This window comes from Cryobacterium sp. Y57 (assembly GCF_002929505.1).
Lineage (GTDB): Bacteria > Actinomycetota > Actinomycetes > Actinomycetales > Microbacteriaceae > Cryobacterium.
On record NZ_PJJL01000072.1, the window covers coordinates 286,464 to 342,285 of the forward strand.

Here is a 55,822-nt window from a genome sequence, read left to right on the forward strand (position 1 = left end):
TGTGCACGGGCAGTCTTATGTGATCACCAATGGTGAACCGCGCCCAATTGCGGAACTCCTGGCGGGAATCTGCGGCGCGGCCGACGTGCCCGCGCCAGCCTGGCGGGTGCCGGCATCCGCTGCCCGCGCCGCCGGCTCGCTCATCGAGGCTATCTGGCGCGCTCGCCCGGGAACGGATGAGCCGCCGATGACCCGGTTTCTGGCCGAGCAGCTTTCGACCGCGCACTGGTTCGACCAGCGTCGCACCCGCGCCGACCTGGCCTGGACGCCCGAGGTGTCGCTCGACGAGGGCTTCGCCCGCCTGGCCGCCCACTACCGCCCGGCCCCCTAGCCTCCCGCCACCGCACCACTGCGGACGGGGCCCGGGCCCCGTCCGGTTGGTGCGTCCCGCGCGCTACAAGCGGATGCCGAGGGCCGCGCGCGCAAACGCGAGCGCTTCCTCGGGCTCCACGCCGAGCTGTCGCGCCTTGCCGGCGAATGTGGCGGCGGCAACCTGGACCTGTTGCTGGGCGGCATTTCCGCTCGCGGCGATGAAGGATCCGTTCCGGCCCCGCGTCTCGATGACCTCGTCACGCTCGAGTTCACGGTACGCGCGAGCCACCATATTGGCGGCGAGCCCCAGATTTTCGGCAAGCCTGCGCACCGTTGTCACCTTGTCGCCGGGGGCCAGATCTCCCGAGCGCACCGCGGCGAACACCTGCACCCGTAACTGTTCGTAGGGCGGTGTCGCAGACAACGGATCGACCAGCAGCATCATGCGGAAGCCTGTGTTCGGTTGCCCGGATCGGGCCGATCGCCGGCCTGATCATCGGGCCGATCGCTACCACCACCACCGGCGGCGCGCGTGCGACGGTGGTCGAGTTCGATGGCCGTCTCGGGCCACAGCCTGCGCAGAAAGTGCGTCGTGCTGCGATTGCGCATGCTCGTCAGGCTCCAGCTGACCAGCACGACGAGGAGTACCGGGCCCATGATCGTGAACGAGCCGGCCAGAATCTCGTCGATCGAGCCGGGCGCCGGCAGGTTGATCGCCTCGCTCAAGGAGAGAAACAACACGTAGGAGCTCGTGGCGGCGATGATCCCGGGAATCTCGACGAGGCTGCGCAGGGTGGTGCTGCGAAAAGCATCACTCCAGGCAAGTTGGATGTACGTGTCGGCCGGTTGACCGCGGCCGAGCAGAGCATTCGCCGCCGCCCAGGTCACCAGGCTCGCAGCGGTTGCGAGCGCGAGCAGCAGCCCGGCCGGCCAGAGAATCGTGCGCACCGAGACGTCGTCGAACACCCGATCCGGGTTGATCGCAATGACCCCAAGCACGGCGATGTAGCTCAGGGTGGCGAGGCCCAACAGGACCAGTGAGAACGCGCGGTGCATCCGGGTGACGTAGTCGGTCAGCCAGGGAGAGGCGCTGCGCGCCAGTCGTGGCGCGTCAGCGACAGGGGCGAACGCCAAGCGGGAATCGTCACCGATGACCGCGACCGTCGATCCGACCGTCATCGCTACAACGATCAGAAACCCGTTCCCCAAGTTCTGATTGCCGTCCGTCACGACGAGCGCCGTGACGCTCAAAACGAGTCCGACCATCGACCCGACCACCCCTGCGCGTTCGCGGCGATGGATCCGGCCCGACAGCTCGGGAACGATCTCAGGGACCAACGCGAGCCCGACCTTCCGGGAGTAAGCCTGCAGCATCCGCCTGCGTGGTTCGTCTCGTGCGCTATGAATCAAGCGGATGCCGAGACCCGCCAGTACCAGCGCCGCCAGGATCAGTACGACCGTGTCCACAAAACCTCCCTTTTGTGTCAATTCTGTACCAGGGTAACAATGCACATGCGCGACGCAAGGCCGCTGGTCAGGCGTCGGAACGGCGGTTCAGCGCATCGGTGACCAGGACGAGCGCCGCGGCCGGGCTCAGGCCGAGCTGCTCGATCCGTGCCGCGAACGCGTCGGCAGCAGCCTGCGCGTGTCGCTCGGCCGAATCAACATTGGGGGCGACGAAAGATCCGAATCTGCCCCGCGTTTCAATCACACTGTCCCGCTCCAACTCGCGATAGGCACGCGCGACGGTGTTCGTGGCCAGGCCGAGCTCGGCGGCCAGGGCGCGCACGGTGGGCAGGCGGGTATCGTGAGGCAGCTCGCCGGAGCGCACAGCAGCGACGACCTGGCTGCGCAACTGCTCGAATGGTGGCGTGCTCGATCGGGAATCGATGGCAATAAAGGATGTGGGCATGGGACCCTCCGTTCGACGTCATGAGCAATTTTGCCTCGCTACAACGAAAGCTGCAACAGCATACCAACGGTACGTTCTCCGCGATGTTTCGCAGAATCGGGTAACGAGTTGCTTCAGCTCCAGCGAAACAACCATCTCTGCGCTCTCGCGTGGCCGCGTAGGCTCGAGCCATGACTTTTCCGGCCGACCTCCCCGCAGAATTGGCCGGGCTGCTGCCGACCCTGGTCGGTGTCGTGCTGCTTCTCGCGGTGGTTGTGACGGTGCTGCGGGCCTATCGCACGCAGCATCCGTTCGCCCCGGCACTCGCTTTGCTGCGCGGAACCCTGCAACTGGCCGCGATCAGCCTCATTCTCAGCGGCATCATCAACGATCCGCTCTGGGTTGGCGTCGGACTGCTCGTCATGTTCGCAGCGGCCGTCATGACCGTCACGCGGCGCATCGGCTTCAGCCGCCCACATCTGGTGCGCGTGGCCGCGGCGATGGCGCTCGGCGTGGGCGTCACGCTGACCATCGTGTTCACGACCGGGGCGATCGAGTTCTCGCCGCGCTACGTGCTCGCGATCGGCGGGATCATCATCGGCAACGCCATGTCGATCGCGACGCTCAGCGGGCGCCGCTTCTCGGAGGCGGTCGGCGATCACTGGGACGAGGTTGAGGGCTGGCTTGCACTCGGGGCCACGCCGCGGCAGTCCACCCGCGACCTGGCCAGGCGGGCGGTCTACTTCGCGATCATTCCGTCCACCGACCAGACCAAGACCACGGGGCTGGTGACGCTGCCGGGAGCGTTCGTCGGAGCGATCTTCGGGGGAGCCTCACCGCTCGAGGCTGGTCGGTTTCAGATCGTTGTGCTCGCCGGAATCCTCTGTGCCGGGTCGATCGCCGCGGTCACCCTGCTGCACCTGATCTCTCCGGTGCAGCACAAGCCGCTGCCCGGGTAACAGTCCGCTATTCGATTGAGCGATGGATCAGGCGGGAGAGCACGATCGCGCTGCGGGTGTGGTCGACGTTGGGGGCGAGGCGCACCTTTTCAAGGGCCGCCTCCAGGCCGGGAATGTCGCGGGCGCGAATGTGCACCATGGCGTCGGCGCTGCCGGTGACGGTTCCCGCATCGACAACCTCGGGCACCCCCGAGAGAATACGCAGCAATTCGTCGGGAGCCACCGTGCCGCGGCAGAACAGCTCGACGTAGGCTTCCGTGCTCATACCGTCGACCGCCGGGTCGACCTGGATGGTGAAGCTGCGAATCACCTTGTCGGCCACCAGGCGGTCGACTCTGCGCTTCACAGCGGATGCCGACAGCCCCACCACCGAGCCGATGTCACCGTAGCCTGCCCGCGCGTTCTGGCGGAGCAGGTCGAGAATGCTGTGATCGAGGTTGTCCATGGGGCGAGTCTAGGGGGCGGTAATACGTAAAATTGCGTCAATACCGTTCATCTCGAAGATTTCTTGCGCAGATCAGCGTGAAACGTCGAATCATGCTGTGTGAGACTAAGAGCGGCGTCCCGGAACGATCACTGCTGTTCGTGCCGGGCTCACGTGAGCGACCTGGTCCGCCATTCACCCGATTTCCGAGGGTCGACAGGCCAGCGGATCCCCGAAGGAGCCTCATGTCGATCGACTCAGCCATCCCCGTCCTTGCCGAAGACCTGGCCGTTCCCGTGCGTATCGCTACTAAGCGCACCGTGCTGATGTGCAAGCCGCAGTTCTTCACCGTGGTGTACCGCATCAACCCCTGGATGGACCCGGCCGTGCCCACCGACACCTCGCTCGCCGTCGCCCAATGGCAGACCCTGTACGACACCTATGTCGGCCTCGGCTTCGACGTGCAGCTGATCGATCCGATCGACGGCCTGCCCGACATGGTCTACGCGGCCAACGGTGGCTTCGTGATCGACAATCAGGCCTATGGCGCTAAATTCACCCATGTCGAGCGCCAGCCCGAGGGCCCCGCCTACATGGACTGGTTCGGTGCCAACGGCTTCGACGTGCGCGTACCGGTCGAGACCAATGAGGGCGAGGGCGACTTTCTGCTGGTCGGCGACGTCATCCTGGCCGGCACCGGCTTTCGGAGCGACTCCAACAGCCACGTCGAGCTTTCGAACATCGCCGGGCGCCCGGTCGTCACCCTGCGCCTGATCAACCCGAGTTTCTACCACCTCGACACCGCCGTCGCCGTGCTCGACGACACCAATATCGCCTACCTGCCGAGCGCCTTCGACGCGCCGAGCCTCGCGATCCTGCAGGAGCGTTACCCGGACGCGGTCATCGTCACCGAAGAAGATGCCGCCATTTTGGGCCTCAATTCATATTCCGACGGCTACAACGTCGTCATCGCGGCCCGTGCCAAGGATTTCGAACGCCAGCTGCGCGCCCGCGGCTACAACCCGATCGGCGTCGACCTGTCCGAGCTGCTGCTGGGCGGCGGGGGCGTCAAGTGCTGCACGCTCGAGCTGCGCCGATGACACTGCGCCCCCAACACCGCGCCTGTCAACACCGCGAACACTAATCTGAAGGAGCACGCTATGACCCCGAACCTGACCGACGCGAAGACTGAAGCCGCCGCATCCGTTTCGCCAGCAGCAGCCGCCCTGATCGCAGAGGAGAGCGCGCACGCCGCGCACAATTACCACCCACTCGAGGTCGTTGTTGCATCGGGTGACGGCGCTTGGGTAACGGATGTCGCTGGTCGCCGCTACCTGGACTGCCTGGCCGCGTACTCGGCGGTGAATTTCGGGCATTCCAACCCGGTACTGCTCGACGCCGCCCGTACTCAGCTGGGCCGCATCACCCTGACCAGCCGGGCCTTCTACAACGATCAGCTCGGCCCGTTCGTGACCGCGCTTGCCAAACTCGCCGGCAAGGACATGGTGCTGCCGATGAATACCGGCGCCGAGGCGGTCGAATCCGGCATCAAGGTGGCCCGCGCCTGGGGCTACCGGGTGAAGGGCGTCGCGCCCGACCTGGCCAACATCATCGTGGCCGCCGGTAACTTTCACGGCCGCACCACCACCATCATCAGTTTCTCCGATGACGAGTCTGCCCGGGCCGATTTTGGCCCGTTCACGCCCGGTTTTCGCACCGTGCCCTACGGTGATGCCGCGGCCCTTGAAGCCGCGATCGACGAGAACACCGTGGCCGTGCTGCTCGAACCCATCCAGGGTGAGGCCGGCATCGTTGTACCGCCAGCGTCGTATCTGCCGGCCGTGCGCGAGATCACCAAACGCCTGGGCGTGCTGTTCATCGCCGATGAGATTCAGTCGGGCCTCGGTCGCACCGGATCGACCTTTGCCTGCGACCTCGTGGGAGTCGTGCCCGACCTGTACCTGCTCGGCAAAGCCCTCGGCGGCGGCATCGTTCCCGTCTCGGCCGTGGTCGGCAACACTGACGTTCTCGGAGTGCTGCACCCGGGCGAGCACGGCTCGACCTTCGGCGGCAACCCGCTCGCCGCTGCCGTCGGACTGGCCGTTGTGAACCTGCTGGCCACCGGCGACTACCAACAGCGCGCGACCGAACTCGGTGCGCGCCTGCACGCGGGGCTTTCCGCACTGATCGGCCACGGCGTGATCACCGTGCGCGGCGTGGGGCTCTGGGCCGGCATCGACATCGACCCGTCGCTGGCCTCGGGCCGGGTGGTCTGCGAGGCCCTTCTTGCCCGCGGCGTACTCGCCAAGGACACGCACGGGTCGACTATTCGCCTGGCACCGCCGATCGTGGTTTCTGCGGAAGATGTGGACTGGGCCGTCGAGCAGCTGCGTCTCGCGCTCGTCGACCTCGCCGCAGCCAAGTAGGCTCCTGCCCCGCGCCAGCTGCCGCCCGGCCGTGCGGTGGGATGACCGTGCGGTGGGATGGCCGCGCGGTGGGGCGGCCGAAAAGGGGGTGTCGGTGCGTGACGACTGGCCGGGGCGCGGCGGCCAGGCACCCTAGGCTGGCAATCATGTACACCGACCTGTCTGAAGCCGAACTCCGCGCCTATCGCAGTGGTCAAGTCGACCCCGCTGATTTCGACGCGTTTTGGGCAGACACGCTCCTCGAGGCCGACCGGTATCCGCTCAATACCATCGCCACACGGGTCGATTGCGGGCTGAGCACGCTCGACGTCTTCGACGTGACGTTCGCGGGGTTTGCCGGGCAGCCGATCAAAGCGTGGTTACGCGTTCCCGCTGGCACTGGCGCTGCGTTGCCGACCGTCGTGCAGTTTCACGGCTACGGACGGGGGCGCGGGCAAGCGTTCGAGAACCTGCTGTGGGCATCCGCCGGATACGCGCACTTCGACATGGACCTGCGTGGTCAGGGATTCAACGGCAGCACCGGGGACACGCGCGACGATGCGGGCAGCGGACCGCAGGTACCCGGTTTTATGACTCGTGGCATTGAGTTCCGCGAAACCTACTATTACCGTCGGCTGTTTACCGATGCGGTGCGCGCCGTCGCGGCGGCCCGCAGCCTCGAGCTTGTCGACTCTGCGCGAGTGGGCGTAGTGGGCACCAGTCAGGGCGGCGGTATTGCGCTCGCTGTGGCTGGGCTCGTGCCCGATCTGGCCGCCGTGGTCGCGCGCGTGCCGTTTCTCTGTGACTTTCCGAGGGCATCCGTCATCACCGATGCGCTGCCGTATCGTGAACTCGGCCAGTACCTCGCGACCAATCGGCTGAGGGCGACGCAGGTACACGACGTACTGGCCTACTTCGACGGTGTCAACTTTGCCAAGCGCGCCACCGCGCCGGTGACGATGACGGCAGCGCTGATGGACCCGATCTGCCCGCCGTCAACAGTGTTCGCTGCCTACAACAATTACGCCGGACCGAAGCAGATCACGGTCTGGCCGTACAACGGGCACGAGGGCGGCGCCTGGGAAGACGACGCGCTCGCCCTGCGGGCCTTGAGCGAGCGTCTCGCCTGACGCGTGCGCCGGTACCTGGGGGACGCCCACGCGCGTCAGGTGACTGTGCGGTGCGCGTTGCATGTGTGAGATGCCGACCTGCTGACGGATGCACTCCGTCTCGCCTACTCTGTCGGAGCCGCCTTCTTCGGCGCACGCTTCACCGGAGCGCTCGTGACGACAGCGGATGCGCTAACCGTCTGCTTGGGCGCAGCGCTCGTGCGTACGGGAGCTCTGCGCGCCGGAACTGCCTCGGCGGCATCGACCAGGGGCGCGGCCACCGGCTGGAGCCGCGAGAGCTGGGTCACGTGGCCGGGGTTCAGTTCTTCGAGTGCGTTAACACCGAGCAGACGCATGGTGCGGGCCACCTGCTCCGACAGAATCGCAATCGTACGGTCCACCCCGGCCTCACCGCCGGCCATGAGGCCGTAGAGGTAGGCGCGGCCGATCATCGTGAAGCGGGCGCCGAGGGCGATCGACGCGACAATGTCGGCCCCCGACATGATGCCGGTATCGAGGTGCACCTCGGTGTGTGCGCCGACCTCGCGGGCGACCCGCGGCAGTAAATGGAACGGGATCGGCGCTCGGTCGAGTTGGCGACCGCCGTGGTTGGACAGGATGATGCCATCAACGCCGAGATCGACGAGGCGTTTGGCGTCGTCGATGTTCTGCACGCCCTTGACGACGACCTTGCCGGGCCACTGCGCCTTGATCCAGGCGAGGTCTTCAAAGTCGACGGTCGGGTCGAACATGGAATCGAGCAGGTCGGCGACGGTGCCGCTCCAGCGATCGAGACTCGCAAAGGAGAGTGGCTCGGTGGTCAGAAAGTTGATCCACCACTCCGGGCGCGGCAACGCATTGACGACGGTACCGAGGGTGAGCGCCGGCGGAATCGAGAAGCCGTTGCGCTTGTCGCGTAGGCGGGCGCCGGCGACGGGCACGTCGACGGTCACCAGAAGCGTGTCGTACCCGGCTTTCGCGGCCCGGTCGACGAGCGCCATCGAGCGGTCGCGGTCCTTCCACATGTACAACTGAAACCAGTTGCGCCCGTTCGGGTTGGCGGCTTTGACGTCTTCGATCGAGGTCGTGCCCATGGTCGACAGGGCGAAGGGGATGCCGGCCCGGGCCGCGGCATGCGCCCCGGCAATTTCGCCCTCGGTCTGCATCATTCGGGTGAAGCCGGTGGGTGCGATGCCAAAGGGCTGAGAAACCGGGGCACCGAGCACGTCCCAGCCGGTCGACACGCTCGACACGTCGCGCAGAATCGACGGGTGAAACTCGATGTCCTCGAAGGCCTGGCGAGCTCGGCCCAGCGAGATCTCGGCTTCGGCTGCACCCTCGGTGTAGTCGAACGCAGCCTTCGGCGTGCGCTTCCTGGCGATGGTCCGCAAGTCGGCGATCGTGAGCGCCGCATCGAGGCGGCGCTTCTTCGCGTTGAGCTCGGGGGTCTTGAACCTCATCAGCGGGGCGAGGTCTGCGATCTTGGGGATGCGTCGTTGAATCATGGTCGTCCTTATCTAGTGTGCGGTGAGGTGGGTCTCGGCGTAGTACCCCGAAATGTGGGCCTGCACGGCGAGGCGGGCGGCATCGGCTTGACCGGTCAGGATGGCACGGAGAATGCTGCGATGCTCGAGCATGAGACGAGCGGATGTTTTCGGCCAGCTCGCCAGACCCAGCGCGCCAGCCCGTGCGTACCCCTCGATGGCGCTGCGAAGGCCGGCCATGGTCGCGGTGATGACCAGGTTGCCGCTCGCTTCGGCGAGAGAGAGGTGAAACTGGGCGTCGAGGGCGAGGAATTCGGCTTCGGTAAGGGAATGCTCTTCCATGGCGGTGAGGATTTGCGCGGAGCTGGTCAAATCGGGAGTGCTGGTGCGGCAGGCCTCGGCCAGCTCGGCGACGATGAAACCTTCCAGCACGAGGCGGGTCTTCACCACGTCGGCTACCGGAAACCCCTGGGCTGCCACCTGCAGGCGCATGAGCGACGACATGCCGCCGCCGGGGCGAGCGACGATGATCGCGCCGGCCGAGGGTCCGGAGCCGGCGGCGGTGCGAATGAGACCCAAGACCTCGAGCACCCGCAGTGCTTCCCGCACGCTCGATCGACCGACACCCAGGTCGGCGGCGAGGGTGCGTTCGGGCGGCAGGTGATCGCCTGGGCTGAGACGTCCCTCGAGCAGGTCGAGTTCGACGGCATCGAGCACGACCTGCCAGGCACGAAGACTGATCGCGGTCACGGGTCCTCTCGGTCGACGAGCTGTGGTCTGACCACACACTATACGACTTTACGAGATTTGCGGGATACAGTTTCAGCCAACCCGGGAGAGACCATGACCGCTGCACCCCAGCTCATCGACCTGAAACTGCCCGACGGACCGGGTGGGAGCGCCGGCCTGAAAGCCGTGCTCGCGATTCCCTCGGGCGACGGCCCGTGGCCTGGTGTCGTGCTCGTGCACGAGGCATTCGGCCTCACCGACGTCATGCGCCGCCAGGTGATCCGCATGGCGGAGGCCGGATATCTGGCCCTCATGGCCGATTTGTTCACCGCGGGCGGTCCGCGCACATGTCTCGTGGCTACCTTTCGCGCCCTGTCGGCCGGTGCCGGCCGGGCCTTCGTCGACATCGAGTCGGGCCGCACGTTCCTCCGCGGGCGCAACGACTGCACTGGTCGAATCGGCGTGCTGGGCTTTTGTATGGGGGGCGGTTTCGCCCTCGCCACGGCCACGCGCGGCTTCGACGTCGCCTCGGTCAACTACGGTCGGCTGCCGAAGGAACTCGACGACCACCTGGTCGGTGCCTGCCCGATCGTCGGCAGCTTCGGCGGCGCCGACCGGTCGCTCATCGGCGCAGCGGCCACTCTCGATTCTTCCCTCGATCGGCTGAAGATCGAGCACGACGTCAAGGAATACCCGGGCGCCGGTCACTCCTTTCTCAACGATGCCGAGACCGGGCCGCGGGTGCTGCGCCCGGTGCTGGCGCGCATCCTCGGCGCCGGCCCCGACCCGGTGGCCGCTGCCGACGCCTGGAGGCGCATCGAAGCGTTTTTCGGCGAGCACCTCGCGGCGTCTTCATAGTGTTGCTAGCGGGCGGCAACTGGTAGCCTCCAACAAGAACAGGGGACACCATCGCCAAACGCTCAACCATTATTGCCATGGTCACCGTCGCATCCGTTGTCGCCATCGGCGGCGTCGCCACTGCGCTGGCGCTGACTCCGCAAACCGGCTCCGACACGACGCTGACAGTGCGGGTCTGGGACGAACAGGTCGCGCAATCCTACGAAAAGTCGTTCACGGCGTTCGAGAAAGCCAATCCGGGCATCGATGTCGCCGTCAACGTTGTACCGTGGGCCGACTACTTCACCAAGCTGCGCGTCGACGTGGCGGGCGAGACCGCCGACGATGTGTTCTGGGTGAACGCCGGTAACTTCGCGGACTATGCCGTCAATGGCAGCCTGATGAACATAACGGATGCCCTCGGCTCCGATGCTCAGGTCAACTGGCAACCCAGCGTCATCGACCAGTACACCCTCGATGGTGCGCTCTGGGGAGTGCCCCAGCTCGCTGATCCCGGGATCGGACTGTATTACAACGAGGAACTCCTCGCGGCAGCCGGTATCGACCCGGGCAGCGTCGGCGACCTGCACTGGGATCCGGCCACCGGCGACGACACCCTGCTGCCCGTGCTGCAAAAGCTCACCATCGACGCCAACGGCAATACCGCCGACAACCCAGCGTTCGACCCCTCACAAATCGTGCAGTACGGCTACAACGCCGCCAACGACCTCAACGCCATCTACCTCAACTACCTCGGCTCGAACGGCGCGGCCCTGCAAGACGGCGACGAGTTCGTTTTCGACACGGCCGAGGGACAGGAGTCGTTCCAGTACGTGATCGACCTGATGAACAAATATCACGTGGCCCCGTCGGCCGCCGACACCAACCTCAACGGCGACTTCGCGCTCGACCAGTTTCTGCAGGGCAAGATGGCCCTGTTCCAGAGCGGCGTCTACAACCTCAGCAACGTGAGCGATGGCGCCGGCTTCGAGTGGGGGGTCGCGGCAATTCCGTCGGGTCCGGCCGGCGCGATCAGCGTCACCAACGGCGTCATCGCCGCTGGCAACGCCGACTCGAAGCATCCGGGACAGACCCGCAAACTGCTCGAGTGGCTCGGCAGCACCGCGGGCAGCGCGGCTATCGGCGAAGACGGGTCGGCATCGCCGGCCGTCATCGGTGCGCAGGCCAGTTACATCGAGTCGTGGCAGCAACGGGGCGTCGACGTGACCGCGTTCATCGATGTGCTCGATAACGGCACAGTGCAGGCGCCGCAGGGCGCAAGATGGGCCGAGGCCTCCGACGCGTTCGAGTCGACTTTCGCCGAAATGTTCCTGGGTCGCATTCCAGTCGACCAGGCCCTGCGCACCGCGCAAGCCAGTGCGAACGCGGCCATCGACGGCTGAACAGGTTGACGCAGCGACTAACTCTTCAACACGACGTTGAGCGGGGTCTCGTCGCGCAGCATCCGTTCTATCTGCTCACGCACCAGCCGAGCCATGCGCGGCAGCATGGCGCTCGAGGCGCCGCCGACGTGTGGTGAGATGAGCACATTCGGCAGGGCGAAGAGCGGATGCCCCGCGGGCAGCGGTTCCGGCTCGGTCACGTCGAGTGCGAGCCGGAGGCGGCCGCTCGTCGCGTGCGCGAGCAGGGCGGCCGTATCGGCGACCGGGCCGCGGGCAATGTTCACGAGCAGGCTATCGTCACGCATCTGGGCCAGGAACGCGTCGTCGACCAGGTGGGTGGTTTCTGCAGTCAGTGGAATGCCGACGACGACGATGTCGGCCTGTGGCAGCAGCTCGAAGAGGGAATCGAAGCCGTAGATCGCGCCGCGCTCATCGCTGCGGGCCGTGCGCGCCACGCGGATGACCGTGGTCTCGAAGGCGAGCAGCCGGCTCTCGATGGCCTGACCGACACCGCCGTAGCCGAGCAGTAACACCGTGCGGTCGGCGAGGCTCGGGTGATGGGCCGGCGCCCATTCGCCGGCGTCGGCGGCGCGCACAAAATCGGGGATGCCGCGCTGGGAGGCCAGGATGAGGGCGAGGGTGAGCTCGGCGGTGGAGGCTTCGTGCACGCTTGCAGCATTGGCGAAGACGTGCCCGGCTGGGAGGACCTGATCGACACCGTCGTAGCCGATGGACTGGCTCTGCACTAATCGGGTCTCGACGCCGGCGAGGTGCGCGAGTCGGTCGGTCCCGCCCATATACGGCGTGACGACGATGTCGAACCGCGGTCGGGGGGCCGGGCCGTCGAGCGGCCATTCGACGACTTCGACGCCGGCGGGCAGTTCACCGACCGCCTTGTGCAGGTGGGAATCGGGCAGGCTGACCAGCAATGGATTCATTCTACGAGCCTACTTCGCCCGTACGCGCCGTCCGGAGGTCTGGGCGAACCGCCAGCCAGACCGGTGCCGGGAGTCTCCCCACCGAAGTGGTGCGGGGTCAGGCTCGAGGAAAACGCGTCTGCGCCTTTGTCAGATATTCCGCACTGCTCAGCACGGCCGAGCGAACTGCCTGATTGCCGTGGGCGATCACCAGAGGCGTCCAACTGCGGATACCTGCGGGATCGCTACCGCGGTTGAGAAACAGCTCGTAGACAATCGCGATACGTTCGGCGGCTGACTCTTCAGAATTCCAGATTCCGTTGACGGCCCTGGCCGTTCCGTAGAGCCGCACCTGTTCAGCCCAATAAGACAATTCGCTGGGGCCAGCCGCCCGCACCAGGAGATCCTGGTACAGCACAGTCGTGAAGCCGGAAGGGGTAGAACCGGCGCGTTCGTAGTATTCGAGGCTCTTCATGAACGTCATCTGCACTTCGTCGACGGTCGCAGTTCCGATATGGATGCGATTGAGCCAATCGTTGAGGCCAGCCTGATCGTACTCGCGGTGCAAAACGGTTCGATACGCCAGCTTGATCTGGCCGACGAGATATTCATCACTGTTCAGCACGGAATTGGCGACCCGCGTTACCGGCCAGCCCTGCTCCAGCAGGGAGTACCGCCAGGCGTTCAAACCGCCAGCATCGGGGGTGCGCCCCAGCACGTCGTCGTACACCGCGTAGATTAGCGCCGTGGCGCTGTCAGACGCGGTTGGGGGCGTCCGGGCCGGAGTCGTCTCCGGCCCAGACGCGGTTGGGGGTGTCTGGGCCGGAGTCGTCTCCGGTGTTGTTGTGACAGCAATGGGCCCGCCCCACGTGCCGGCACCAATGCGGTTCACGGCGGCGACCCGGTAGAAGTACGTTGTATTTGCCGTCACCGATGCCATCTGGTGAGACAGGCGCACGCCGGATCTTTCGTCCAGCACCGTGGACCAGGTCGTCCCGTCGGTCGACGCCTGCAGGCGATAGCCCAAAACCGTGTTGCCGGTCCCATCTGCCGTGTTCCACTGCACCAGCCCGCCAGAGGATGCCGCCAGCCCACCGGGTGCGCTCGGCAGGAACGGCGTTCGCAATACGAGGTTGGCTGACGTTGAGCTGGCTGCGGTCGCGTATCCCGACCCAAAGCGAATTGTTGAATTCAGCGGCTGATCGCGGGTCGACACGAGAACGTCCCTCTGGGCGGATGACAGCAGCGCCGAAGTCGTCTCGGAGGGAGTGGCCGTGGGGTGCTCAGCCAGGTAAACCGCTGCCGTACCGGCGGCCACCGGGGCTGCAAACGAGGTGCCGCTCACTACGGTCTCGCGAGAATCAGTGGCTGACGTTAGCACGCCCAAGCCCGGCGCAAACAGATCGACGCAGGAACCCGCGTTGGAAAAGTATGCCCGCCCTTCGAGGCCAACGCCACCGACCGCTGGGTCAAGGGCGCCGACCGTGAACGCCGTCGGTACACGGGCCGGTACAACTTGGCAGGCGTCGGGAACGTCTGCACCATCGGTAACGTTTGGTCCATCGGAGGCGTCTGCGTTATAGGCATCGTCTGGGACGACGGCATCGTTGCCTGCTGCGATCGTCACAAAGAACCCTGCCGCGACGGCATTCTCAACGGCACTGTCCAGCGGCAGGAAGTCGGGATCCTTCGTTGTGTCGAGGGCGCCGAGGCTGAGGTTGATGACGCCGGGGGTGCCAGCTGGATGAGTCGACATGATCCAGTTGAGGCCTGCGATGATGTCAGATCCGGCACCGACTCCGCTGCAGTCCATTACCCGAACGGGAACGACCGTTGCTCGCTTGGCCGCTCCGTACACGGTGCCGGCGGCCGTGGCGGCGACGGCGGTGCCATGGCCGTTGCAGTCCGTGCCGCTGATGCCCGCGATCGCGTCAAATCCCGACGTCACGCGTCCTGAAAGATCAGTTATATTCCGTTGCACCCCGGTGTCGACGACGTAGATGCGAACGCCCACTCCTGCGGAGGCCGGATACCAGTACTCCTGATTTGTGCTCGCGGCGTGTGTCGTTGCCAAATATTGATCGAGGCGGTCGAGTTGCCACGGAGCGTCGCTTTGTATATCACTGATCGACAACGTCACATCTTTGGCGACGACCACCCCCGGTTCGGCATCGAGCAGGGCTGCCTGATCGGGCGTGAGTTCCACAATGGCGCTCACCACCTCGTTCAGAACCTCGGCGTCGGCGGTTGGCACGGCGGCAAGAGCCTCCTCCAGCACAACCAGCGAGGTTGCGTCTACGAGATATCGCTCGGGCTCCGTGGTTGCAGCCGCGGGGGCTCCGACGCCCGCCACGACAACGCCGGTGCACAACAGGATCGCCGAGAGCATCGGCCGAATTCGGTGGAACATGGAAACTCCGACTGCTCAGGGGCACTCAAACGGGTGGCCAACGTTGCGACACAGCGCTTGAGAAGTCTACCGACCTGCTTGCGAAACCATCAGAGACCAACGTGAATGTCTTCATTGACATGCTCGCCAATAGCGCCGTGCCGGCGCCGCGGCGCGCGCAAAATAGGGGATGCCGCGCTGGGGGACCGGGGTGGGGGCGAGGATGAGCTCGCCCGTGCGCGCCATCCACCTCTCGGGTATTCGTCTCCGGCCGGTAGTCGGCGTGGTTGGTACCATTGTCTAATGAGTAAAGTCGTCGGCCGCGCTGCTGTCCATGAGGACCGAGCCTTCTTCGGGCAGCCGCGATCACTCGCCAATATCTTCGGCGTCGAGATGTGGGAGCGTTTTTCGTTCTACGGTATGCAGGGCATCCTCCTGTTGTACCTGTACTTCTCGGCCGCCGACGGCGGCCTCGGCATTGCCCAGACCACGGCAGCCGGCATCGTGGGCGCGTACGGTGGTGGCGTCTACCTGTCGACCATTCTCGGCGCCTGGGTCGCCGATCGTCTTCTTGGCTCCGAGCGGGTGCTGTTCTATAGCGCCATCGTCATCATGCTCGGTCACATTGCCCTGGCCGTCGTGCCGGGGGTCGGCGGTCTCATAACCGGCCTCCTTCTGATCGCCGTCGGCAGCGGAGGGCTCAAGGCCAACGCGACGTCTGTCGTCGGTGCGCTCTACGCCCCGGATGACCCCCGGCGAGACGCCGGTTTCTCGTTGTTCTACCTCGGCATCAACCTCGGCGCGTTTGCCGGACCGATCCTCACCGGGTTGCTGCAGACCAAGATCGGATTTCATTATGGTTTTGGACTCGCCGCTGTAGGTATGGCGATCGGTTTGACCCAATACTCGTTCGGCCGCAAACGGCTGCCGGATACTGCCCGATTGGTACCGGATCCCCTCCCGCGATCCCGCTGGCGCGGCTATGCCTACGGGGCAGTACTGACGGTCGTCGTCATCGTCGTGCTCGTGCTGATCGGCGTGATCACCGCACGCAATCTGGTCACGATCGTGATTGGGTTGACCGTTTTCGCCGCGGTCGCTTATTTCGCGGTGATTCTCACAAACCGGCAGATCACTCCGGTAGAACGCAAACGTGTCTACGCCTTCATCCCGCTTTTCGTGGCCAGCACCGCGTTCTGGTCGCTGTACCAGCAACAGTTCACGGTCGTCACGATCTATTCCGCAGAGCGGCTTGACCGGGCTCTGTTCGGCTGGGAGATGCCGGTGCCCTGGGTGCAGTCCATCAACCCCGTCTTCATCATCGTGCTCTCCGGCCTCTTCGCCGCTCTGTGGACCAGGTGGGGCTCGAGGCAGCCGTCTACGCCGATGAAGTTCGCGGTCGGAACCGCGGTCATGGGGGCCGCTTTCCTGTTGTTTCTGCCGTTTGCCGGCGGCGCGGCGAATTCGACGCCGCTACTGGCGATGATTGGCATTTTGCTGGTCTTCACGGTTGCGGAGCTTCTGCTTTCACCGGTTGGGCTCTCCATCGCCACCAAACTCGCACCCGCGGTGTTCAAAACCCAGATGGTTGCGCTGTTCTTTCTCTCGGTCGCGCTCGGCTCTGCCGTGTCTGGGGTGCTCGCCGCCTGGTACGCGACGGCGCCCGAGCGACTTTACTTCGGCGTTCTCGGCGGCATCGCGATCGTGCTGGGGCTCATGCTCGCCCTGGTCGCCCGCCCGGTGCTGCGCTTGATGGGCGGGGTGCGCTAGTGCCCGCTCGCCGAAATCGGCGGTGTGAGGCCGGCACCCGGCAACGGTACCCACGCAGCGGCTAGCGCGGCACTGTGGCCTCGACGATGGCGATTTCTCGCGTCGCGGTTTCGCGGTTGCGTTCGGCGGCGTGCTCGCGGTCCAGGTCTGGGGCAATGTCCAAGGCGGCGTGCTCGTCCTCGTGCTTGGTCGCAGCCACCGCACGCCCGTCGCCAGCATGCCGCACGCGCACCCGTGGTGACGAGAACGGATGCAGCTGCACCCGCAACCGGCGATAGCGCACCATCCAGAACAATATGACGGCTGCCGCCGACAGGCCGGAGAGCGCTGCGAGGCCGAGCGCCCAACGCGGGCCGAAGGCATCCGCTACCCAACCGACGAGCGGCGCGCCGAGGGGAGTGCCGCCGACGAAGATGGCCATGTAGAGCGCCATCACCCGGCCGCGCATCTCGGGCCTCGTCGTGGTCTGCACGTACGCGTTCGCGGTCGTCATCAGGGTGAGTGAGGATAGACCGACCAGTGTGAGAGATATGGCGAAAGTGGCATATGTTGGCATGATCGCCGACAGTGCGCACGCAATGCCGAACAGAGCGGTGCCGAGCACGATGAGGCGCAGCCGGGCACGGCTCCGTCGGGCAGCGAGCAGAGCGCCGATGACGGCGCCGATGGCCATGATCGAACTGAGCAAGCCAAATTCCGCAGCCCCCCGGCCGAACTCGATTGTGGCCATGGTCGACGTGAAGATGGCGAAGTTCAGGCCGAACGTGCCGATCAGAAAGACTGCGATCATGACGACCACGATGTCGGAACGTCCGCGCACATAGCGGAAGCCAGCCAACAGCTGCCCACGCTCGCGGGAGATCGTCGGTTGGCGACGCAGTTGGTGCGTGCGCAGCAGGGTCATCGCGAAGACGGTCGCTGCGAAGGTAACCGCGTTGATCATGAACACCCAGCCCGCACCGACGGCAACCGTGAGCAGTCCGGCGGCGGCCGGACCGATCAAGCGTGCGCCGTGGAATGAAGCGGAATTGAGTGCGACAGCGTTGGACAGTTGGTCTTCAGCGACGAGTTCGGAGACGAAAGCTTGGCGGGCCGGCGCGTCGATCGCCGCGACGATGCCGAGGCCGAAGGCGAAGAGGTAGACGTGCCAGAGCTCGGCCACCTCGAGCACGGTCAGAATACCCAGGCCGAGGGCCAGCAATCCCATCAGGGTCTGGGTGAGAATGAGCAGCTTGCGCCGGTTGAACCGGTCGGCGATCAGCCCGGACCAGGGCATGAGCAGCAGCATCGGGCCGAGTTGCAAAGCCATAGTGATGCCGACCGCGGTCGCGTTGTAGTTGGTGAGCTCGGTCAGCACGATCCAGTCCTGGGCGGTGCGCTGCATCCAGGTACCGATGTTCGACACCAAAGCTCCGGCGAACCAGATGCGGTAATTGACGACGCTCAGCGAGCGGAACATGGCACTCAACTGTCGGCGAGCTCCTTCATTATCAGGGTCGCCGCGGCGAGAACGCGGTGCTGTTCGGGGCTGAGCCGGGCGACGCGCTGCACCAGCCAGGCATCTCGCCGCTTGCGCGTTTCGGTCATCATCGCGCGCGCGGCATCCGTTGTGGCGAGCACGATCTTGCGGCCATCGAGCGTGGAATCGGTGCGGGTCACGAGGCCGGCATCAACGAGACATTTGACCGTGCGGGTCATCGAGGGCGGGGTGACCCGTTCGAATTCGCTGAGCTCGGTGAGCGTCAGTGGGCCGTGTAAGTAAAGCACGCCGAGTGCCGAAAACTGGCCGCTACCCAACTCGTTTTCGGCCTTCTCCTGCCGCAGGCGGCGAGCTAGGCGCCCATTGGCCAGCCGAAATTCGTGGCTGATCTCCGAGGTGTTATTCGCCGCCTGGTCAGAGCGTGCCGATGGCTGGGCCTTGACGACGCCCAGGGCTGCGGTTTTCGGGTGTATGCGCGATTCCATATATCATTAGCATAGCAAATTAGCCTCGCTAAGTACATTATTGCATTGAGCGTGCGGGGCACAACGGGGCAGACTAGCCTCGTGCCCACATATACGGATGCCGCCGGTTTGGTTATCACCTACTACGTTTGGCCGGTCCCGGCCCCCCGAGCCGTGATCCAGCTCGCCCACGGTGTCGGCGAACACGCCCAGCGGTACGCGGCGCTCGCCGCCGACCTCAATCGGGCTGGTTACACGGTCTACGCTGACGATCACCTCGGTCACGGCCAGACCGGACTTGCCCAGCACAGCGGCGATCACACCAGGCTTGGTCGGCTCGGCGCCGGCGGGCTGCGCTCGGCAGTGGCCGGCGTCTACCAGTTGAGTGGAATCATCCGCTCGGAGCAGCCAGCCCTGCCCCTCGTGTTGCTCGGGCACAGCTGGGGATCGTTCATGGTGCAGATGATCGTCAACGAGCACGCGGCCGAGTACGATGCCATCGTGCTCTCCGGAACCGCCTACCGCTGGCCTGGCTACCTCGATGGCGGCGACCTGAACCGCAGGCATAAGGCACTGGGCACTACCGGGGTCGAGTGGCTCAGCCGTGACCCGGCCGTCGCCGCAACCTTCGTGGCCGACCCGCTCACCACGGCGACGCCGCTCGTGAAGCTGTTCGGCATTCGCGAGGCCGCGCGCCTGTTCGGTCGCCCGGCGCGTGGTCTGCCCGGTGGCCTGCCGCTGCTCGTGCTCGTCGGCGGTGACGATACCGTCGGCGGGGAACGCAGTGCGCTCAAGCTGGTGAACTCCTACATTCAGCGTTCCGGGCTGCGGGACGTACGCGTGATCGTGTACCCGGGCGCTCGGCACGAAGTTTTCAACGAGATTAACCGCGACGAAGTCATCGGCGACCTCGTGGACTGGCTCGACGAGCGCTTGACCGCCGTAGGCTGATTGCATGCATGGTGAATATAAGGTTCCGGGCGGCAAACTGGTCGTCGTTGATCTCGATGTCGTCGATGATGTCATAACCAACTTTCGTCTGGCCGGAGACTTCTTTCTTGAGCCCGACGATGCCCTCGAAGACATCAATTCCGCGGTGAGCGGCCTCCCCGTCGGCAGTGCGACGGCCACGATCGCCGCTACGGTGCGCGGTGCGCTCCCCAGCGGTGCCATTCTGCTCGGATTCTCTCCGGAGGCCGTGGCCGTGGCGATTCGCCGTTCGCTGGCCCAGGCGAGCACCTGGCGGGACTACGACTGGCAGATCATCCACTCGCAGGAGCCCGTCGCGCCCGTGCTGCAGATGGCCCTCGACGAGGTGCTCGCGACCGAGGTTGCGGAGGGACGCCGACAGCCCACACTCCGGATCTGGGAGTGGAACGAACCGGCCGTCGTGATCGGCAGTTTTCAGTCGCTCAAGAACGAGGTCGACCCCGAGAATGCCGCCAAGTATGGCTTCACCGTGGTGCGGCGCATCAGTGGCGGCGGCGCCATGTTCATGGAGGCCGGCTCGGTCATCACGTATTCCATCTACGCGCCGACCGACCTCGTGCAGGGCATGAGCTTCGCAGACTCCTACGCTTTTCTCGACGAGTGGGTCATCACCGCTCTCAAATCCCTCGGCATCGACGCGCACTACGAGCCGCTCAACGACATCACGAGTCCCGGGGGCAAGATCGGCGGAGCGGCCCAGAAGCGTCTGGGAAGCGGAGCCGTGCTCCATCACGTCACCATGAGTTATGACATGGACGGTGAAAAAATGGTGCAGGTGCTGCGCATTGGCCGCGAAAAGCTCAGCGATAAGGGCATCACGAGCGCCGCCAAACGCGTCGACCCGCTGCGCAGTCAGACCGGTCTCACCCGCGCTGCGATCATCGACCGTATGAAAGAAACCTTCACCGGCCTGTACGGCGCCAGCGAGGGTGACGTCACCGCCGAGGAATACGCCAAGGCTACCGAGCTCGTCGCGAACAAATTCAGCACAGAGGCCTGGTTGGCCAGGGTTCCGTAAAGCGCGCCGAACGGATGCTCGCGGCGCGCCCGCCAGCATCCGCCTGCCACTACCGCCCGCGCGTCAGCAGGTCTTGGTAGTCAACGTGAGTGTCTATCCAGTGCGCCACGTACGAGCAGTCCGGCACGACGGCGAGATCGGTGCGAACGCGCACGTCGCCCAGCGCCTGCTCGACCAGGATGCTGGCGAGACCGTGTGTGCGTTGTGTCGGATCGACTTCGGTGTGGGTGAAGTGCACGGCCGTTGACGTCGTGGTGTAGTCAGCCCGTCCCACGGCCTCGTCGTCGAGCCACACCGTGTAGCGGCTCTGCCCTGGGTCGTGGCGTACTTCCACAGTCCCGGCATCGGCCAGGTTCTGCGAGTGGATGGTCGTCGATTCAGCAGTCATCCGATCAGACTAAGCCGATGAGCGGCGCGCAGGCTGAAAGAATAGACAAATGCCAAACGCGTGGACACCGACCAGCCCGAGCCGTGTCATCCACGCCAACAACCTCGACGTGTTGCCGGGCCTGCCCGATGGTGCCTTCACCCTGATCTACCTCGACCCGCCGTTCAACACCGGCCGCTCGCAGAAACGGCAGAGCACCACCTCCGTACGGTCGGTCTCCGCCGACGGCTCGCACGCGGTCGGCACGATCACGGGGTTCAAGGGCCAGCGTTACGAGCGCATCAAGGGTGACCTGCTGGGCTACGACGATCAGTTCGAAGATTATTGGGCCTTTCTGGAACCGCGCCTGATCGAGGCCTGGCGCCTGCTCACCGACGACGGCACACTCTATCTGCACCTCGACTACCGCGAAGCGCACTATGCCAAGGTGCTGCTCGACGCCCTGTTCGGCCGGGAATGCTTTCTCAACGAACTCATCTGGGCTTACGACTACGGTGCGAAATCCAAGAACAAGTGGCCCACCAAGCACGACACGATTTTGGTCTACGTGAAGAATCCGGCCCGGTATTACTTCGACTCCACGACCGTCGACCGGGAGCCGTACATGGCGCCGGGCCTGGTCACGCCCGAAAAAGTGGCCAAGGGAAAACTGCCGACGGATGTCTGGTGGCATACGATCGTCTCCCCCACCGGCAAGGAGAAAACCGGCTACCCCACGCAGAAACCGATCGGAATTCTGCGTCGCATTATCCAGGCGTCCAGCCGTGAGGGAGATTGGGTGCTCGACTTCTTTGCCGGCAGCGGCACCACCGGCGCGGTTGCTGCCGCGCTCGACCGACGCTTCGTGCTCATCGACCAGAACCGGGAGGCGTTCAACGTGATGCGGGCCAGGTTTGCGCCGGTTTCCGGCGTTCAATTTCTTGAGACAACCGCCCGGAACCACTGAGATTTCGCAGTCTCACCGAGCCCTGGCAGGGTGCAACGTACGACGACAGCTCTCGCGGCACTCGGTAGAGATGCTGGCACCCCTACCGCAGAGTGCCGCGGTCGCTGGCGGGTGCCGCCATCGCTGGGGAGTGCCGCCAGAAGCGGATGCCGCGAGTAGGCGATATCCGCTCGCCTGCGGCCGCTCAGCCCGCGTGTGCCGCCCGAATATGCGCCGCGAACATGCGCCCGCTGTCTTTCACCGTGCGCTCGAGGGTGTCGTAGTCGACCCGCACGATGCCGAAGCGCTTCTCGTAGCCATAGGACCACTCGAAGTTGTCGAGCAGCGACCAGACGAAGTATCCGCGCACGTCGGCGCCGGCCGCGATGGCCTCACCCACCTTGTTGATGTGCGCCACGATGTACTCCGTGCGCTCGGCGTCGTGCACGACGCCATCGACGCCCACCACATCGTCGTAGGCGGCGCCGTTCTCGGTGACATAGAGCGGCGGGAGCCGGTCGTACTCCGTGCCGAGCCGCACGAGCAGCAAGCGCAGGCCGTCGGGGTTGACCTCCCAGTCCATTGCGGTGCGTGGCAGTCCGCGGCTGGGAAAGCTGATGTACTCCGAGCCGACCCACGGCGACCCGACCGAACGCGCGGCGCCGCCGGCGTGCGAGTCGTTCGCCGAGGCAGCTGCGTGCCCGCTCACGAGGTCGTCGTGATAGTGGTTGACGCCGAGAAAATCGAGCGGAGCGGCGATGATCTCGAGGTCGTCCGAGTGGATGACCTCGGCCAGGCCGAACGGCTCGAGGTCGCGCAGGGTGTCCTCGGGGTAAGCGCCATGCAGCAGAGGGTCGAGAAAGATGCGGTTGGCCAGCGAGTCGAGCCGCCGGGCCGCCTCAATGTCGACCGGGTCGGTGGCATCGCGCGGCACGGCGTTGGTGAGGTTGAGCGTGATCCCGAGGTTCTGGGCGCCCGCTGAGCGCAGCGCGTTGACCGCGAGCCCGTGCGCGAGATGCTGGTGGTGCACGGCAGCGATCGCCGCCCGACCGTTCCGGCGGCCCGGCGCGTGCACGCCCGATCCGTAGCCGAGCAGGGAGGAGCAGAACGGTTCGTTGAAGGTGGTCCAATGGGTGACTCGATCGCCGAGCGCGGAGTAGACATCCGTTGCGTAGTCGACGAAACGGTAGGCGGTGTCGCGGTTGGCCCAGCCACCCTTCTCCTCCAGCGCCTGCGGCAGGTCCCAGTGATACAGGGTTAGCCAGGGCAGAATACCCACGCCGAGCAGTTCGTCGACGAGCCGGGAATAGAAGTCGAGCCCTTCTGGGTTCACGGCGCGGTCGCCCGGACGCACCCGCGCCCAACTGGTGGAGAAACGGTAGGAGTCGAGGCCGAGTGAGGCCATAAGGGTCACGTCGGCGGGCATCCGGTGGTAATGATCCACGGCGGTTTCCAAATCGTCGCCCCCCGCGATGGCGCCCGGAACCTGCGCGAAGGCGTCCCAGATTGAGTCTTCCTTGCCGCCGGCATGGCCGGCGCCCTCGATCTGCGCGGCGGCCGTCGCCGACCCCCAGAGAAATCCGTGCGGCCAGGGGAACGGTGTGGGTGCGGTCTGCGACATGACGTCACGCTACCCTGCCGCGCGGCCTCCGACCAACGTTGTGGGCCTTCCCGGCCAAGCCCGCGTACCTCGGTGCGAACATTCGGTCGAAACGGGCCTGCACTCGGGTGGAACTGGAATTCTTGCCATATATCTCCGCAGTTGTGCACGCGGCGTCCAGAACTCTGATAAGCGGCGCAGCTAAGCTCGAATCATGCTGCAGAACAACGAACCCACGGAGGCCGACCAACGGCGTCTCCGCCGCCGGTTTTTGATCGGCGTCATCATCGTCGGAGTGATCGTCGCCCTCGCGGCGATCGGGCTCTATCTGACTGCCGCCTTCAATGCTTAGGCAGTCCACCATTCCCAAAAAAATCGAAGTGAGTGCACAGTGCAGCTAACCCGGTGGCAGCTACTCGGCCTCACGGCGGCCGTCGGAGCCGTGCTTGCCGTCGGCGCGACGGCGCTCGTCGTGCAGGCCCTTGAGGGTTCCGCGGACTCTGCGCAGACCGCGCCGACAACGGATGCCGCCTCTCCCGTCGCAACAAAACAACCGGCTCGCCCCACCCCCACCGAGTCTGCTGTTGCGGCGCCGGTCGCGGCAACACCGGCTGTAGGCGCCGCCGTAACGGCCCAGCTGGACTACCTTCTCACGCACTGGAAGCTCGAAAACTACAACTCCGCAGAGTGGGGAGTGCTCGGCGAGAATGACTGCGTCAACTTCGCCAGCCAGGCCATGATCGCCCGCGGCTGGACCATGGACGCTGTCTGGTCGAGTCCGAAGAACGGCAACGCGTACGACTCCACAGCGGCCTGGCGCAGCTCAACCGCCTTCATGAAGTACATCGCGGCGACCGGCAAGGCCGTAGCCCTGACCGATCAGCAGCGCGACCAGGTCAAGGTCGGCGATATCGCGCAATTCGACTGGGACAACACCGGCGACCGCGACCACACCGGGATCGTCACCAAGGTCGAGAAGGTCGGCGACACGGTTTCGATCTTCTTTGCCGGGCACACCTTAGATTCCGACTACCGCTCGGTCGACACGGCGATCACCGTGGATCACCCGGGCGGCACTGCGTACTACTGGAGTGTTCCCTAGGCGATCGCGTCGTCGACTATGGCTTTGGCCTCGGCCTGCACCATGGCCAGGTGCTCCGGGCCGAGGAAGGACTCGGCGTAGATCTTATAGACGTCTTCGGTGCCGCTCGGCCGGGCTGCGAACCAGGCGTTCTCGGTCGTCACCTTGACGCCGCCGATGGCAGCGCCGTTGCCCGGGGTGACACTGAACGCGCCGGTGATCTTCTCGCCGGCGAGCTCGGTGGCCGTGATCATCGAGCCGTCGAGCTTGGCCAGGGCGGCCTTCTGGGCGGGCGTGGCCGCGGCATCCACTCGGGCATACGAGGGCGCGCCGAAGTGCTCGGTCAGTTCCGCGTAGCGCTGGCTTGGGGTCTTGCCGGTCACCGCGAGAATCTCAGAGGCGAGCAGGGCTAGCAGAATGCCGTCCTTATCGGTGGTCCAGACGGTGCCGTCGAAGCGCACGAAACTCGCTCCGGCGCTCTCTTCGCCGCCGAAGGCGACGGAACCGTCGATGAGGCCGGGGACGAACCATTTGAAACCAACGGGCACCTCCCACAGGTCGCGGCCGAGAAAGCCGGTCACCCGGTCGATCATCGTCGACGAGACGAGGGTCTTACCGACCGCGGCGTCGGGCTTCCAGCCTTCGCGGTGGCTGTACAGGTAGTCGATGGCGACGGCCAGAAAGTGGTTCGGGTTCATCAGGCCACCGTCGGGCGTCACGATGCCGTGCCGGTCGGCGTCAGCGTCGTTGCCGGTGAGAATGTCGTACTCATCCTTGTGGGCGACAACGGATGCCATCACCGACGCACTCGAGGGATCCATCCGGATCTTCTCGTCCCAATCCAGGGTCATGAAGCGCCAGGTCGGGTCGACTTTCGGGTTGACCACGACCAAGTCGATCTCATAGCGGTCACGGATGGCGCCCCAATAGCCCACGCTCGCGCCGCCGAGCGGGTCGGCCCCGATACGGATTCCGCTGGTGCGGATGGCCTGCATGTCGATGATGTTCTCGAGGTCGTTCACGTAGTTGCCGCGAAAGTCGTAGGTTTCCAGGGCGCTGGGTTCGCTCATCAGTACGCCATCAAGACCATGAGCGATGAGGTCGTTGGCCCGGTTAGCGATCCACGAGGTGGCATCGCTGTCGGCCGGACCGCCGTGCGGCGGGTTGTACTTGAAGCCGCCGTCCATTGGTGGGTTATGGCTCGGGGTGACGACGATGCCGTCGGCCAGGTCGCCGTGCTCGGCGCGGTTGTAGGCCAAAATAGCGTGCGACAGGGAGGGAGTGGGCACGTAGTCGTCGAACTCGTCCACGAGCACGCGCACGCCGTTGGCGACGAGCACTTCGAGGGCGGTCGTGTAGGCCGGGCCGCTCAGGGCGTGCGGGTCGGTGCCGATGAAGAGCGGGCCGGTGATGCCCTGGCCGGCGCGATATTCCACGATCGCCTGCGTCGTGGCACTGATGTGATCCTCGTTGAACGCGGTGTTCAGTGAGCTGCCACGGTGCCCGGACGTGCCGAAGGCCACCCGTTGGGCCGGCACCGTGACATCCGGTTTCAGATCGTAATAGGCCTTGACCAGCCCATCAACGTCGATCAGATCAGATTCCAGGGCGCGGGTTCCTGCTCGTTGGCTCATGAGCACAGTCTGGCACCCCCGGTAGGCTGTCAGCCATGCCCGACTCGCCGAATCCGCTCCAAGCCCAGACTTACAGCTATCTGGGCCCGGCCGGCACCTTTACCGAAGCGGCCCTCGCCCAGGTACCGGGCGCTCGCGGCCAGATCTGGCGTCCGGTCAACAACGTCGGTGAGGCCTTTGCCGATGTCGTGAGTGGTCGCAGCCTGGCGGCAATGATCGCCATCGAGAACTCGGTCGACGGCGGAGTCACGGCCACGCAGGATGCCCTTGCGAGCGTGCCGAACCTGCGTATAATCGGCGAATACCTGGTGCCCGTGAACTTCGTGCTGGTCGCCCGCCCCGGCACAACGTTGAACGACGTGCGCGTCATCAATGCGCATCCGGTCGCCTACGGGCAATGCCGCAATTGGCTCGAACGCACCCTGCCGAGCCATGAGCACATCCCTGCGTCGAGCAACGTCGCCGCCGCGTCGTCCCTCCTGGACAACACGCAAGCGGATGCCGCGATCGCCCCGCCCGGCATCGACAAGCACCACGACGTCGTTGTCCTGGCGTCAGAAATCGGTGACAACCCCAACGCGGTGACCCGGTTCGTGCTTGTCGCCCGCACCGCCGAGCTCACCGCGCCGACCGGAGCCGACAAGACCAGCCTCATCATCGAGCTGCCGAGCGACCGCTCCGGCGCGTTGCTCGACATGCTCGAGCAGTTCGCCACCCGCGGCGTGAACCTCAGTCTCATCCAGTCCCGGCCGATCGGGGATTCCCTCGGCCGGTACCGCTTCGTGGTCGATGCCGACGGCCATATTCTTGATGAGCGCGTCGCTGATGCACTGCTCGGACTGCGCCGTTTCAGCCCCAAGGTGATCTTTCTTGGGTCCTATCCGCGGGCAGACCAGCGCAAGATCGAGTTCACCTCCCGCTACGACGACGGCATCTTCATCGAGGCCCGCGACTGGTTGCGCGGGCTGATCGCGGGGGAGCCCGCCCAATGACCGAGCCGCGCTTTGACCCGGAGCACGATGCCCGCTATCAGCGCGGCTATAAGCCCGGCGACTCGGCGGATTCCACGAGCGCGGCGATGACCGAGCTGTTCGCGCCCACCCCTTCCAACCAGCCGGAAGCATCCGTCGAAACAGACGGGCGCAACTCGGGCGAGAACCCTGTGCCTGCAGACGGTGCAGCTGACGACGACGAGCCCCTCGACCATTTCGAGCCGCGTAATCCGTTCATCATTGCCCTGTGGATTATTGGGCCAGCCCTCCTTATCGGTGGGCTGATCCTGCAGGTGCGCACGATCACGACCACCTATTTCAGCTCCGGCTTCTCGGGATCCTCGAACGCGGAGGTGCCGATCGAGATGGTGATGCAGCAGTTGATCTACAGCCTCATATCCCCGATGATCTCCACCGGTCTGCTCACCGTTGTGGGCCTGCTGTTCGTCCACGCCCTGCGGTGGCGTTTTCGATCGCCGCGCCCCTAGTCAGGTCAGCTATCTGACTCAGGCCGGCACGCGCACGATGAGCGCGCCGGCATCGGCGTGCAGGCGCACCTTCTGCACCAGACCGAACTCATCGCCGTCGAGTTCGAAATCCTGCGCGTGCTCGAGCGCGATACGAATGTCGGGCCCGCGCAGGGTCGTCATCACCCGCTCATTTGACGACTCCGTCGCCGCAATCATGCGTCGCCCCACCGCTGAGCGGCGCAGCACCCCGTTCTCCCAGGTCACCCGCCGCCAGATGGTCAGCCAGCCGAGCATGCCCTTGGGCTGCAGCACGGCAATGTCCAAAATGCCGTCGTCGAGGCGCGCATCGGGCAGAAACTGCAGGTTGCCCGGCAGTAGCCCGCAGTTGGCAACGAGAATGGCGCTCACCTGCGCCGGCCGGTCTGTGCGCCCAGCAACGCTGTAGCGGATGCGAAAGGGCCGCGCTTTCGGCAGTGCCCGCGCTACCCCGTCGACGTAGGCGAGCCAGCCCATCTGCTTCTTGAGGTCGTCGCGTGTGTGGGCGATCATCTGCGCGTCGAGCCCGAGCCCGGCCATGACCAGAAAAATGTGCTCTTCCACGGCGCCGTCATCGGTGGTCACGATAGCGACGCCGAGGTCGATGGGCTTGTCGACACCGCTGAACGCGATCGACGTGGCGGCGTCGATGCTGCCGAGCGGGAGCAGCAGATTGCGGGCGAGCAAATTGCCGGTACCCGATGGCACGATGGCCATGCGCACGCCGGACTCTCGCAGTGCCTCGGCGACGGCCCGTACCGTGCCGTCACCGCCGGCCGAGAGCACCATAGCGGCGCCGGTATCGAGGGCTCGTTTGGTCGCTGCCTGGCCGACATCGTCGACAGTTGTTTCAAACCATTGCGTCGGACCCCATCCGGCGGACTGCTCCGCTTCGGCCACGCTCGCCCGCAATTTGGCGAGGTCGACCTTGACGGGGTTGTAGACGACGGCAGCATGCTGGGCGAGGTTTTCGGAGGCGCTCACGAGGCCTAGGCTACTGGGTTGGCCTCGCGATTGCCCAACGGTCGTCGCTTGTAGACTGGCCGGGTGATTGATCCGGTGCTGTTACGCGAAAACCCTGACCTCTTCAAGCGTTCGCAGGAGGCCCGTGGCGACTCCGTTGAAGCGGTCGATGCCGCGCTTGCTGCCGACGCGGAACGGCGGTCGACGATCACGGCGTTCGAAGACCTGCGCGCCGCGCAAAACCTGTTCGGCAAGCGGGTCGCTGCGGCGCCTGGCGCTGAGAAAAAGGCCCTCGTTTCCGAAGCGCAAAGCCTTGCCGCCGAGGTGAAGGCTGCTGGAGTCATCGCCGGCGAGGCCGACGCCCGCTTCACCGCGGTCGTCAAGACCATCGCAAACCCGATCATCGACGGCGTACCGGTGGGCGCCGAAGAAAACTTCGCGACCCTGCGCACCCACGGTGAGGCCCCGATTTTCGACTTCGAGCCGCGCGACCACCTTGAGCTCGGCGAACTGCTCGGGGCCATCGACATGGCCCGTGGCGCCAAGGTCTCCGGAACCCGTTTCTACTTCTTGAAGGGCATCGGCGCCCGGCTCGAGATCGCCCTCATGAACATGGCGCTCGACCGAGCGCTGGAAGCCGGCTTCGTGCCGCTCATCACCCCTACCCTGGTGCGACCCGAGATCATGGACGGCACCGGCTTTCTCGGCGAACACAATGACGAGGTCTACTACCTGCCGGCCGACGACCTCTACCTCACCGGCACGAGCGAGGTCGCGCTCGCCGGGTACCACAAAGACGAGATCCTCGACCTCTCCGAAGAGCCCTTACGGTACGCCGGCTGGTCCACCTGCTACCGCCGTGAGGCCGGCTCGGGCGGAAAAGACACCCGTGGCATCATTCGCGTGCACCAGTTCAACAAGCTCGAAATGTTCACCTACGTACTGCCCGAGAACGCCGAGGCCGAGCATGATCGCCTCGTCGCCCTGCAGGAGGGCATGCTGCAGTCGCTCGGCCTCAGCTACCGGGTTATCGACGTCGCTGCCGGTGACCTCGGCTCGAGCGCCGCTCGCAAGTTCGACATCGAGGCTTGGGTGCCCACCCAGAATGCATACCGTGAGCTCACCAGCACGAGCAACTGCACCACCTACCAGGCGCGCCGGTTGGACATCCGCTATCGAACCGAATCGGGCAAGACCACGCCGGTCGCCACCCTGAACGGTACGCTGGCGACCACTCGCTGGCTCGTGGCCATGCTCGAAACGCACCAGCAAGCGGATGGTTCGGTGCTCGTTCCGGTCGCGCTGCAGCCCTACCTCGGTGGCCTCGAGGTACTCACGCCGCTGCCCGTGAAGGGAACGAAGTGACCGTGGTATCCATGGCCGAGCGGTGGCTCGTCGCCCTCGACATCGACGGGACCACGATGCACGAAGACGGCTCGATCAGCCAGGCCGTGATCGACGAGGTCGCCCGGCTCACCGCCGCTGGACACGAGGTCATGCTGGCCACCGGGCGTTCCGCCGCAGCAGCCCTGCCGGTGCTCGATCGACTCGGCATCTCACCGCGCTATGTGGTCTGTTCCAACGGCGCCATCACCATGCACCGCGACGCCGCAGCGCCCATGGGCTACCGCCGTGAATGGGTTGAAACCTTCGACCCCAGCGACGTGCTCATATCGATTCGCGCGCACCTCGGGTCGGCGCGGTTCGCCGTCGAAGACGAGCACGGCTTCTACCGCTATACCGAGCCGATTCCCGATGCCACTATCGGTATGGACAGCGAACGGGTCGATTTCGACGAGCTTCTGAAGCACCAGGCAACCCGCGTGGTCGTCATTTCCCCCGACCACGACATGGAGGATTTTCTCCAGGTGGTCGAGCGCATGGGACTGAACCGGGTCAGCTACGCCATCGGGTGGACTGCCTGGCTCGATATCGCCCCCGACGGTGTCAATAAGTCCACGGCGATGGAGCGAGTGCGGGTGTCTATTGGTGTCCCCCGGGACCGGGTGATGGCCGTCGGAGATGGTCGTAACGACATCGACATGCTGCAATGGGCCGGTGAATTCGGTCGCGGTGTAGCCATGGGGGAGTCACCCGATGACGTTCTTGCCGCCGGATCAGAGGTCACCGGCAACGTGGCCATCGATGGCCTCGCCACGGTGTTGCGCACGCTCTGACGGGTATCCAGCCGTTTTTCAGCCGGCTCTGTCAGCCTGAGCAGTCTGCCATCGGCTAGAATCGGGCCAGTTCGCCCAATTGTTTCTGCGTTGCATTTTGCGTGGGGACACGGGCAACCGGGAGGGCTGTCCGAGCGGCCGATGGAGCCAGTCTTGAAAACTGGTGGGCAGAAATGTCTCGTGGGTTCGAATCCCACGCCCTCCGCAGCACCTGTGAAATGCACAACCACCGGCGTACAGCGACTGTCGCTTCAGGCCGGTCCGGCCAGCAGCCCGATGAGAGGACATGAGTGAGCGACCAACTTCGCCCCCGCACGAACGGTTCACAGAACCTCAAAACCGTTGCGCGTCATGGCCGCCTGAAGAAGTCGAATGCTGCCGTCACGGTCGCGAAGTTTCTTGCCGGCAGCCTGGCCGTCGTCCTGGTCAGCGGTTTCTCGGTCGGCGCGATCGCAACCTATGACGTCGCAGCGAGCGTGCAGCCGAGCGTGCACCTTGCCAATGAGACCAACGGTCCGGTCCCATCGATCGGAGCCATCGACGGCGGCGTGAACATGCTCATCGTTGGCAGTGACAGCCGAGTCGGGCAGGATGCAGCCTTCGGTCCGAAAGACTCCACCGGCGACCTCAACGACGTCACGATGCTGCTGCACATTTCCGAAGATCACAGCAACGCGTCGGTCATCAGCTTTCCCCGTGACATGTTCGTCTCCATCCCCTCCTGCCCCGACCCCGAGGGCGGCTCGTTCAGGGCCATGAGCAGCCAGAAGATCAACACCACGCTCACCTACGGCGGGCTCGCCTGCACGGTGCTGACCGTTGAAAAGCTCACCGGCCTCTCCATCCCGTTCGCCGCCGAGGTGCAGTTCAGCGGAGTCATGTCCATGTCCTCCGCCGTCGGTGGCGTGCCGGTCTGCGTGGCCAGCCGGATCGAAGACGAATATACGGGAACGTTCCTCGACGCCGGCGAGCACGTGCTCGCCGGCTACGACGCACTCCAGTTTCTGCGCACCCGTCACGGCGTCGGCGACGGCGGCGACTTGACCCGCATCAACAACCAGCAGTTGTTCATGTCCTCGCTGGTGCGCACGATTAAGAGCGCTGACACACTCTCGGACCCGGCCAAGGTGTACGCCTTGGCCAAGGCAGTGACAGGCAACATGCGGCTTTCCGACAGTCTCAACAGCGTGACGACCCTCGCGTCGATCGCCGTGGCACTGAAAGACATCGACCTCGACCAGGTCGTCTTCGCGCAGGTGCCGACCGGCAGCACGACCGGAGGGGTCAAGGCCGTTCAGCCGGCCTTCGACAACCTCTTCGAGGCCGTTGCTGCCGATCAACCCCTCGCGCTGAGCGGAACCACCGGCCGCGGCACCGTCGCCGACCCCAATGCTCCCGTCGAAGCTGCTCCCGTCGAAGCTGCTCCCGTCGAAGCTGCTCCCGTCCCGGCTGCGACCACAGACCCCACCGCGACCGAAGTTCCAGCCGCGACCGATGCGCCGGTGGCCACGGAAGCCCCCGGAGTCGTCCTATCGGAGTCGGTGACCGGCCAGACCGCCGACGAATACACCTGCACCAAGGGACGTACGCTCGAGAATCAGTAGCCGGGCGCGGGCATCCGTTTTTCTGACCACGGTTGTCATGGTGAGAGTGGATACCCGTGGTACGGCTAAGATGATGGAGTGTGTTTGCGCAAGCAGATGCCAAGGAGACGTCGCATAGTTCGGCTTAGTGCACCACCCTGCTAAGGTGGAGTACCCTTTACGGGGTACCGTGGGTTCAAATCCCACCGTCTCCGCAGCGCTTTGAACCCCTGAATCCCATATAAACCCTGGGAGTCAGGGGTTTTCCTTTGCCCGAAAATTCTGTTTGGCAACATTTCAAAAAATAGCGGCCTGATTCAAACGGTCTACAACGGCGTCCAGGTCGTCATCGAAGAGGTCCGCGTAGGTGTCGAGGGTCATCGCTGCGGAGGCATGACCGAGCATCCGTTGCACCGCTTTGGCGTTTGCGCCGACGCTCACAGCGAGACTTGCGGCCGTGTGGCGAAGGTCGTGAATTGTCGGCCGTGGCAGGCCTGCAGCCGTAAGTGCCGTCAGAAACCAACTCCGCGTGCCAGGCTTACCTGGGTGCATTTGAGGTGGTTTCCGAATCGGTCGGCGAAGACGAGTGTCGTTGCCGGCACCAGGCGTGGGATGAAGTTCCCGCCCCGGTCCCTGGGGATGTCTAAATCCAGCTCGCCGACCTCAGCGTCGACCAGCTTGGGCGTGGAGCCATTGCGGGAGTTCGGATAGAACCGTACTTCCGGGTCGCCCTTCTCAAGCCGAGGTGCTCGGTCAGCTCCACCTGCAAGCCGCGCTCGAGGGCCGCCTTGATGAGGCCGGGCACGAACCCGCCCTCACCCGTGAGTTGCAGCTCACCCGCATCGATCTTCGAGAACAGCGAATCCAAGGCGCCGCCATCACGGAGCTCATCGATCGCTTTCGCCGCCGCCAACTGCGCCCGGGACCGCGGTGCCTTGCGCAACATGTTTCGATTCGTCATGACCATCAGTGTCACTCCTTCGAGTAGATCCGCAACCCCTTACACAAAGCATCTGACACCCTCTTCCGCTGGGCAGCGAACTGGTAGAACCACCCCGAAGCTCTCGCCCGCATCGACGCCGTCTGGCGAGAATGGGAACACCTCAGACTCGACGGCGCCACCGGATCAAGCACCTGGTGGATCGAACACGCCGACCACCACATGCCAATCCTCCTCAGCACAGAAGGACCCTTCGCAAAATCAGAAGACACAAACCGGCCCGGCGAACCCCTGCCCAACACGCCACCACCAGAAGGACTCTTCCCCGACATGCGAGAAAACTGAGCTACGTACGCAGGGAAGGGGCCGCACGAATTGTGCGGCCCCTTCCCCTTGCGCCTTCAGCGGCCCACTGCCGGAGCGATACCTCCGACGACGACAGCGTAGAAAATGCGAAACTCACCGGCGATCAGCGTGGATCCATAACCAGCGTAAACAAGTCTTCTGCACCAAGGGATGTGGTTCCTTAACGCCTTAGCTCTGGAATCGACGGCACGTATCAAATGTGATGCCGGCTTCAACGAAAAAGTTGAATCGACCCAGGCGGGCGTGTGTCGGTGGCCGTGACAAACTAAGCGTTTCTAGCCATAGTCGGCATCTTCGTGCCGGCCCGGCGGCGCGGCACCCGCGCCGCGGCGCAGACACCGCAGGAGGTGGGGAGTGTTTCGGGAGACGTGCGGCGATGCGATATCCGCCGAGGCTTCGGGAGAAAGCGAGAGGTCTAGATGACACCATAGGATGGGACGCACCAGGCTCGACTTGGCAATATTTGACGGGATGAACGCACATGGATACCTTCACTGACGCTACCGGTACCGCCGACGAGTCCACCGAGTTCGTTATCCTCCACCTCACCGACACTCACCTCATAAAAGATGCAGGTCTGCACTACGGGAGTGTTGACACCGTCGCAGCTCTGGCGCGCGTGCTGCGACGGGCCGGCTCACTCGGGCATGTTGACGTGATCGCGTGCTCCGGGGACCTCTCCGACGATGGCTCGGCCGAGTCCTACGCTTTGTTGCAGAGCCAGCTCGAGCCGTGGGCGGGCGAGCGCGGTGCCGCCATTGTCTACGCGATGGGAAATCATGATCGCCCCGAGGGGTTCGGGCAGGTTCTCGGCGACGGCCATGATGCGTTTGCAGACCGGGAGGCGTCCAACGGACTGTATGGGGTGTCCAACGTCAGCGGCCTTCGCGTCATCACACTCAACAGCACCGTCGCTGGCAAGGGCTACGGAGCGCTCGATTCCGCTCAGCTACTCTGGCTGCGCGGTGTACTGGCTGAGCCGTCAGCAAACGGCTCCATGGTCGTACTCCACCACCCGCCGGTCGCGGCCGAAACAGAACTGCTTGGCGCTCTGCAGCTGCACGATCCCGAGGCACTGCGGGATGCCCTCACCGGCGGTGACGTGCGGCTGATCCTGGCCGGGCACTACCACTACCCGATGGTGGATCAGTTCGCCGGTATTCCGGTTGTCATTTCCGCCGCAGTGTGCAACCTCGCTGACATCTTCGCCGAGGCCGGCACCGAGAGCGCCTTTACCGGCAGCGGAGCGAGCATCATCCGACTGCCCAGAAACGGCGGGACCCCCCGTATACTTCCCTTCTCTGCCATGGACGCGAGCGATGCGGGAGACGGCCGCCGGGTCTTTCACTTCAATTCAGAGACTGTCGCGCGCATCATCGCCGCTGCCGGCTGAAGCAAGCCAAGCACCGCACGGCCAGAGCCTGACCCTTCATCTCACTCTGCGTAGCGCAACACAAACTTGGCGGTGTCCCCGCGCATCCGTCGTTGCACGAAGAAGGCGGCCCGCCCGTCGGCGACAGCGGTGACGCCGTCCCGCACCAGCAACGCGCTGCCGGCGGCCACTTCCAACCGGGCGGCTTCGTCGAAGTCCGCGGCGGTCGCCGAGAAGGCACGCCAGCGGTAGTGCAAGTCCAAACCGAGGCCCGCCGTGAGAGCCAGCACCACGAGGCCGTGCTCGGGCATGTGGTCGACGGCGACGGCGAATTCAGCGGGCAGCCAATAGCTATTGAGAATCCAGGGGCGCTCGTCGCGGATCATGACCGTGTCCAGACGGTAGATATCGCCGGCATCGGTATCGAGGTGTTCGGCGGCAACGGCGGCGGCAACCCCGCTCGCGAGGCCGAATGACTCAACCTGTTCAATCACGGTGCGCAACGGCTCACCGGACACGGCCGATGGCGCACGTGCGATCAAGGCGTCGAGAGTGCTGTCGCTCTGTTGAGCTCGCACCGGGAGAGTGGAAACGACCTCGATGAGGTCAGGTGGTTGGGCAACGAACGTGCCGATACCCCGCCGAATTTCTACGGCACCGACGCGCTGCAATTCGGCGATCGCTTGGCGCACGGTGAGCCGGTTGACCGAAAACTCTTCGCTCAGCGCGGTCTCGGTCGGCATCTGTTCGCCTGCACGCAGCACCCCCGTGCGGATTCGTTCCCAGATTTCGGAGGCAATTCGACGATATAGAGGCTGGTTGCCAAGGAGAGAGGGCATCAAAATCCTTTCGTTCACTTCGAGGCTACCCGCCATTCGCATAGGAGGTCTACATGTATAGATGTCCTGGACATTCCGGGGTGTTCCGCCACACGCGTGCATTTGAAAGGTATCCCATGCGCCGCTTCCCCTCGATCACCGCCATCGCGCTCACCGGCCTGATCGTCACCGGGTGCTCGACCACCGCCGGGGACCTCGACGCGGCACCGGCCGCCGTCGAGTCCAATTCCGACGCGACCATCGACGTTCAGTTCACAATCGAACCCACCAATCTCGACATCACATCCACCTCGGGGGCGGCCCTGCAGCAGCTGCTCATCAGCAACGTCTACGAGGGCCTCATCTCCAAGAACGCCAACGGCGAGTACATTCCGGCTCTGGCCACGGACTGGACAGTCTCGGACGACGCTCTCACCTACACCTTCGAACTGGCGGATGCAGCGTTCCACGACGGTTCCCCGGTCGTCGTTGGCGACATCGTGGCGTCTCTCGACGCGGCCCGCGGGGCCGAGTCGGTAAATCCCGACGCGAAGCGCATGATGCTGGTCGAGACCGTCAGCGCCGTCGACGATGACACCGTCGAGATCACCCTCAGCGACCGGGACACTTACTTTCTCGATACCCTGGCCGTCACCTCCGCCGGCATGATCGTGCCCGCGGACGACGACACCGACCGGGCCAATACCAGCAACGGAACAGGCCCGTACACGGTCGCGCAGTGGAACAAGGGCTCCACGATCACACTGGAACGCAACGACGAGTACCGCGGCGACGCGCCCATGAACAAAACCGTCGTCTTCCACTACATCGCCGAGGCGACCACAGCGATGAACGCGCTGTCCACGGGCGAGATTGACGTGCTCACGGCGGCATCCGCTGAGACGCTGGCCTTCTTCGAGGGCGACGACGCGGTCGATATCACCGCGGGCGACTCCACCAGCTGGATGACCCTCGGCATGAACAACGCCAACCCCGTGCTCGCCAACGCCGACGTGCGCCGCGCCATCAACATGGGCATTGACAAGGCCGGCTTGATCACGGTCATCGGCGGCAACGCCGTCGAGGTCGGCTCGATGGCCGTGCCCAGCGACCCCTGGTATTCCGACCTCACCGACATCAACGCCTACGACCCAGAGGGCGCCCGCGAGCTGCTCACCGATATCGACCCGAGCGAGCTGGCCTTCACCTTGACCGTCGCCAACACCTACGACATCAAGATCTCGGAGTACATCGCCGCCCAGCTTGGCGAAATCGGCATCAACGTCACGATCGACACCGTCGAGTTCGCGACCTGGCTCGAGCGCGCGTACAAGCAGAAGGAGTACGACCTGACCATGGTGCTGCACGTGGACCCCACCACCCTCACCTACTACGGCAACCCCGCTTACTACTGGAACTACGACAACGCCCAGGCCCAGCAGCTGGCCTCCGCCGCCAAGTCCGCCGCCAGCACGCAGGATCGCGACGAGAAGATGGCTGAATTGGCCGAACTCATCGCCGAGGATGCGGCCAGCGGATGGCTCTACTCCCCCCAGACGATGGTCGTCGCGTCGACCGACGTTTCCGGCTACCCCGTCGACCGCATCGCCAACCGGTTCCCGGTCAGCGGAATGACTGCAGTCAACTAGCCGTGGCCGCCCCGCTCACCGCGGTAGCGACGACCAACGCTGCGCCCGCCGGACTTCCGCGAGCGCAGCGCCTGGCAGGCGCCGTCGGCCAACAGGTCGGCGTGCTCGTCACCTCGTTGCTCATCGCGAGCCTGCTCATCTTTCTCGCGCTCCACTACCTGCCCGGTGACGCGGCCGCGATCCTCGCCGGGGCCGACGCCACCGCCGCCCAGGTCGCCCTGCTTGAGCAACGCCTCGGGCTCGACCGGCCCGTGGCGGTGCAGTACCTCGACTGGGTCTTCGGTGCGGTGCGCGGTGACCTCGGCACGTCGATGCTCGACGGTCGCTCCGTCGCCGGGCAGATCGGCGAAAAACTGCAGGTGACCGTGCCGCTCTGCGTTGCGGCACTCGTTATCAGCGTGCTCATCGCCGTGCCCCTCGGCATGATCGCCGGCGCCCGGCACCGCACCTGGTACGGTCAAGCAATCGGCGCCCTCACCCAATTCGGTGTGGCACTGCCGGTATTCGCCGTGGGCCTGGCGCTCGTATCGGTCGTGGCCGTGCAGTGGCGCGTACTGCCGGTTCAGGGTTTTCCGACCGATCGCTGGGCCGACCCGGTCGACGCCCTCCGCTCCCTGATCTTGCCCACGATCACACTCGCGATCCCGCTCACTGCCGGCCTGGTGCGTTTCGTGCGGTCGGCGACGATCGACATCGTCGGGGAAGAGTGGGTACGCACCGCCCGAGCTCAAGGCTGGTCGAATACCGCCGTACTCATACGGCAGGGATTACGCAACGCCGCCTTGCCCCTCGTCGCGATTGTTGGACTCGAGCTTGCAGGCCTGCTCATGGGCTCGGTTCTCATCGAGCAGGTGTTCTCCCTACCCGGCATCGGGCAGATGCTGCTTAAAGACGTCGGCAACCGCGACCTCGTCTCGGTGCAGGGCACCCTGCTCACCCTCACGAGCGTCATCATGATCGTCACGATCGCGCTGAACATCATCTACACCCTGATCGACCCTCGACTGCGAGGCTCGAAATGATCGCCCTATTGCGTAACCCAAGCGGCCTGATCGGCGCGGTGCTCGTGACCGTCGTAGCGACGGCTGCACTCCTCTCCCTCGTGTGGACACCATCTGATCCCCTCGCAGTCGATCCGACCGCCAGCTGGCTCGCCCCCTCGGCGGCACACCTGCTCGGAACAGACGCTCTCGGTCGCGATTCCTTCAGCGCCCTCCTCGTGGGCGCGCAGGTCACCCTCGGTTCAGCCCTGCTGGCAACTACCGTCGCCGCGATCCTCGGGCTGCCACTTGCCGCATTTATCGAACTCACCCCCTCAGTAGTCTCGTCATTCCTGCAGCGTTTTATAGACATCATGATCGCCTTCCCCACATTGATACTCGCTGTGATTCTGGTCACGAGCTTCGGATCATCGACCTGGACGGCGGCCATCGCGGTCGGGCTTGGCGCATCCGTTGTCGTGGCGCGCACGGTCGCGCCGGAGTTGCGGCGAGCACACGCAAGCGACTATTCCCTGCTCGCCCTGGCCGCCGGGGCCTCGTCGGGGCGCATCATGCTCCACCACGTCATACCCAACGCCGGGTCCACCATCATCGTGCGCCTCACGCAGGTGCTCGCTGGCGCGGCTCTGGCCGAAGCCGGGCTCAGCTACCTGGGCTTCGGCACCCCGGCGCCCACCCCGTCGTGGGGCCGCACCCTCGCCGAGATGCAACCCCAAATCATGACTCGGCCCGAGGTGCTGCTAGCGCCAGCCCTCTGCATCGTGATCGTTGTGCTCGGGTTCAATCTGCTCGGCGACGGACTACGCGACACCCTTGATCCCCGAACCAGAAGGAGCAACCGATGAACGTTCTCGAAATTCGTGACCTAACCGTGCGCATCGGCGGGCGCACCGTCGTCGATTCAGTCAACCTTGACGTGGGTCGGGGCGAACGCGTCGGCCTACTCGGCGAGTCAGGGTCCGGCAAGTCGCTCACCTGCATGGCCACGCTCGGGCTTCTCCCCCACACCGCGCGGGCTACCGGCAGCATTCGGCTGGTTGGTGAGCAAATTCTGGGCGCCACCGACCGACGGATGCGGGCCTTGCGCGGGGGCCAGCTCGGCTGCGTGTTCCAGGAACCGCAGAGCGCCCTCGACCCCCTCGCCCGGATCGGTGACCAGCTCACCAGCCCGCTTCGCGCTCGGGCGCGGATATCGCGGCACCAACGCCATGAACTCGCCGTCGACCTCGCGGCACGGGTGGGCCTGCCCGACCCGCAACACATTGTGCGCCGATTCCCACACGAACTCTCCGGAGGCCAGCGACAGCGCGTCGTTGTGGCGATGGCGACCGCCGCCGCCCCGGCGCTCGTGCTCGCCGACGAGCCGACCACCGCCCTCGACGTGACGGTTCAAGCCCACATCCTCGAGCTGCTCGGTGGGCGAGTTACCGAGACCGGCGCCGCACTGCTGCTCGTCACGCACGACATTGCGGTGGCAGCGACCACCTGCGATCGACTCGTCGTGCTGCGCGGCGGCATTGTGGTCGAACAGGGCCTGACCGGTGACGTCCTGCGCCGCCCGGCGCACTCGTACACGCGCGAGCTCGTCGACGCCGCCTATGCCACCAGTTACACCCGACCCCTCGTTTTGGAGACTGCATGAACACCCTGTTTGCCGTCGAAGCCGTGCGCAAGCGCTACCGCGGAGCCGACCGTGATGCTCTCGGGCCTGTGTCGCTCAGAGTCGAGGCCGGTAGACACCTCGCGATCATCGGCGAATCAGGATGCGGCAAGACAACGCTGAGCCGCATCATGCTCGGACTGTTGCCGGCGTCCTCCGGTTCGGTGCACTACCGCGGCGCTCCCGTGCACGGTCTGCGCGGCTCTGCAGCCCGAGACCTGCGACGCCGAGTGCAGCTCGTGCTGCAGGATCCGTTCGCGTCGCTCAGCCCGCGCATGCGCGTGGGCGATATCGTCGCCGAACCACTCCGCATCCTGAACCGCGGAACACCGGTGCAAGCCCGGGTCGCCGAACTGCTCGCCGCCGTCGAACTAGACCCAGCCTTCGCCCGCCGTTTTCCGCACGAACTCTCCGGCGGTCAGCGCCAGCGTGTGGCGATCGCCCGGGCACTCGGGCCGCGCCCCGAAGTGCTCGTGGCCGACGAACCGGTAAGCGCGCTCGACGTATCGGTGCAGGCACAGGTGCTGTGGCTGCTGCGACGCCTCGCCGAACACGAAGGCCTCACCCTCGTGCTCGTGTCGCACGACCTCGGTATCGTGCAGAACCTCTGCCACACATCCGCTGTCATGCACCGCGGCGTGATCGTCGAATCCGGCGCCACGGCCGCCCTGCTCGCCTCCCCGCAACATCCGTACACCCGCGAACTGCTCGCGAGCGTTCCCACTCTCCCGCAGCGCCCCCAGTGATTGTCGATACCCCATGACCCTGATCCAGCCCCTCCACAACTTCCGCGACGCGGGAACCCTCGAGACCCCGAGCGGGGAACTACGCCCCGGTATGCTGATGCGCTCTGCCGCTCCCTTGGGCCTACTCACCGACATTCAAGATTTTCTCACCATTCGCGGTATCGAGGTCATCATTGACCTGCGCGATGAGGGTGAGCGGTCCCACGCTCCCTGGACAGGGTCTGCGGCGCGCATCCTGTCGATGCCAGTCTTTGCGGGTGAACTGCGCACGCTGCGCTTTGACTCCCTCGAACAGCTCTACGAGATCATGCTCGACCGGTTCGCGCCTGCGCTGGTGGCGGCAGTCGGCGCGGTCGCCGACAACAGCAACGTACCGTTGCTTGTGCACTGCACCGCCGGCAAGGACCGCACCGGCGTGGTCGTCGCCCTCGTGCAGGAGGCCCTCGGTGTCGACCGGCACGCCGTGCTCGCGCACTACGCCGTCTCGCAGGACGTACTCGGCGAGGACTACCTGCGCGACCTGTTCCGCGGCATCGATCCCGCCGACCTGCCCGGCGCCGACGCACACCGCGCCATCTCATCCCCGCCCACGCTGCTGGCGACACTACTCGCAGCCGTAGACCGGGAATACGGCGGAGTGGAACAGTTGCTGCTCACCCACGGCCTCACCGCGCAGCAGCTCACGCGCCTACGCGGGGCGTACATCGCGTGACACCCTCGGGTTTTGATCCCGAGGCTCTCGACCAGCTGACCATCAGTGACCTTCGAGCACGCGGTAGCCGGCGCTGGGCCGACGCGCACGACGGCGAGATCGCGGCCGGTCTCGCCGAAATGGACCTCGGAGTCGCCCCGGTGATTCTCGACCGAGTGCGCGCCCTGAACCGCTACGGCTACGTGACTTCGGCCGAGCTGGTCGCCGTTGCCGGCGCGTGCAGTGAGTGGCTGGCCGCGCACCGGTCTTGGGCGGTCGAGCCCGACCGCATCGCGGTAGTGCCCGACGTCGTCGACGCTGTGCAGCGCCTGGTCGAACTGCAGACCGGGCCCGGCGACGCCGTCGTGGTGAGCACGCCCTCGTACGCACCGCTCGCCGCCGCCGCCCGCCGCGCCGGTCGTCGGGTGGTCGAGGTGCCGCTCACTGCGGTGGGGCGGCTGAACCTGGCCGACATTGGCCAGGCCCTGCGCGGCGGCGGCCGGCTGGTGATGCTCTGTCAGCCGCAGAACCCCACCGGAACCATCAGTGGACCGGTCGAGTTGGCGGGGCTCGCCGAGCTCGTGCGGCAGCACGGGGCCCAGGTGCTCTCAAACGAAGTGCACGCGCCGCTTTCCCGGGTACCGCTGCACGCCTATGCGAGCGTGCCGGGGGCATCCGCTCACTCGACGACGATCGTGTCCGCGTCGAAGACCTTCAACCTGTCTGGTCTCAAGTGCGCCCAGCTGATCTTTGCCAGCCCCGCGGAGTGCGCCCAGTGGCGGCGGGCCTTACCGCGCCTTGAAAGCAGCGTGCCCGTTCTCGGCGCCGTCGCCACGACCGCCGCCTACCGCCTCGGCGACCCTTGGCGCCGCGACTTGCTCGACTATCTCGGCCGCTCCGACGCGCTGCTGCTGGCTGCCGGACTTTGTGCACCGCCGGCCGGCTACTTCGCCTGGCTGCGCCTCGCCGACCGCATCACCACCCCCGATTTGCGCCGCCGCGCCCAGGTGATCGCCGCCGACGGCGCCACCTTCGGCGCCTCCGGATGGGCCCGGCTCACCCTCGCCACCCCCACTCCCGTCGTCGCCGACCTGCTTCAGCGTGTAACCCCCTTCCTGGCCCGGCACAGCAGTGGAGCTTCGCTGGTGCCGTCGACTTCGCCGGGCACCTCGCATCACAAACCGCCATTTAGCGGATGCTGGCGCGCATGAAGCTCTGAACGAACTGCCGCTGAAAGATGGGAAATGCGATCAGCAGCAGCGGGGCGACGACCAGCACTGTCACCGGCGAGAGCAGGGCCCAGCCGATGCGCGACTCGGTGCCGTTCTACACCTGCAGGCCGACGGTGAGCGGCCGGGCATCCACTGAGTTGGTGGTGATGAGCGGCCACAGAAAGTTGTTCCAGTGCGTGCTCACCGAAACCAGGCCAAACGCCACGATGGTGGGTTTGGCCAGCGGAACGTAGATGCGCCAGAGTCGTCCGGGATACCCAACTGACAGAAATCGAGATAAAGATCGTCTCGGAATCGACCGATTCTCCTTGATCAACTTTATCTGGGAATTCTTGTCGGCAGTGATCCAAATCTGAAGAGCAAAGTCATGCCAAATTCGCCGCTCTTCAGCGTTGTTACCGGGAGAGCCCGCCGCGGTCCCTCTGTTGCACGCTGCTCTTGCTCTTGCTCTTGCTACTGCGGTGTGGCTTGGCTGCCTTGCCCGGCTGGGACATGACTGCCTCTCTGGGGCGTTTGGCGTTTTCACCGTCTGCGAGGATTCGCACGTTGATCGTCTTCTGGTCTGCTTTGCCGTCAAGGCTGGCGGCGAACCTTTCGCGTCGCTCTGAGCTGTCGTATTCCAGTTCCCCGAGCCGCGCTCGACGCGCACCTGGTCGGTGGCTTCTGCGGCGTGCTTGCGCTCTTCATCGCGAGTGTTGCGGTCGGTACTGTCGGCTCCGTTGAGGTCGCTGGTATTCCAGTCGCGATTGGCCGCCTCCTGAGCGTCACGTTCGTGACGGTCGGCCTTGGCGAAGAGGAGCTGGCCCGCGGTGAGGTCGTCACCAGCTCACTGCCGCTCGGTAACAGCCTCGGCACGGTCGCGCTCAGCATCCCGCAGCGCCGAAGTAACGGCAGCAGGATCCGCTCCGGGGAGTCGATGTCGATGCCATAGCGCTCCTGTACCTCGTGCTTGATGATGCCGCTGGCGTCACGGGCAACATCGTCGAAGTCCCGCCAAGCCGTGGCAGTCTCATGCCCGCCAGCGATGTCCTCAGGGCTGGCCCGGTCCCACCACTCGGGCTGCGCGACAGGTGCGAGGCTGGCTCGGGCGGCTCCACGCTCAGCCTCAAAGCGTGCTTCCAGCTCGCGCGCCTCTTGAGTTGCACTCGCTTCGCGCTGTCGTGCCAGCTGCTCGCGCAGCCGAGCGAAGCGTTCTCCGAACTGTGACGCGATGGTCCGTGCGATGCGCAGCGAATCGTCGAACGTCTCGCCAACACCGTCAGTTCCTTCGGCCATGATCTTCCTTTCATCTAGTCTCGGCCCAGGCCGTTACGCACGCGCGGAGTGGCTGGGGTCTTGCGTTTAGTAGGTTGCAGCGTGGTAGGCACCGGCGAACCGGTGCCCGGCGCCGCGAGCCCGTCGGTCGCCCGTCGCATGACGACCGGAACGTCAGCTGTCTGTGTCCGTGAGTCCGGATCCGCGGACTTGCCAGGCACCGCTGGCAGTCGATCGGTGACCGCGGCGAATTGGTTGCGCAGCATCATCGTGACTTGCTCGACCCAGCGGGCGTCACCGACCGTGCTGTGCATGTCAAGAATCGCCACTGACACACGGCCCAGCTGCCGGAGCATGATCGCCTCAGCCATCGTTCCTTGACCACCGCTGGCTGCCTGCATGAGGATCATGGCGGCGTTCGACGCTGACCCCAGCTGGGCGGGTTTCGGCCGGGACTGGTAAGACCGAAGATGCGCCGACCGGGCCAACTCCCGAGACGTCTTCGCGAGTGGTCCTGGTGTCGCCTCAACGCGCTGCGACCACGCGGCAAAGGCGCCGGCCGTCTCCCGGGCAACATGCGCCCACGTAGCCCGATCCATCACGGGAACATCGCGGAGCTGCTTACGGAGCTGCCCGATCTCGTCGCTGTACTGCTTCCACATCTCCGGAGAAAGCGTCGACTCTTCCCTGCCCGGTGCGACAGGTCGGTACTCCCACGGGTTCTTCGCCGTGGCCCGCCATTCGTCCACGGCCCCTTGTGCCGTCTGAGGGTTGTCTGGCCAGCCCTCCCAGAGCCTGGGCAAGGTGAGGTCACGGGCCAGCCGGCCACCTCCATACCAAATCGGCTTCTCCCCAACCGTCGGCCGCACCGCTACCGAATAGCCAGCAACAACGTCATCGCGACCGGCCGCGTAGCGAGGCCGGATGAGTACGCCGGCACGGCGCAGCCGGCGAACGAATTCGCCCTCGTCAACGGATGCGGTCGCCGCGGCCCGAACAGAACGCTCCATCTTGTGAGCGTCCACCTCAGCGGCACTCGAACGTGCGGCACACTCCCGCTCAGCCGGCTTCACTCCGCGCTCTCCGAGCCCCAGGCCACGGCTCTCCAACTGCTCGAGCCCATAGTCGCGCTTGAGGTCGCGGCATACCTCTCGGGCGCGCGTGAAATCATTGTGTGTCTTTGCTTTAATACCGTCCTCACGCACCAAAGACACAGCTAGGTGAATGTGATCATGGGACTGCCCCGGGTTCAGTTGACTCAGAGGGGTTAGTGGTGTCGGGCGGCCTTGAGGGCCATGTTTATTGTCTCAAACTCGATCGGGGTGAGTTTGCCAAGGCGGCGTTGCCGACGCTTTCGGTGGTAGGTCCGCTCGATGCAAACGACCATCGCCAGGAAGACGATCTTGACGATGCCGCTGACGTCAATGGCCCAACGTTTTCACGCCGCCATGATGCAGAGCCACGGTGGCGGTATCCATCAATTTCGTCGCCGTACCGAAGCGCACCCAAGAGACGCTTCAGAAGGCCGAACAGCGAGAAAAGGGTGACTGAGTGTGGCAAGAACTCACGCGCTGTATGAATAACCAGCAGAAGGTCCGCAGCTTTCAAGCTGATCAAACCCAATATTGCATGATTATCAGACTTGCCGGGATACCCACAAGGGGCATTAATGCCGACTTGTGACTCTTGTCTCGGATCCCCAGACTGAGTGCAGCAGAATCCAGCTCCGATGAACCGGAGGAGAGCGGATCAGATTCAAGTCAGTTTTCCCGGTGGAAGCGAAAATCGACTTGCGTCAGTCCCACGCTAGAAAGGACCCGACATCTTTTACCCTCCGATCGCAGGTTACGCGGTCGTGTCGCTGGCAATGATCGGTTTAGCGTTCATTCAACACCGAGGCGGCCTCAGCAGAAATATGGCCATTGGCATCAGGACAAAGCACACGTTGGCGTCCGACCAGGCTTGGTCAGCGGCGCAAGAATCTGCGACTCCGTATCTAATCGCCATAGCGACAATCGCTGGCAGCCACGCAGTCGCACTCTTGACAGTCCAACTCGGCGGTTATTCGGAGACTCTCGGGCACATTCTCGCCCTCAGTGGCTTCCTGATTATCGTCGCAATTGCCCTACTCGCCATGAGGGCGGCGAACCGAGCCGCAAAACCTTCCGGATAGGGCACGCTAAGCAACCATTCACCACGCACAATCTCAAGGGTGGAAAAATGAAAAATCACATCAGACTCATCGCTGGCGCGGTCTCAATACTGATCGCGCTTTCTGTTCCAACGACTGCCCATGCTGCGGGCGACGTAAGTTCTGCTGAGTTGAAGCCCTACGCGGTCACGGGGGACGACCGTCGCGCCAGGTTGATTGACTCAAAGGCTGAGGCGAACGACCGGCTCGGCTCGGACGCCTTGAACGCGGAATCCGACATTGCGACCGATGCAGAGCTGGTTGCATTCCTCCTACTGGCCAAAGGCCCTATCGCGGATCGCAATCCCGATGCTGTCGCCGCGGCTGAGGCCCAAATCCCGGCCCTTATTGAGATCACCGAGGCTCAGGCCCTTGACGCGTCGCAGCAGTACGTCGACGCGAGCAGCGTCTTCGTCTCCGAAATTCGCCCTGGCCTACTGAGTTCGAATCCCATTTACGTGCAGGACGCCATCGACCGCTTCGGGCAGGACTTCGTCAGCTACGTCGACTCTGTATCAGAAGGAATTTCAGAGTCCGCCGAAGGGCTCGTCGTCCGGGCGAGCGGCTGCAACGGATCATTCTGCGTGAAGCAGACGGCTCTGGCGCTTACGACCGCGGTGGTGGTCTGGCAGGTAGCGGGACTCCACACGGTCGCGGCAGTCACCATCGTCCTCGCAGCCGCTGTGTTTGTCTACCTGCCCGGTAACGAACGCATGGGACAGGTGGATGAGCAGAAGTTCGTGTCCAGCTTCATGTCTAACATTCGAGCGTAACCATCGATCGATCAATGGTGACATGGCCTGAAAAACGTTGGCGCGCCGCTAAGCCGTTCACAAAAGCGAAAATCACGTTTCGCGTGTCACTCATCGCGTTTGTTGCGGTTATCGCTTGCTCTATTTTTGTACAACTTCCAACGACCGTGATGGGTGGGAGCAATAATGACGTGCGGAAAGCGTGGTCGACGCTGTACCCGCAAGGTTGGCAGTTTTTTACGAAAGCGCCTGACGACGCCGAAGCAACGGTGTACTCCGTTCAGGATGGAAATATTGATTCCATCAGTGAGTTTCCGAACTCGTTGACGAGTAATCTAGGGGGTTTCGCCCGGGGTCAACGTGCTCAGGGTACGGAGCTGGCGAGTGTCACGCAGCAATCGACCAACTGGGTTGAGTGCGGCACGGTCGATGGCGACTGCCTAGTCGAAACGGCAAAATTGGCTGCCCCTGAAAAGGTCAAGAACCCATCTGACCTACCAACGATTTGCGGGACTGTCATCGTTGCGATGACAGTCCCAGTTCCTTGGGAGTTCCGTTCTCAATTCGATGGGTGGCGGGTCGATGACAGAGCGGTACTGCTCGAGGTGGAATGTTAATGCAGTCTTCGCCAAACCAAGCCACACGGCCCTCAGTTTTTTTGCGCACCCTTCGCTGGTGGACGGTCGACCGTTGGTTCATGCTCAGTCGGGCGATCATTGCCCTTGCTCAACTTAGTATTTTTGTATTGACGCCTCTTTCACGCCTCACTGCGCAAGTCGGTGGGGTAACGAGAGAAGAGCACTGCACCGGTTCCTTGCGGGCGTGGAACATCGTGTGCAGCGGCCTCCCCGCAGAGGCCATTCAAGCGGTAATCGTTGTCTGCCTTCTGCTCGTGATTAGCGGCCTGGTTCCCTGGGTCACCGCGCCGCTGCACCTCTATATAGCCATCTCTACTGCCACCGGGCTCACGCACATTGACGGTGGGGAATCAGCCGCTGTGGTCGCACTGGTTTGGATTTCGATCCTGTGCCTGTTTGATCGGCGCTGGAACGGTTGGGCATTTTACGCTCCGACTCGGGTCGTCGTCGGCGACGCACCATTCTGGATAGGTATTCCGCAGGCTGCTGCGATCGCTCTAAAAGTGCAGTGCTCCGTTATTTACCTGCATTCGGCGACCGCCAAGTTCGGGACGGAGGCGTGGATTGACGGCTCAGCGATCTACTACATCACCCGTATGGAGATGTTCGGGGTATCCGGCAATTTAGCTCCCCTTGTGCTAGCTATTACGTCCATTCCCGCCGGATCGTTCTTCATTACGTACGGAGTGATCGCTTCGGAAATTCTGATAGCCGTCCTCATCTGGCTGCCCGGGCGGGGCCGCCTTATCGCGGTAGGGATATCTCTCGCGCTGCACGCCTCTATCATCGTCCTGCTCGGCATCGGCAGCTTCGGGCTGATCATGGTGGGCGTCGTCCTGGCCGCGGCAGTCGCGTACGAGACTGTTGCCAATCCGCGCAACTCCAAGACCGATCATGCCCCCAATACCGCCGCCACCGACAGGCACCAGCTTTCTCAATCATCGGCGTCGGCCGGGGGCGCGACCGCTATTCCACGATGACCGACGGTCAGGCGCACTCGAACGGAAACTCCGTCAACAAGTAGCTGCACCTGCCGGAAAAGCAGGCGCGGCATACGATCAACGAAGCATCCCAATTTCATAGCCCCGTTCATCGTTGTGCTTCTTCCCGGTTTTCCCGAGACTGAGTGTTGCCTTCCACTCGACGAAGTGCTGCTCGTCGGACGGGTGCACATCGATCACGGCGCGAATGAGGGTGCGGAGTTGCGAGTCGGAACGCAGCGTGCGCAAGGGGCCGTTGTTCAGCGCCGCGAGCCATCGTCGCAGGAAAGACCGACAGCGGGAGGGTGTCTGTCCAATTCGCAAAACTCGGCACCGTGTCCACCGACCTGATCAACGAAGTCATCCTCGAACGCCCTATCCCTTCCGAGTAACGCACATGTGCACCCAGCGCAGCCGCGTTGCAACTCTGAGCGACAGAAGACCACGAGCTCAGTGCAAATGTTCCTCGCGAACGATTCGTTGGAGAACTCTCCTGCACAGGACTTGATCACTCGTCCGTCGCAACGGATCACCATCTCCGGATTCCGTTAGGGGGAAGCTCTGCCGGGTGCTCTGCTTCGCACTATTAAGGCATCGTGAGGCTGAGCCATCGTTCTTCGATGGCATAGCCGAGATGTTCGTTCATACGGATGCTGCCGGTGTTGGCCTGAGCGCCACCCGTGCCGAAGATCCTGACGCCGTCGTCGGCCAGGGCCATAATCGACGCCGCCTTAACGGCAACGGCAAGCCCCCTGCGTCGGTACGAAGGGTGGACAGACGTGAATTCGGTTTCTCCGCGTGCGGTGGTCCGGCTGATGACGCTGATTGCCACGAGTTGCCCGTCATCGATGGCGCCAAAGAGGCGGTAGCCGGATCTCCAGAATTCGAGCACGTCGGACTCGTCGCGGTGCGGCGTTCCTGTCGCTGGCGTGTAGGGGTACTCGTCGTGGTTCAGGGCTTCGAGTGTAGTGACCTGAGGCGCCCAGCTGGCGTCGAGTTCTTGGATTAGGAGGGCTTGTTCCGTTGCCGCGACGACGGTTGCGTTCAGTGCTGACAGGTCGGGTGGATCGCTGAGGCGCAGGCGGGCACCCCACGATTCGCCGACAATGACGTATCCGGCCTGCATTAGATGCTGCACTCGCGGATCGTTGAATTGGATTATCTGTATCTCCTCGGTCACCAGCACAGTTTGTCAGAGTGATGGTTGATCTTGCGACTGTGGACGAAATAGCGCGCCACCTTGCCGAAGTGCCCTCAAGTCGGACGGTGAGCGGGACGCCCGAACACGCACGGAGCGCCGACGATAATCCGCAGAGTTTCGAGGATGCCCCATTTTCGTATGCCCTGCTCCGGAAAATGTCTGGTGAAAAGGGAGAAACGGTATGCTCTAGCATGACCGGAATGCTCATCGGCTACGCCCGCGTACCCACCAACGACCAAGACCTCCCCGCCCAAAAGAAGAGCGCCTGGGGAGAAACGGTCGAACGGGCGGGTTATCGATGTGATGCGATTGAACGCTGCAAGTAGCGGTGGCCGTATTGCAGGGCCTCTCGGTGTGTATTACACCGACTCTCGCCGGGCCATCATGATTCACAACCACAGCACCCGTCCTCTTGAGAAGGACGCGACACCGCTTCTCAAGGAGCCAATGCCGATATTCTCTCGCGTGGCCCCGAACGTCGAGACGGGGTACTGGTGTGCACGCGTCGTCTCTCCCGAGGCCCTACCGTTTGCACTTCCGGGAAAGGGCGCGCACTGCGACCATCCCCTACTACGCGACGTCACGTTGTCTATGCCCGACGGACTGCGGTCGGGGGAGTATTCCCTTGGATAAGACACAGCGCAACCTTTGGAGCGGTGGCTTTCGCCAGCTCTTTGCCGCTCAGTCCATCTCGGCGATCGGCGACAGGCTGAGCTTTGTCGTTCTTCCCTTCCTCATTCTCGGCCACGGGGGAGACGCCGTCGCCGTCGTGCTCGTGTTGGGTGCTCGAGCGGTCGGTTTCTCCGCCAGCGTGCTGGCGGGCGGCGTCGTTGCCGACCGAATCGGGCCGAGGATAACTCTTGTGCTGAGTGACTTGTTGCGCGCCGTCGTACAAGGACTGGTCGTTGCGCTTTTCATCAGCTCCGATTCGTTCGTTACTGCGCTGGCAGCGCTGATGGTTGTTTACGGGGTAGTGGAGGGCGTAGCCATTCCCTCGTCCCGGGCGCTGCTGCCGCGAGTGGTACCGGACGCGGTGCTCGAACGAGCGAATGGGTACATGTCCGCCGCGTACACAAGTGGGCACTTAGTTGGACCTCTGCTAGCCGGAATCTTCGTGGCGCTAGACCTCAGCGTGCTCGCAATCGGTATTGACGCCGCGTCCTTCGTAGTCTCGGCCATCCTCATCTGGACGACGAGGCCGAGGTCCTTGCCTGAGGAGAGCAGCGGGACCGTTCTTAGTCAGTTCGTCGAAGGCTTCAAGACGCTCCTTGCGCGACGGTGGCTGCTGTGGATGATTGCTGCGGGTGTTGTGCTGCACCTCACTACTCTGCCGGCAGTATACGCGCTGGGGCCGGTGTGGGCCGAAACCAATCTGGGTGGTGGCGCGGGCTGGGGCATCTTGATGTCTGCCTTCGGCGTCGGCGGCGTGCTCGGAGGTTTGGTGGCGACACGGTTGCGGCCGCAGCGACCAGCGATTTGGTATTTCGTGGGTCTCATCGTTGTGGCGGCGCAACCGATCAACCTGGTATCGGGCGCCCCGTTCTGGCTGGTGGCTGGGCTGCAGAGCGTTGCGGGGTTTGCTTTGGCGGTCCTGGGCGTCATGGAAGATCTGAGCGCACAGCGCGGCATCCCCGGAGCTCTCCTCGCTCGTGTTGGGTCGTTTGCCGTGTTCGCATCTACCGTCGCAACCCCGGTGGGTTACGCGTTGGTCGGAGGGGTTTCGGCTTGGGCAGGTGTCGCTCCCACGATGTATGTCATGGGAGCTATCTGTGTCATCATCGTGGCATTCGGAGTCTTGCTCCCCAGCGTGCGGAAATTCGCTCCAAAGCCATCTGGGGCCGCACTACAGCACAAGCCGACCGTCGTCGACGTCGAGAAGTCGCCGACGTGACCTGGTGCTGTCAGGGCAGGAACCTCGAAGTTGACCAAAGCGTCATCCTGCAACATTCGACGCCCTGGAGTCGCCTCGCTCGCCGCTCGACTGATGAGTGGATAAAGAGTAACCGCGTTCTATCGAAAGGTATCCCTGCAGCACTGGTGCTTCGTGAGCATGCCGTATTCGCTTAGCGTAAGTTTTATAACATCTGAAGGGGCCGCGAGACTATCAATCAGCCATGTTTGTGATGTCGACGGTGATTTAGATATGCTGCTGGTTTGGAAGGGAATTAGCAAACTTGGTATGCCGACACGTTACTCTGAAGTTATTCAATATCTGGCGAGATCTTCAAGCACAATGCCCGCGGAAGTCTCTGCAAGGTTCGAGCTGGAGATAGATGACGTGATGCAATTCTGGTCGTTCGGATTTCAGCAAGGCCTGTTGCTCACGCCGGTAATGTGATGCAATCCACTGCAAAGAGTACTTTTCAGCCCTTCCGACTCGATGGGTTTCGCAGACTCGTTTCGGCTGCGTTTGTATCGGGCTTGGGCGGGTCACTCATACCTATTGCGTTCACGCTGGAAAGCCACAGGATCGAGCCGTCTGGTTGGGGTCTAACGGTCGTTCTGCTTTCGTTGTGGGGAGGTCGTTTCGTAGGCATGTTAGTAGTGCAGCGATCGGGACCAGCACGTAACCCGGTTCGAATGATGATCGGCTCCGATGTTGTGCGGTTTATCGCGCAGGCTGGTCTGCTTGCCTGGCTGGTATTGGGCGGGGTTGCAAGTGACGGTCCGGGGCCGGCCATCGCGGCGATGGCTGTTTCGTCGGCTGTGTACGGGATCGCGACGTCCTTCTTCCAGCCGGCGAGATTCACGGCGATTCCCCGCATTGTCCCTGCGAAATACCACGGGCAGGCGAATGCGTGGTTGTCCATTCTGGGCGATGCTTTCGCCATTGCCGGACCGCTAGCCGGATCAGTTGTGGTTTTACTGCTCGGATTCAATGCGGTGCTTCTTATTGATGCGGTCGGTTTTTTGATCGGGATCATATTACTTGCAGGTGTGCGCATTCCCGCGTCTGTCGAAGTCGTAGTGCCCTCGACCGACGAAAAGATAGTGAAGACAGAACGGGTTCGCACGTATCTTCCTCGGTGGGTGAACGTGGGGCTGGTTACCTGGCTTTTCGTTGCGCTCACGATCGGGCTCCTCGGCACCGCGGGGCCGACTTTAGTGATTGAAAGGAACTCTCCACAGATCTGGGCGGTGACTGCGGCGTGTATGGCTGTAGGGTCGCTACTTGGATCGGCATCGTCGCTGCTAGGTGTTCTGAGGAAGGTACCGTGGAAGTATCTTCATCTGTTGTGCTGCGTGGGTATTGCATTGCAGTTGTTATGTTTCCTCTTTGTCCCCATACCCTTAGCGATTTGGGCTGCTGGTTTCATCGGTTCCGCGCTGACTACTGTCTCGGGAATTCGGTGGGATACTTTGGGGCAGTCGATCGGCGACGAGGTTCGTGTACATACTTTCGCCGCTCGTGACCAGATAGTGAACACCGTGGGTATCCCCGCAGGCATGCTAGTTTTCGGTGTCGCCAGCGCGACCGGTACGACCACAGTGGCCGTGATTACGATCGCAATCACGGTCGCGCTGATGGGCGCCTTGGTGCTCTTCTCTGGCGGGATTAGAAAGGAAAGTGAACAGGCGAGCCTGGTAGCGGAGGGCGTGCGGTGATCACCGTCGTTTTCGACTCGCTTTGGTCATCTGCTTCCACTGTTTTTGTTGCTCTGCCATAGCAGCAGGATCATGACGTCGATCGTGATGGGATAACTCCCGCTGCACAGCACGCCAACTCTCGAGCCGCCGAGCGGAGATCTCGCCCGAAATAACCGCGGCAGCGATGGCGCAACCGGCATCGCCATCGTGTGAGCAGTCGCGGAACCGACACCGCTTCGAGGCTTGAGCGATCTCCGTGAACGTCTCGGCCATCCCCGCATCGGTAGCGTGCAAGGACAGGGAGCGGATGCCCGGAACGTCGAGCATGACTCCTCCGTTTTGCATTGGGTACAGCCGCCTGGTCGTCGTGGTGTGACGGCCTTGGCCGTCACCTCCTACGTCTGCCGTGGCAGCGTGGGTGCCCTCCATCGCATTGAGAAGGGACGTCTTTCCCGCACCGGACGCTCCTAACATGGTGGTCGTTCCCACCGAGATCCGGTCGCGGAGCGCATCCAGCCCGAGCCCGTCACGGGTACTGGTCAAAAACGTTTCGATGCCAACTGCAACAGGTGCGACAAACTCGAGCATTTCTTCCGGATCCTCGTGAGCGTCAGCTTTGGTGAGAACAAGCAGCGGTATCGCACCAGAATCCCAGGCCATGACTTGCAGACGCTCGATTGCACGCAGGCTAGGCAAATGATCAATCGCAACCACAATCAGAACGGTGTCCACATTCGCGGCCAATACTTGCGTGCGGGTACCGTCAGGGTCGGGGCGAGTGATAGCGGTACGCCGGTCACTCACAGCAACGATCTGGCCGCTCCTGACAGCCACCCAATCCCCGGCAACTGGCGTGAAGTTTAAACCCGTCGCAAGGTGGGTATCTTCGTTCACCAGCCCGCCGGAAAATGCTACCTCAGCTCGGTTGCCATAAGCAATGATCACCCGAGCAAGTACTGCTCCGGGGTGACTCCCGACAAATGTCGCATCATCGCTTGCGGTCCACCCGAGCTGTCCAAAGGAATCAGACAAGCTACCCCGTACCATTTCGTGCTCCCCACCCGTAAATGTTGAACTCCCCAGCGGCCGATATGGCTGGCATTGCATAAACTCGCGGCGCCACCGATTAGATACCGACTACGTGTAAAGTGACTCCGACTCTAGCGCGTCGGGCTCTACTAAGGCACCTCGCTCGTGATCGCGCCAGTCCCGCTCTGTCCAGTACAAACGCGACATTCTGACCGAGTACGACACCTGAATCGGCAGGGCCGTGGTGCGCTGTTCTACCGAGAAAAGCTGTAGATCTCCTTGGTCGGCAAGTGGCGTGAACAGGGCGACACGGCAATGCATGGCAACATGCCGCCGGAAAGATCTGAACGTAACTACTACTACGCTGAAATAAACGGCCCAAGAAATATCGAAGCTCCCAACAAAATGGCGGCATGAAACTTGGGACGATTCATACTGACTCAGCGTGGTGTCGGCGATCCTGATACGCGCTTTCGCACCAGAAAGACAACTTCTTGATCAAGTATTTGATACGTCGCTTCGCCGGCTGGATGCTCATGATCGTGGTCGCGACGAATCTGACGTACTTTTTAGCCTGGGGCTTTCTGGACCCGCGCAACAACTACGTTGGACGTCGCCCACCGCTGTCAGAGGATCAGATAGTCCAGCTTCTTCAACCACGAAACCTCAGCGATACCGTTTCGCTTTTGGAGCGTTGGTGGAGCTGGTTCTCTGGCATCATCTTCCGCTGGGATTGGGGAGTAAGCCCGGTCGGCCAGTCGGTGAATGATCAGGTGGCGTATCGCATGTGGGTGAGCGCAGAGCTTGTACTTGGCGCCACGATACTCGCCACCGTCTTGGGCATCGCCCTGGGCGTGTACACCGCATCCAGACAGTACAAGCTTGCCGACCGCATCGGTCAGGCCACCTCAATCATCACGATGAACATCAATATTGTCGTGGCGGCTCTCGGAATCGTGTTGCTGGCGATCGGCTTCAACAACATGGTGGGAACGACAGTGTTCTTCGTCACCGGCTCGGCGAGTTCGGATGTTACGGGGTTCTTCCCCATCATCATTGATGCCTTGCAACATCTCATTTTACCGACCGTTGCACTCGTGATCATTGGTTACGCTGGCACCCATTTCCTGCAGCGGTCACTGCTGCTCGACAACATCAACGCTGACTACGTGCGTACCGCCCGCGCCAAGGGCCTGACGAAGGCGCAGGCCATTCGCAAGCACGCGCTGCGCACCTCGCTCATTCCGGTCGCAACACAGGTGGCCTTTACAATCCCCACCGTTT

Annotated in this window: 57 protein-coding genes, 2 tRNA genes and 3 pseudogenes (2 of these 62 only partly in view); 40 read left to right on the forward strand and 22 right to left on the reverse strand. The window is 63.9% G+C overall.

What is annotated here, in order from left to right; translation table 11 throughout:
• Positions 1-331, forward strand: the 3' end of a protein-coding gene (locus CXY72_RS16965; RefSeq protein WP_104128830.1) for an NAD(P)-dependent oxidoreductase. 659 nt of this gene lie to the left of the window's left edge; 331 of the gene's 990 nt are visible here — the last part of the coding sequence; the start codon falls outside the window, past its left edge; the stop codon is at positions 329-331.
• Between the two features lie 63 nt (positions 332-394).
• On the opposite strand, the gene CXY72_RS16970 is transcribed toward CXY72_RS16965, so the two are convergent.
• From CXY72_RS16970 to CXY72_RS16980, 3 genes are all read right to left on the reverse strand, one after another.
• Positions 395-757 carry a GntR family transcriptional regulator gene (locus tag CXY72_RS16970; RefSeq protein ID WP_370446276.1) on the reverse strand — a complete coding sequence of 121 codons (363 nt, stop codon included), beginning with the start codon at positions 755-757 and terminating at the stop codon, positions 395-397.
• A complete protein-coding gene (locus tag CXY72_RS16975; RefSeq protein ID WP_104128831.1) occupies positions 754-1,779 on the reverse strand; it encodes a hypothetical protein in 1,026 nt (341 codons plus the stop codon). The genes CXY72_RS16970 and CXY72_RS16975 overlap by 4 nt, the downstream gene beginning before the upstream one ends.
• 67 nt (positions 1,780-1,846) lie before the next feature.
• On the reverse strand, positions 1,847-2,224 hold the full coding sequence (locus CXY72_RS16980; RefSeq protein ID WP_104128832.1) for a GntR family transcriptional regulator: 378 nt from the start codon (positions 2,222-2,224) through the stop codon (positions 1,847-1,849).
• 170 nt (positions 2,225-2,394) lie between these two features.
• Between CXY72_RS16980 and CXY72_RS16985 the strand changes: the two genes are divergently transcribed.
• Complete coding sequence (locus CXY72_RS16985; RefSeq protein WP_104128833.1) at positions 2,395-3,162, forward strand: ABC transporter permease; 768 nt, start codon at positions 2,395-2,397, stop codon at positions 3,160-3,162.
• Between the two features lie 7 nt (positions 3,163-3,169).
• On the opposite strand, the gene CXY72_RS16990 is transcribed toward CXY72_RS16985, so the two are convergent.
• The gene (locus CXY72_RS16990; protein ID WP_092106650.1) at positions 3,170-3,607 is read right to left on the reverse strand and encodes an Lrp/AsnC family transcriptional regulator; all 438 of its coding nucleotides are present in this window, start codon (positions 3,605-3,607) and stop codon (positions 3,170-3,172) included.
• A gap of 224 nt (positions 3,608-3,831) precedes the next feature.
• On the opposite strand from CXY72_RS16990, the gene ddaH reads away from it, so the two are divergent.
• The 3 genes from ddaH (at position 3,832) to CXY72_RS17005 (ending at position 7,121) form a co-directional block, all read left to right on the forward strand.
• Positions 3,832-4,686: a dimethylargininase gene (ddaH, locus tag CXY72_RS16995; protein ID WP_104128834.1), complete on the forward strand. Its 855-nt coding sequence runs from the start codon at positions 3,832-3,834 to the stop codon at positions 4,684-4,686.
• 60 nt (positions 4,687-4,746) lie between these two features.
• Positions 4,747-6,012: an ornithine--oxo-acid transaminase gene (rocD, locus tag CXY72_RS17000; RefSeq protein ID WP_104128835.1), complete on the forward strand. Its 1,266-nt coding sequence runs from the start codon at positions 4,747-4,749 to the stop codon at positions 6,010-6,012.
• 146 nt (positions 6,013-6,158) lie between these two features.
• Positions 6,159-7,121 carry an acetylxylan esterase gene (locus tag CXY72_RS17005; protein WP_104128836.1) on the forward strand — a complete coding sequence of 321 codons (963 nt, stop codon included), beginning with the start codon at positions 6,159-6,161 and terminating at the stop codon, positions 7,119-7,121.
• 104 nt (positions 7,122-7,225) lie between these two features.
• On the opposite strand, the gene CXY72_RS17010 is transcribed toward CXY72_RS17005, so the two are convergent.
• The gene (locus CXY72_RS17010; protein WP_104128837.1) at positions 7,226-8,605 is read right to left on the reverse strand and encodes an alpha-hydroxy acid oxidase; all 1,380 of its coding nucleotides are present in this window, start codon (positions 8,603-8,605) and stop codon (positions 7,226-7,228) included.
• A 12-nt stretch (positions 8,606-8,617) separates the two neighbouring features.
• Positions 8,618-9,334, reverse strand: coding sequence for a FadR/GntR family transcriptional regulator (locus tag CXY72_RS17015; RefSeq protein WP_104128838.1), 717 nt, complete (start codon positions 9,332-9,334; stop codon positions 8,618-8,620).
• 93 nt (positions 9,335-9,427) lie between these two features.
• Between CXY72_RS17015 and CXY72_RS17020 the strand changes: the two genes are divergently transcribed.
• Both CXY72_RS17020 and CXY72_RS17025 read left to right on the forward strand, forming a co-directional pair.
• Positions 9,428-10,171 carry a dienelactone hydrolase family protein gene (locus CXY72_RS17020; protein WP_104128839.1) on the forward strand — a complete coding sequence of 248 codons (744 nt, stop codon included), beginning with the start codon at positions 9,428-9,430 and terminating at the stop codon, positions 10,169-10,171.
• Between the two features lie 77 nt (positions 10,172-10,248).
• Positions 10,249-11,553: a sugar ABC transporter substrate-binding protein gene (locus tag CXY72_RS17025; RefSeq protein ID WP_233197915.1), complete on the forward strand. Its 1,305-nt coding sequence runs from the start codon at positions 10,249-10,251 to the stop codon at positions 11,551-11,553.
• Between the two features lie 17 nt (positions 11,554-11,570).
• Here CXY72_RS17025 and CXY72_RS17030 read toward each other — a convergent pair whose 3' ends face one another.
• Together CXY72_RS17030 and CXY72_RS17035 are read right to left on the reverse strand one after the other, a co-directional pair.
• Positions 11,571-12,491, reverse strand: coding sequence for a 2-hydroxyacid dehydrogenase (locus tag CXY72_RS17030; RefSeq protein ID WP_104128841.1), 921 nt, complete (start codon positions 12,489-12,491; stop codon positions 11,571-11,573).
• A gap of 97 nt (positions 12,492-12,588) precedes the next feature.
• Positions 12,589-14,880: a S8 family serine peptidase gene (locus CXY72_RS17035; RefSeq protein WP_104128842.1), complete on the reverse strand. Its 2,292-nt coding sequence runs from the start codon at positions 14,878-14,880 to the stop codon at positions 12,589-12,591.
• A 282-nt stretch (positions 14,881-15,162) separates the two neighbouring features.
• Here CXY72_RS17035 and CXY72_RS17040 point away from each other — a divergent pair, with 282 nt between their 5' ends.
• Positions 15,163-16,629: a peptide MFS transporter gene (locus CXY72_RS17040; RefSeq protein WP_104128843.1), complete on the forward strand. Its 1,467-nt coding sequence runs from the start codon at positions 15,163-15,165 to the stop codon at positions 16,627-16,629.
• A gap of 61 nt (positions 16,630-16,690) precedes the next feature.
• Here CXY72_RS17040 and CXY72_RS17045 read toward each other — a convergent pair whose 3' ends face one another.
• Both CXY72_RS17045 and CXY72_RS17050 read right to left on the reverse strand, forming a co-directional pair.
• Positions 16,691-18,097: an MFS transporter gene (locus CXY72_RS17045; RefSeq protein WP_233197916.1), complete on the reverse strand. Its 1,407-nt coding sequence runs from the start codon at positions 18,095-18,097 to the stop codon at positions 16,691-16,693.
• The gene (locus CXY72_RS17050; protein WP_104128845.1) at positions 18,094-18,594 is read right to left on the reverse strand and encodes a MarR family winged helix-turn-helix transcriptional regulator; all 501 of its coding nucleotides are present in this window, start codon (positions 18,592-18,594) and stop codon (positions 18,094-18,096) included. Before CXY72_RS17050 ends, CXY72_RS17045 begins: the two co-directional genes overlap by 4 nt.
• A gap of 81 nt (positions 18,595-18,675) precedes the next feature.
• Between CXY72_RS17050 and CXY72_RS17055 the strand changes: the two genes are divergently transcribed.
• On the forward strand, positions 18,676-19,524 hold the full coding sequence (locus tag CXY72_RS17055; RefSeq protein ID WP_104128846.1) for an alpha/beta fold hydrolase: 849 nt from the start codon (positions 18,676-18,678) through the stop codon (positions 19,522-19,524).
• Between the two features lie 4 nt (positions 19,525-19,528).
• A complete protein-coding gene (locus CXY72_RS17060; RefSeq protein WP_104128847.1) occupies positions 19,529-20,581 on the forward strand; it encodes a biotin/lipoate A/B protein ligase family protein in 1,053 nt (350 codons plus the stop codon).
• Between the two features lie 49 nt (positions 20,582-20,630).
• Here CXY72_RS17060 and CXY72_RS17065 read toward each other — a convergent pair whose 3' ends face one another.
• Positions 20,631-20,969: a GNAT family N-acetyltransferase gene (locus tag CXY72_RS17065; RefSeq protein ID WP_104128848.1), complete on the reverse strand. Its 339-nt coding sequence runs from the start codon at positions 20,967-20,969 to the stop codon at positions 20,631-20,633.
• Between the two features lie 49 nt (positions 20,970-21,018).
• Between CXY72_RS17065 and CXY72_RS17070 the strand changes: the two genes are divergently transcribed.
• Positions 21,019-21,915 (forward strand): site-specific DNA-methyltransferase, encoded by an 897-nt coding sequence (locus CXY72_RS17070; RefSeq protein ID WP_104128849.1) that lies wholly within the window; start codon positions 21,019-21,021, stop codon positions 21,913-21,915.
• 184 nt (positions 21,916-22,099) lie between these two features.
• Here CXY72_RS17070 and CXY72_RS17075 read toward each other — a convergent pair whose 3' ends face one another.
• Entirely contained in the window at positions 22,100-23,515 is a 1,416-nt protein-coding gene (locus CXY72_RS17075; RefSeq protein WP_104128850.1) for a GH1 family beta-glucosidase, read from the reverse strand.
• A gap of 193 nt (positions 23,516-23,708) precedes the next feature.
• Here CXY72_RS17075 and CXY72_RS19670 point away from each other — a divergent pair, with 193 nt between their 5' ends.
• On the forward strand, positions 23,709-23,846 hold the full coding sequence (locus CXY72_RS19670) for a hypothetical protein (protein WP_158252616.1): 138 nt from the start codon (positions 23,709-23,711) through the stop codon (positions 23,844-23,846).
• Between the two features lie 39 nt (positions 23,847-23,885).
• Positions 23,886-24,596, forward strand: coding sequence for an amidase domain-containing protein (locus CXY72_RS17080; RefSeq protein ID WP_104128851.1), 711 nt, complete (start codon positions 23,886-23,888; stop codon positions 24,594-24,596).
• Here CXY72_RS17080 and pgm read toward each other — a convergent pair.
• Positions 24,593-26,209, reverse strand: coding sequence for a phosphoglucomutase (alpha-D-glucose-1,6-bisphosphate-dependent) (pgm, locus tag CXY72_RS17085; protein WP_104128852.1), 1,617 nt, complete (start codon positions 26,207-26,209; stop codon positions 24,593-24,595). The two genes, CXY72_RS17080 and pgm, sit on opposite strands and share 4 nt — an antisense overlap.
• Positions 26,210-26,244: 35 nt before the next feature.
• Between pgm and pheA the strand changes: the two genes are divergently transcribed.
• On the forward strand, positions 26,245-27,201 hold the full coding sequence (gene pheA / locus CXY72_RS17090; RefSeq protein WP_104128853.1) for a prephenate dehydratase: 957 nt from the start codon (positions 26,245-26,247) through the stop codon (positions 27,199-27,201).
• Entirely contained in the window at positions 27,198-27,689 is a 492-nt protein-coding gene (locus CXY72_RS17095; RefSeq protein WP_104128854.1) for a hypothetical protein, read from the forward strand. The genes pheA and CXY72_RS17095 overlap by 4 nt, the downstream gene beginning before the upstream one ends.
• An 18-nt stretch (positions 27,690-27,707) precedes the next feature.
• Here the strand turns inward: CXY72_RS17095 and CXY72_RS17100 are convergent, their stop codons facing one another.
• Positions 27,708-28,691, reverse strand: a complete 984-nt coding sequence (locus CXY72_RS17100) for a diacylglycerol kinase family protein (RefSeq protein WP_104128855.1) — start codon at positions 28,689-28,691, stop codon at positions 27,708-27,710.
• 63 nt (positions 28,692-28,754) lie between these two features.
• Here CXY72_RS17100 and serS point away from each other — a divergent pair, with 63 nt between their 5' ends.
• The 5 genes from serS to CXY72_RS17125 all read left to right on the forward strand — a co-directional run bounded on the left by serS (position 28,755) and on the right by CXY72_RS17125 (position 32,645).
• Complete coding sequence (gene serS, locus CXY72_RS17105; protein ID WP_104128856.1) at positions 28,755-30,035, forward strand: serine--tRNA ligase; 1,281 nt, start codon at positions 28,755-28,757, stop codon at positions 30,033-30,035.
• On the forward strand, positions 30,032-30,847 hold the full coding sequence (locus CXY72_RS17110) for an HAD family hydrolase (protein WP_233197917.1): 816 nt from the start codon (positions 30,032-30,034) through the stop codon (positions 30,845-30,847). The genes serS and CXY72_RS17110 overlap by 4 nt, the downstream gene beginning before the upstream one ends.
• 120 nt (positions 30,848-30,967) lie before the next feature.
• Positions 30,968-31,052, forward strand: a tRNA-Ser gene (locus tag CXY72_RS17115).
• Between the two features lie 85 nt (positions 31,053-31,137).
• Positions 31,138-32,451: an LCP family protein gene (locus CXY72_RS17120; RefSeq protein WP_104128857.1), complete on the forward strand. Its 1,314-nt coding sequence runs from the start codon at positions 31,138-31,140 to the stop codon at positions 32,449-32,451.
• Positions 32,452-32,554: 103 nt separating this feature from the next.
• Positions 32,555-32,645 (forward strand) — tRNA-Ser (locus tag CXY72_RS17125).
• 82 nt (positions 32,646-32,727) lie between these two features.
• Here CXY72_RS17125 and CXY72_RS17130 read toward each other — a convergent pair.
• Positions 32,728-32,928 (reverse strand): annotated as a pseudogene (locus tag CXY72_RS17130) (tyrosine-type recombinase/integrase); the annotation flags it as partial.
• A gap of 98 nt (positions 32,929-33,026) precedes the next feature.
• Positions 33,027-33,376, reverse strand: a pseudogene (locus CXY72_RS17135) (transposase); the annotation flags it as partial.
• Positions 33,377-33,490: 114 nt separating this feature from the next.
• On the opposite strand from CXY72_RS17135, the pseudogene CXY72_RS17145 reads away from it, so the two are divergent.
• Together CXY72_RS17145 and CXY72_RS17150 are read left to right on the forward strand one after the other, a co-directional pair.
• A pseudogene (locus CXY72_RS17145) lies at positions 33,491-33,715 on the forward strand (DUF4913 domain-containing protein); the annotation flags it as partial.
• Positions 33,716-34,217: 502 nt separating this feature from the next.
• Positions 34,218-35,129, forward strand: coding sequence for a metallophosphoesterase (locus tag CXY72_RS17150; RefSeq protein ID WP_104128861.1), 912 nt, complete (start codon positions 34,218-34,220; stop codon positions 35,127-35,129).
• 41 nt (positions 35,130-35,170) lie between these two features.
• Here the strand turns inward: CXY72_RS17150 and CXY72_RS19350 are convergent, their stop codons facing one another.
• Entirely contained in the window at positions 35,171-35,947 is a 777-nt protein-coding gene (locus CXY72_RS19350) for a GntR family transcriptional regulator (RefSeq protein WP_158252618.1), read from the reverse strand.
• Positions 35,948-36,063: 116 nt separating this feature from the next.
• Here CXY72_RS19350 and CXY72_RS19865 point away from each other — a divergent pair, with 116 nt between their 5' ends.
• From CXY72_RS19865 to CXY72_RS17195, 7 genes are read left to right on the forward strand one after another with little or no spacing between them, the layout of a single operon-like run.
• Positions 36,064-37,575 (forward strand): ABC transporter substrate-binding protein, encoded by a 1,512-nt coding sequence (locus CXY72_RS19865; RefSeq protein ID WP_199184076.1) that lies wholly within the window; start codon positions 36,064-36,066, stop codon positions 37,573-37,575.
• Positions 37,576-37,577: 2 nt separating this feature from the next.
• Entirely contained in the window at positions 37,578-38,597 is a 1,020-nt protein-coding gene (locus CXY72_RS17170; RefSeq protein ID WP_199184077.1) for an ABC transporter permease, read from the forward strand.
• Positions 38,594-39,421, forward strand: coding sequence for an ABC transporter permease (locus CXY72_RS17175; RefSeq protein WP_104128864.1), 828 nt, complete (start codon positions 38,594-38,596; stop codon positions 39,419-39,421). Before CXY72_RS17170 ends, CXY72_RS17175 begins: the two co-directional genes overlap by 4 nt.
• Entirely contained in the window at positions 39,418-40,218 is an 801-nt protein-coding gene (locus tag CXY72_RS17180) for an ABC transporter ATP-binding protein (RefSeq protein WP_104128865.1), read from the forward strand. The genes CXY72_RS17175 and CXY72_RS17180 overlap by 4 nt, the downstream gene beginning before the upstream one ends.
• Positions 40,215-40,982, forward strand: coding sequence for an ABC transporter ATP-binding protein (locus tag CXY72_RS17185; protein WP_104128866.1), 768 nt, complete (start codon positions 40,215-40,217; stop codon positions 40,980-40,982). Before CXY72_RS17180 ends, CXY72_RS17185 begins: the two co-directional genes overlap by 4 nt.
• 13 nt (positions 40,983-40,995) lie before the next feature.
• Positions 40,996-41,694 carry a tyrosine-protein phosphatase gene (locus CXY72_RS17190; protein ID WP_104128867.1) on the forward strand — a complete coding sequence of 233 codons (699 nt, stop codon included), beginning with the start codon at positions 40,996-40,998 and terminating at the stop codon, positions 41,692-41,694.
• Positions 41,691-42,884 (forward strand): aminotransferase class I/II-fold pyridoxal phosphate-dependent enzyme, encoded by a 1,194-nt coding sequence (locus CXY72_RS17195; RefSeq protein WP_104128868.1) that lies wholly within the window; start codon positions 41,691-41,693, stop codon positions 42,882-42,884. The genes CXY72_RS17190 and CXY72_RS17195 overlap by 4 nt, the downstream gene beginning before the upstream one ends.
• Positions 42,885-42,999: 115 nt before the next feature.
• On the opposite strand, the gene CXY72_RS19870 is transcribed toward CXY72_RS17195, so the two are convergent.
• On the reverse strand, positions 43,000-43,221 hold the full coding sequence (locus CXY72_RS19870) for a hypothetical protein (protein WP_199184078.1): 222 nt from the start codon (positions 43,219-43,221) through the stop codon (positions 43,000-43,002).
• Positions 43,222-43,575: 354 nt separating this feature from the next.
• Here CXY72_RS19870 and CXY72_RS19680 point away from each other — a divergent pair, with 354 nt between their 5' ends.
• Complete coding sequence (locus tag CXY72_RS19680) at positions 43,576-43,836, forward strand: hypothetical protein (RefSeq protein ID WP_104128869.1); 261 nt, start codon at positions 43,576-43,578, stop codon at positions 43,834-43,836.
• A gap of 14 nt (positions 43,837-43,850) precedes the next feature.
• Positions 43,851-44,111, forward strand: coding sequence for a hypothetical protein (locus CXY72_RS19685; RefSeq protein ID WP_104128870.1), 261 nt, complete (start codon positions 43,851-43,853; stop codon positions 44,109-44,111).
• Positions 44,112-44,194: 83 nt separating this feature from the next.
• On the opposite strand, the gene CXY72_RS17215 is transcribed toward CXY72_RS19685, so the two are convergent.
• On the reverse strand, positions 44,195-45,169 hold the full coding sequence (locus tag CXY72_RS17215; RefSeq protein WP_146071219.1) for a hypothetical protein: 975 nt from the start codon (positions 45,167-45,169) through the stop codon (positions 44,195-44,197).
• Between the two features lie 905 nt (positions 45,170-46,074).
• Here CXY72_RS17215 and CXY72_RS20730 point away from each other — a divergent pair.
• The 4 genes from CXY72_RS20730 (at position 46,075) to CXY72_RS17235 (ending at position 48,720) form a co-directional block, all read left to right on the forward strand.
• Complete coding sequence (locus CXY72_RS20730) at positions 46,075-46,332, forward strand: SdpI family protein (RefSeq protein WP_158252619.1); 258 nt, start codon at positions 46,075-46,077, stop codon at positions 46,330-46,332.
• A 47-nt stretch (positions 46,333-46,379) separates the two neighbouring features.
• A complete protein-coding gene (locus CXY72_RS17225; RefSeq protein ID WP_104128873.1) occupies positions 46,380-47,123 on the forward strand; it encodes a hypothetical protein in 744 nt (247 codons plus the stop codon).
• A gap of 14 nt (positions 47,124-47,137) precedes the next feature.
• A complete protein-coding gene (locus CXY72_RS17230) occupies positions 47,138-47,719 on the forward strand; it encodes an SdpA family antimicrobial peptide system protein (protein WP_104128874.1) in 582 nt (193 codons plus the stop codon).
• Positions 47,720-47,847: 128 nt separating this feature from the next.
• Entirely contained in the window at positions 47,848-48,720 is an 873-nt protein-coding gene (locus tag CXY72_RS17235) for a hypothetical protein (RefSeq protein ID WP_146071221.1), read from the forward strand.
• A 78-nt stretch (positions 48,721-48,798) separates the two neighbouring features.
• On the opposite strand, the gene CXY72_RS19690 is transcribed toward CXY72_RS17235, so the two are convergent.
• Together CXY72_RS19690 and CXY72_RS17240 are read right to left on the reverse strand one after the other, a co-directional pair.
• Positions 48,799-48,969: a hypothetical protein gene (locus CXY72_RS19690; protein ID WP_158252620.1), complete on the reverse strand. Its 171-nt coding sequence runs from the start codon at positions 48,967-48,969 to the stop codon at positions 48,799-48,801.
• Between the two features lie 337 nt (positions 48,970-49,306).
• Entirely contained in the window at positions 49,307-49,900 is a 594-nt protein-coding gene (locus CXY72_RS17240) for a GNAT family N-acetyltransferase (protein WP_158252621.1), read from the reverse strand.
• Between the two features lie 212 nt (positions 49,901-50,112).
• On the opposite strand from CXY72_RS17240, the gene CXY72_RS20390 reads away from it, so the two are divergent.
• From CXY72_RS20390 to CXY72_RS17250, 4 genes are all read left to right on the forward strand, one after another.
• Positions 50,113-50,247 carry a hypothetical protein gene (locus CXY72_RS20390; RefSeq protein WP_255409313.1) on the forward strand — a complete coding sequence of 45 codons (135 nt, stop codon included), beginning with the start codon at positions 50,113-50,115 and terminating at the stop codon, positions 50,245-50,247.
• Between the two features lie 299 nt (positions 50,248-50,546).
• Positions 50,547-51,812 (forward strand): MFS transporter, encoded by a 1,266-nt coding sequence (locus CXY72_RS17245; protein WP_158252622.1) that lies wholly within the window; start codon positions 50,547-50,549, stop codon positions 51,810-51,812.
• 153 nt (positions 51,813-51,965) lie between these two features.
• The gene (locus CXY72_RS19695; protein WP_158252623.1) at positions 51,966-52,259 is read left to right on the forward strand and encodes a hypothetical protein; all 294 of its coding nucleotides are present in this window, start codon (positions 51,966-51,968) and stop codon (positions 52,257-52,259) included.
• Positions 52,259-53,527 carry an MFS transporter gene (locus CXY72_RS17250; RefSeq protein WP_104128878.1) on the forward strand — a complete coding sequence of 423 codons (1,269 nt, stop codon included), beginning with the start codon at positions 52,259-52,261 and terminating at the stop codon, positions 53,525-53,527. The genes CXY72_RS19695 and CXY72_RS17250 overlap by 1 nt, the downstream gene beginning before the upstream one ends.
• Here CXY72_RS17250 and rsgA read toward each other — a convergent pair whose 3' ends face one another.
• Entirely contained in the window at positions 53,528-54,616 is a 1,089-nt protein-coding gene (gene rsgA, locus CXY72_RS17255; protein ID WP_370446277.1) for a ribosome small subunit-dependent GTPase A, read from the reverse strand.
• A 416-nt stretch (positions 54,617-55,032) separates the two neighbouring features.
• Between rsgA and CXY72_RS17265 the strand changes: the two genes are divergently transcribed.
• Positions 55,033-55,822: the 5' portion of an ABC transporter permease gene (locus CXY72_RS17265; protein ID WP_104128881.1), read on the forward strand. The gene runs 194 nt beyond the window's last position; only the first 790 of its 984 coding nucleotides appear in the window; the start codon lies at positions 55,033-55,035; its stop codon lies beyond the right edge, outside the window.

Excerpts from the sequence above, each read along its gene's own strand:
- CXY72_RS17230 (WP_104128874.1), top strand. The coding sequence starts at position 47,138 with ATGGTGACATGGCCTGAAAAACGTTGGCGCGCCGCTAAGCCGTTCACA.
- CXY72_RS16980 (WP_104128832.1), bottom strand. The coding sequence starts at position 2,224 with ATGCCCACATCCTTTATTGCCATCGATTCCCGATCGAGCACGCCACCA.
- CXY72_RS17095 (WP_104128854.1), top strand. The coding sequence starts at position 27,198 with ATGACCGAGCCGCGCTTTGACCCGGAGCACGATGCCCGCTATCAGCGC.
- CXY72_RS17005 (WP_104128836.1), top strand. The coding sequence starts at position 6,159 with ATGTACACCGACCTGTCTGAAGCCGAACTCCGCGCCTATCGCAGTGGT.
- CXY72_RS17190 (WP_104128867.1), top strand. The coding sequence starts at position 40,996 with ATGACCCTGATCCAGCCCCTCCACAACTTCCGCGACGCGGGAACCCTC.
- CXY72_RS16990 (WP_092106650.1), bottom strand. The coding sequence starts at position 3,607 with ATGGACAACCTCGATCACAGCATTCTCGACCTGCTCCGCCAGAACGCG.
- CXY72_RS20390 (WP_255409313.1), top strand. The coding sequence starts at position 50,113 with ATGACCGGAATGCTCATCGGCTACGCCCGCGTACCCACCAACGACCAA.
- CXY72_RS17060 (WP_104128847.1), top strand. The coding sequence starts at position 19,529 with ATGCATGGTGAATATAAGGTTCCGGGCGGCAAACTGGTCGTCGTTGAT.
- CXY72_RS17175 (WP_104128864.1), top strand. The coding sequence starts at position 38,594 with ATGATCGCCCTATTGCGTAACCCAAGCGGCCTGATCGGCGCGGTGCTC.
- CXY72_RS20730 (WP_158252619.1), top strand. The coding sequence starts at position 46,075 with ATGGCCATTGGCATCAGGACAAAGCACACGTTGGCGTCCGACCAGGCT.
- CXY72_RS17225 (WP_104128873.1), top strand. The coding sequence starts at position 46,380 with ATGAAAAATCACATCAGACTCATCGCTGGCGCGGTCTCAATACTGATC.
- CXY72_RS17185 (WP_104128866.1), top strand. The coding sequence starts at position 40,215 with ATGAACACCCTGTTTGCCGTCGAAGCCGTGCGCAAGCGCTACCGCGGA.
- CXY72_RS17215 (WP_146071219.1), bottom strand. The coding sequence starts at position 45,169 with ATGGAGCGTTCTGTTCGGGCCGCGGCGACCGCATCCGTTGACGAGGGC.
- rocD (WP_104128835.1), top strand. The coding sequence starts at position 4,747 with ATGACCCCGAACCTGACCGACGCGAAGACTGAAGCCGCCGCATCCGTT.
- CXY72_RS19865 (WP_199184076.1), top strand. The coding sequence starts at position 36,064 with ATGCGCCGCTTCCCCTCGATCACCGCCATCGCGCTCACCGGCCTGATC.
- ddaH (WP_104128834.1), top strand. The coding sequence starts at position 3,832 with ATGTCGATCGACTCAGCCATCCCCGTCCTTGCCGAAGACCTGGCCGTT.
- CXY72_RS16985 (WP_104128833.1), top strand. The coding sequence starts at position 2,395 with ATGACTTTTCCGGCCGACCTCCCCGCAGAATTGGCCGGGCTGCTGCCG.
- CXY72_RS17050 (WP_104128845.1), bottom strand. The coding sequence starts at position 18,594 with ATGGAATCGCGCATACACCCGAAAACCGCAGCCCTGGGCGTCGTCAAG.
- CXY72_RS19670 (WP_158252616.1), top strand. The coding sequence starts at position 23,709 with ATGCTGCAGAACAACGAACCCACGGAGGCCGACCAACGGCGTCTCCGC.
- CXY72_RS17150 (WP_104128861.1), top strand. The coding sequence starts at position 34,218 with ATGGATACCTTCACTGACGCTACCGGTACCGCCGACGAGTCCACCGAG.
- CXY72_RS16970 (WP_370446276.1), bottom strand. The coding sequence starts at position 757 with ATGATGCTGCTGGTCGATCCGTTGTCTGCGACACCGCCCTACGAACAG.
- CXY72_RS17040 (WP_104128843.1), top strand. The coding sequence starts at position 15,163 with ATGAGTAAAGTCGTCGGCCGCGCTGCTGTCCATGAGGACCGAGCCTTC.
- CXY72_RS17030 (WP_104128841.1), bottom strand. The coding sequence starts at position 12,491 with ATGAATCCATTGCTGGTCAGCCTGCCCGATTCCCACCTGCACAAGGCG.
- CXY72_RS17065 (WP_104128848.1), bottom strand. The coding sequence starts at position 20,969 with ATGACTGCTGAATCGACGACCATCCACTCGCAGAACCTGGCCGATGCC.
- rsgA (WP_370446277.1), bottom strand. The coding sequence starts at position 54,616 with ATGCAATGCCAGCCATATCGGCCGCTGGGGAGTTCAACATTTACGGGT.
- CXY72_RS17025 (WP_233197915.1), top strand. The coding sequence starts at position 10,249 with ATGGTCACCGTCGCATCCGTTGTCGCCATCGGCGGCGTCGCCACTGCG.
- CXY72_RS17250 (WP_104128878.1), top strand. The coding sequence starts at position 52,259 with ATGCAATCCACTGCAAAGAGTACTTTTCAGCCCTTCCGACTCGATGGG.
- CXY72_RS17070 (WP_104128849.1), top strand. The coding sequence starts at position 21,019 with ATGCCAAACGCGTGGACACCGACCAGCCCGAGCCGTGTCATCCACGCC.
- CXY72_RS17020 (WP_104128839.1), top strand. The coding sequence starts at position 9,428 with ATGACCGCTGCACCCCAGCTCATCGACCTGAAACTGCCCGACGGACCG.
- CXY72_RS17010 (WP_104128837.1), bottom strand. The coding sequence starts at position 8,605 with ATGATTCAACGACGCATCCCCAAGATCGCAGACCTCGCCCCGCTGATG.
- CXY72_RS17180 (WP_104128865.1), top strand. The coding sequence starts at position 39,418 with ATGAACGTTCTCGAAATTCGTGACCTAACCGTGCGCATCGGCGGGCGC.
- CXY72_RS17035 (WP_104128842.1), bottom strand. The coding sequence starts at position 14,880 with ATGTTCCACCGAATTCGGCCGATGCTCTCGGCGATCCTGTTGTGCACC.
- CXY72_RS17075 (WP_104128850.1), bottom strand. The coding sequence starts at position 23,515 with ATGTCGCAGACCGCACCCACACCGTTCCCCTGGCCGCACGGATTTCTC.
- pgm (WP_104128852.1), bottom strand. The coding sequence starts at position 26,209 with ATGAGCCAACGAGCAGGAACCCGCGCCCTGGAATCTGATCTGATCGAC.
- CXY72_RS19350 (WP_158252618.1), bottom strand. The coding sequence starts at position 35,947 with ATGCCCTCTCTCCTTGGCAACCAGCCTCTATATCGTCGAATTGCCTCC.
- pheA (WP_104128853.1), top strand. The coding sequence starts at position 26,245 with ATGCCCGACTCGCCGAATCCGCTCCAAGCCCAGACTTACAGCTATCTG.